Genomic DNA, 56717 nt, shown 5'->3' on the forward strand with positions numbered 1-56717 from the left:
TGCGCCGTCGAAATCGTAATGCCGCGCGCCTTCTCCTCAGGCGCCTTGTCAATCTCGTCATACGCCGTCGCCTGCGCCTTGCCCTGCTCAGCCAGAACCTTCGTGATCGCAGCCGTCAGCGTCGTCTTGCCATGGTCCACGTGACCAATCGTCCCGATGTTCACGTGCGGCTTCGTCCGTTCAAACTTCTCCTTCGCCATCTTTCCAGTCTCCGTCAGATTGGCTCGTGTTCCGTTTCACGCCCTCATCGCCGCCACCGGCGCGAGAGCCCGTTGCATCCGCGCACTCATGCGTTCTTCGAGATGATCTCCTCCGCCACGTTCTTCGGCACCGGCGCGTAGTGATCGAAGATCATCGTGAAGTTGGCGCGCCCCTGCGACATGGAGCGCAGGGCGTCCACATAGCCGAACATGTTGGCCAGCGGCACCATGGCGGTGATCACGGTGGCGTTGCCGCGAATGTCGGTGCCGACAATCTGGCCGCGGCGGGAGTTGAGATCGCCGATGATCGATCCCTGATACTCCTCCGGGGTGGTCACCTCCACCTTCATGATCGGCTCAAGCAGCTGGGCGCCGGCCTTCTGCAGCGCCTCGCGCATGGCCTGACGGCCCGCGATCTCGAAGGCCACGGCCGAGGAGTCCACCTCGTGATAGGCGCCGTCCTTCAGCGTTGCCTTCACGTCCACGACGGGGAAGCCGGCAATGACACCGGAGGACATGACCGACTGGATGCCCTTGTCCACCGCCGGGATGAACTCCTTGGGCACGTTGCCGCCGACAACGGTGCTTTCGAACTCGTAGCCCTTGCCCGGCTCGTTGGGCTCGATCTCGAGAATGACGCGGGCGAACTGACCGGCACCACCGGTCTGCTTCTTGTGGGTGTAGTCCACCTCGGCCTTCTTGGTGATGGTCTCGCGATAGGCCACCTGCGGCGCACCCACCTGAACCTCGAGATTGTAGGGCGGGCGGCGCAGAATATCCACCTTGATGTCCAGGTGCAGCTCGCCCATGCCGGCGATGATGGTCTGGCCCGATTCCTCATCCGTATAGACGCGGAAGGAGGGATCCTCCTTGGCCAGCTTCTGAAGCGCGATGGTGAGCTTCTCCTGATCCGCCTTGGAGGCCGGCTCGATGGCCTTCTCGATCACCGGCTCGGGGAACTCCATCTTCTCCAGCACCACCGGCTTGTTGACGTCGCAGAGGGTGTCGCCGGTGTTGGTGTCCTTCAGGCCGACAAGGGCCATGATGTCGCCGGCGAAGGCCTCGTCGATCTCCTCGCGGTCATTGGCGTGCATGAGCACCATGCGGCCGATACGCTCGGTCTTGCCGGTGGTGGTGTTGAGCACGGTGGTGCCCTTCTTCACCTTGCCGGAATAGACGCGCACGAAGGTGAGGGTGCCGTAGGGGTCCTCCATGATCTTGAAGGCAAGCATGGCCAGCGGCTCGTCATCGGAGGCCTTGCGCACCACCTCCTCGCCCGTCTTGTAGTCGATGCCCTTGATCGGCGGAATGTCCACCGGCGAGGGCAGATAGTCGACCACGGCGTCAAGCAGCGGCTGCACGCCCTTGTTCTTGAAGGCGGAACCGCAGAGCACCGGGAAGAACTCGTTGGAGAGCGTGCCCTTGCGCAGAAGCTCGCGGATCTTGTCCTCGGAGAGCTCCTCGCCGGAGAGGTAGGCGTCCATGGCCTCCTCATCGAGCTCGACGATGGTCTCGAGCATCTCCGTGCGCATCTCCTCGGCCTTGTCCTTCAGCTCGGCCGGGATTTCCGCCTCATGGAACTTCGCGCCCAGAGTCTCCTCATCCCAGATGATGGCGACCATGCGCACGAGATCGATCACACCCTCGAAATCGTTCTCGGCGCCGATGGGCATCTGGATGGGCACGGGACGGGCGCCGAGGCGCTCCTTGATGGACTCGACGGAGGCGAAGAAATCGGCGCCGATCTTGTCCATCTTGTTGACGAAAACGATACGCGGCACGCCATACTTGTCGCCCTGGCGCCAGACGGTCTCCGTCTGCGGCTCCACGCCGGCGTTGGCATCGAGCACGGTGACCGCGCCGTCGAGCACTCGAAGTGAGCGCTCCACCTCGATGGTGAAGTCCACGTGGCCGGGCGTGTCGATGATGTTGAGGCGATGATCGCGCCAGAAGGTGGTGGTGGCGGCGGAGGTGATGGTGATGCCGCGCTCCTGCTCCTGCTCCATGAAGTCCATGGTGGCGGCGCCGTCATGCACCTCGCCGATCTTGTAGCTCTTGCCCGTGTAATAGAGAATCCGCTCGGTCACAGTGGTCTTGCCGGCATCGATGTGGGCCATGATGCCGAAGTTGCGGTATTTCTCGATCGGTACCTTGCGGGGCATTGTCCTGCTCCGGAAATCCTCGAAATTCTGTCTGTCCGCGACAGCCCGGCCTTGATCCTCTGCCGCCCTGAAGCCTTACCAGCGGTAATGCGAGAAGGCGCGGTTGGCCTCGGCCATGCGGTGTGTGTCCTCACGCTTCTTCACGGCGGCGCCGCGGTTGTTGGCGGCATCCATCAGCTCGCCGGAGAGGCGCTCGACCATGGTGTATTCGTTGCGGTTGCGCGCCGCCTGGATCAGCCAGCGGATGGCCAGCGTCTGACGCCGCTCGGGACGCACCTCCACCGGCACCTGATAGGTGGCGCCACCTACGCGGCGGGAGCGCACCTCCACCTGCGGCTTGACGTTCTCCAGGGCCTGATGGAAGACCTGCAGCGGGTCCTGCCTGGTCTTCTCGGCAATGCGATCGAGCGCCTCATAGACGATGCGCTCGGCAACCGACTTCTTGCCGTCATACATCAGGCAGTTGATGAATTTCGACAGCACCACGTCCCCGTATTTGGGGTCGGGATTGATCTCGCGTTTCTCGGCGCGGTGACGACGGGACATCTTGCACCTTCCCTTAAACCTTCAGGCGCCGCTGCCGGCCGGTGATGCAGCCTGCAAGACGACGCCCTTTCGCATTCCTGACGATCACTTCGGCCGCTTGGTGCCGTATTTCGAACGCCGCTGCCGACGGCCCTCCACACCGGAGGCGTCCAGCACGCCGCGAATGATGTGATAACGCACACCGGGCAGGTCCTTCACACGGCCGCCACGGATGAGCACCACGGAGTGTTCCTGCAGATTGTGCCCCTCACCGGGGATGTAGCTCGTCACCTCAAAGCCGTTGGTGAGGCGCACGCGCGCCACCTTGCGCAGCGCCGAGTTCGGCTTCTTCGGCGTGGTGGTGTAAACGCGGGTGCAGACGCCACGCTTCTGCGGGCAGGCCTGCAGGGCCGGCACCTTGTTGCGCTTCACCGGGCGCTTGCGCGGCTTGCGGATGAGCTGGTTGATCGTCGGCATGTCGGCTCAAACCCGTTTGCAAAACCCAATCAAAACCCTGCGGGGCCGCAAAACGCGCCTGCCGGAACACCTCGCAGCAGACGCACAAAGATACGACATCCGGGCAGCAGCCCCGTACATGCCCGGACATCACAAAACCAGAGGACCGGCATCGGCTCGCCCTGGTTGCGGGTGCGGCCAACGCGGTCTTGCCTTACGCGCTCTTTCGCTTTGTTGTCGCTGTCTCGCGGGCAGCGTTCAGGCTGTGGAGCCGCTTTCAGCACCGCCATTTGCTCGCTGCAGTGTTCAGGAGCCAGACGGGATCATTCCTTCCCGCGCGGTGCAAAAAAGCCCCGGTCGGCAGCGCCTGCAGCCTGCCCTTCCCGAAGACGGCGTTACCATTAGACGCGGACTCTTTCCGCGTCAAGCCCTCCGATGCGCTCTCAGTGCGGATTTTTGCGTTCCTTTGACATGAACAGGGGCTGCTTGAGGCCTTTCGGCTGTTCAAGCGCCGCTTTCGATTCCTTTTGTCGCAGGTAACGGAGGGCACATGCCTCTGCCTCAGGTTCTCATGCAGCCCTTCTGATTTTCGGGCGAATACGGATTCGCTTGGACTTGCGCGCCTTTCCCCGTTTTTTCCGAATCATTGCCGCAAAACTGCCGCGAAGCGGCCGCGCCTTTGTCCGAAGCACTGGTCAGGATGCCATCCGCAGGGGGGCTGGCATGGGAAAGAGTGATCGTTTTCGGCTAAGGGAGGGATTTGGTGCAATGACCTTGTCTGTTTCGCGGCGGCAGGATGCGTTTGCGGAAAAGCGTTCGATCTCGGCCATTTCCGGGTTCTGGCCGGAGCTGAACTGTCATGATGTCAAGGCGGCCATTTCCTTTTACGGGCGCACGGCGGGCTGGCGCTTCCGCGAGGTGCGGCTTGCCGACGGCGGCAGCTACTGGCTGGCGCTGCAGGCGGGCAAGCCCCTGTGCGGCATTCATCCGCTGGATCCGGTGCTGCATGCGGGAATCGTGCCGCACTGGATGAATCATGCGGTGGTGGCCGATCTGGACGGCTCTTTGCGCGCGGCGCTGTTCCGCGGCGGCAAGGTGCTGCGGCCGGTTCATCACGTGCCGGGCCTGGGGCGGCTGGCGGTGATTGTGGACGGCTGCGGCGCCCTGCTCGGTTTCATGGAACGCGAAGAGAAGGGCGCGATGCAGGATGAGACCATGGATGGGACTGTGGATTCCGCCCTGGCCAAGGCCGATGCCGCACGAGCGGGCAAGCCCACGGCCCACCCGCTGTTGCGGGCGCATTGAATTGGGGCAGCCTGCGCTACTCATCAGGGCGATGCAGGTGCACAGGGCGGCCTTTTGTCTCAAGGCCGCCCTTCTTTTGCCTCATACCAACCCGCTCATGGACCACCCACCGCCCCGCGCCCCCACTTGGGCCAACCGATATTATGGACCAAACAGAGCGCTTGGGCGGGAGCGCGGGGCAGTTTTTGTGAATTACTGGTTGGACTCTCAGACCATGCTCTGCTGCGGCAGCCAGCGGGCGAGGCGATCAAGGGCGCGGCGGATGTCCTCATGGCTGGCGCAATAGGAAAAGCGCAGGAAGCGTTGACCATTCACGGGATCGAAATCCAGCCCCGGCGTGGCGGCAACGCCGGTCTCGCGCAGCAGGCGACGGGCGAAAGCGACGCTGTCCTCGGTGAGATGGGAGACGTCACAATATATATAGAAGGCGCCATCGGCGGGGCTTAACCGATCCAGGCCGAGGGCGGGCAGGTTCTCAAGCAGGAACCGGCGGTTTTCGGCATAAACGGCCTTGCGCGCCTCCAGTTCGTCGGTAGCATCGAAGGCGGCTATGGCCGCATGCTGGGAGACGGTGGGCGCGTTGATGAAGAGGTTCTGGGCGAGAACCTCGGCCGGGCGCAAAAGCTCAGGCGGCAGCACCATCCAGCCGATGCGCCAGCCGGTCATGCCGTAATACTTGCTGAAGCTGTTGATGACGATGGCGCGATCCGACACCTCCAGGGCCGTGGTCGCGGGCTTTTCATAATCGAGGCGGTGATAGATCTCATCGGAAATGAACCAGCCGCCCGTCTCCTCAACGACCCGGGCCAGCGTGTGCAAGCGCTCTTTGGAGAGCATCGCCCCTGTCGGATTGGCGGGCGAGGCAACGAGCAATCCCTTCATGCCGGCGGCCAGTTCCTGCCGCACCCGCTCCAGCGGCGGGGCCCAGCCCTGTTGCGGACCGGCCTCGATGAGCACGGGCTCGATGTTCAGGCCATGGAAGATGTTGCGATAGGCGGGATAGCCGGGATTGGCGAGCCCGACGCGATCGCCGGCGTCGAAGGCGGCAAGGAAGGCGATGACGAAGGCGCCGGAAGAGCCGGTGGTGACAAAAATGCGGTCGGGATCGATCTTCAGTCCATGCTGCTCGGCGTAATAGCGGGCGATGCGCTCCCGCAAGGGGCGGATGCCGCGCGCCTCGGTATAGCCGAGATCATCCGAGCTTAGGGCCTTTGCCGCCGCCTCGCGCACGCGCTTCGGCGCGGGGCCGAAGGGCTGGCCCACCTCCATGTGAATGACATCCTCGCCGGCGGCGGCCATGTCATGGGCCTCGCGCAGGACGTCCATGACGATGAACGGGGAGACCCGGGCGGCTCTTTCGGATGGAGCGGACATGAGACGTTGTATGATCCCTGACTGGCGCCGCTGTGGCATCCTTTCCGTACCGGAAAGGCTTGCACGGCCGGCGCATTGGTTTAGGCTACCTTTCACGCCTGCGGTTAGCAGACTTGTGCGCGGCAGGCCAGCCCGCCGGCTTACCCCTTGCGCGGCATCAGCCAAGGAACAGGCCGCATTCCTGCCATGAAGGCAGCGCATGTCTGAATGCGATCGCAGGGCCTGGCCCGGCCGGGGCGGGCTGCGGCAGGTTCGGCTCCACGGGGCTTTATGAGGCATCATGAGGCTTTTATCTGATATCTGAGCGAGGCCTTTTTCAGGATCATGACCGTCACCATACTGACACGACGTCTTCATTCGGCCGCGGCTGTTGTTCTCGCCCTTGTCATGATCATGCAGGCGGCGCTTGCGCCGGCGCAGGCAAGGGGGCGCGGGCTGCCGCTGATCCGCGATGCGGAGATCGAGGAGCTTTTGCGCATTTACACCACGCCCATCTTCCGGGCGGCGGGGCTGGATCCGCGGGCGGTCAGCATTCACATCATCAAGGACAACCGCATCAACGCCTTCGTGGCCGACGGGCAGCGGATCTTCATCAATACCGGGCTTCTGATGAAGGCGAAGACGCCGAGCGAGGTCATCGGCGTGCTCGCGCACGAAACCGGCCACATCGCCGGCGGTCATCTGGCGCGCACCGGCATGGAGATGCGGCGGCTGAGCACGCTGGCCATCATCAGCCAGCTGCTTGCCATCGGCGCGCAGGCGGGCGGGGCGCTTGCGGGAAATCGCGATATCGCCCGTTCCGGCAAGGCGATCATGCTGGGCTCGCAGTCCATGCTGCAGCGGCAGTTCCTTGCCTATGCCCGCACGCAGGAATCGGCGGCCGATCAGGCGGCGGCGCGCTATCTGCAACGGGCGAAGATTTCCGGCAAGGGCATGCTGAACATGTTTCAGCGGCTGGCCAGCCAGTACATGGCCACGCTCAGCCACGCCGATCCTTATGTCATGACCCATCCCATGCCGATGCAGCGCATCCGCAATCTGGAGCGGCTGCTCAAGAAAAGCCCCTATTTCAACACGCCGGATCCGCCCTGGCTTGTGGAGCGTCACAAGCTGATGCAGGCAAAGCTTGCGGGCTTCATCGGGGGCGCGCGCGGGGTCTATCGCCGCTATCCGCCGTCCGACACCTCGCTGCCGGCGCGCTATGCGCGGGCGATTGCCGCCTTTCGCATCGGCGATCTCAACGGGGCGCTGCCGCTGATCGATTCGCTCATCCGCGCCAAGCCCAAGTATCCCTATTTCTGGGAGCTGAAAGGACAGGCGCTGCTGGAAAACGGGCGGGTGGCGCAGGCGATTCCGGCACTGAAAAAGGCAGTTTCCCTGGCGCCACGCAACGGGCTGATCCGTCTGCTGCTGGCGCAGGCCCAGCTGGCGACCGAACGCAAGGATCAGGCGAAAGCGGCGCTGGCCAACCTGAAGAAGGCCATGCCGCAAGAGGGGCGGCGGCCCATGCTGCATCAGCTCATGGCGCGCGCCTATGGCATCCTCGGCAATTATGCGCGCGCGGAGCTGGAGACGGCGGAAGCAGCCATTCTCATGGGCGACCGGCAGCTGGCGGTGCAGAAGGCGAAAAACGCCATGCGCCGCTTCAAGAAGGGCTCGCCGGAATGGTTGCGTGCTAACGACATTTTGAAGACGGCCGAGAGACGCCGGTGATAGAACACCTAGACATGGCGTTGCCTGAGCAAGGGCTGTTGCAACAACAACGAACGGGAGTGTTCGCATCATGATGTCCAAACGCGCCCTGCGCACGATCGTTTCCGCCTTTTCCGGCCTTGCCCTGCTTTCCGGCGTGGCCCTGGCGGCGGAATTCACCCCGGCGCAGAAGAAAGAGATCGAGCAGATCATCCGCGGCTATCTGCTCGATCATCCCGAAATTCTCACCGAGATGGTGGACAAGCTGGAGAAGCGCCAGAAGGCGGCGAAACGGGCGCAGGAAAAGGCGGTGATCAGCGCGCATGCGGATGCCCTGTTCCGCTCCGGTGGCGATCTCGTCATCGGCAATCCCGAGGGCAAGGTCGCTATGGTGGAGTTCTTCGACTACAACTGCGGCTTCTGCAAGCGCTCGCTGCCTGACGTGATCAAGCTGAAAGAGACCAATCCGGATCTGAAGATCATCATCAAGGAATTTCCCATCCTCGGCCCCGGCTCCATGGAGGCGGCGCGCTATGCGCTGGCGGCGCGCAAGCAGGGCATGGACAAGTACTGGAAGCTGCACGCGGCCCTGCTGAAGCATCGCGGGCAGGTCAATGGCGATGTGGTGCTGAAGGTGGCCAAGGAGGTGGGGCTTGACGTGGAAAAGCTCAAGCAGGACGCCAAAAGCGCCGAGATCGACAAGACGCTGGATCTCAATCTGTCGCTGGCCAATGCGCTGGGCATTCGCGGCACGCCCGCCTTCGTGATCGGTGACAAGCTGGTGCCCGGCGCCCTGGGCTATAAGAAGCTCAACGCCGTCATCAGCGAGGTGCGTAAAAAAGGCTGCAAGGTCTGCTGATTTCGCGCAGACGAGAATCGCTTTGCCGGAACGGGAGTCCATCCCGTTCCGGAGGGTCTTGGCGGGGATCTCACTACACGACACACCGTTTCCATCTTTCTCGTCACCCCGTAGATCAGCCGGGGTCTCGGGCCACAAATGCATGAGTCAATGGCCTGAGATACCGGCTGATCTACGGTATGACGATGGGGGTGTCGTGTAGTATGGGCGGGGATCTGAAAAACCCGCCAAATTGTTTGATAAAGATAAAAATGTCCTTCCGGCGTCACTCCTGCCTTCATGTTTCCGGAGGCAAAGGCGGCATAAGGTTTTATCCCTTCAGCCAGCCTTCGATGGTGGCGCGCTCCGGAATGCTGCCGACGTGCACGATCTGGCCATTGATGGCAATTCCGGGGGTGGACATGACACCGGCGGCCAGAATCTCGGCGGTATCGGTGACCTCCTTGACGTCAACATCCACGCCCAGATCCTGTGCCACCTGACGGATGAGATCCTTGGCGTTCTGGCAGGTCTTGCAGCCGGAGCCATAAACGATGATTTCCTTCATGGTTTCCTTCTCCCTCGTCATTCGTTTCTGGAATTGCCCCTTCAGGCGAAGAGGCCGTTGAACAGGTAGCCCACCATGATGAAGGCCACGAAGAGGATGCCGGCGAAGGTGGCGATGAGCTGCGGTTTCAGCACCTTGCGCAGAATGATCATTTCGGGCAGCGAAATGGCGGCCACGGACATCATCAGGGTGAGCACCGTGCCCACCGGAACGCCCTTGGCCAGCAGGCTTTCCACCACCGGAATGACGCCGGAGGCGCTGGAATAGAGCGGAATGCCGATGAGCGCCGCCAGCGGCACCGCCAGCCAGTTGTCAGCCGATGCATGTTCGGCCAGCCACGCTTTCGGCACATAGCCGTGCAGGAAAGCGCCGACGGCGATGCCGATCAGCACGTATTTCCAGATGCGGCCGACGATTTCGCGCACTTCGCGCCTGGCAAAGTCGAAACGTCCTTTCCAGGAGGTGTCGGCCTCCGGCATGGCCACCTTGCCCATGCGGATCTGCCAGACATATTCCTCCACCCACTTTTCCAGTTTCAGCGCCTCGATGAGCAAACCGCCGATGATGCCCACCGTCATGCCGGCAACGACATAAAGCGCCGCCACCTGCCAGCCGAGAATGGCCGCAAGCAGCACCACCGCCACCTCGTTGATCATGGGCGAGGCAATGAGAAAGGCCATGGTGACGCCCAAGGGAATACCGGCCTCGAGAAAACCGATGAACAGCGGCACCGAGGAACAGGAGCAGAAGGGCGTGACCGCACCCAGCATGACCGCCAGGGGATAGGAGACAAAGCGCGATTTGCCCGCCACCAGCTCGCGCACCTTTTCCGGTGCGATCATGGCGCGCAAAAACCCCATGGCGAAGACGATGATCACCAGCAGGGTGAAGATCTTGGCCGTGTCCTCGATAAAGAAGTGCACCGCCTCGCCAAAGCGGCTTTGCGGCTTCAGGCCAAAAACGCCCCAGACAAGCCAGTCCGCCAGTTTGGTGAAGATTTCCAGCATGATCGCAACATGCCTTTTTTATTCACGGCCCCTTAAGCCCTTTCGGAAGTCGCTGTGGCGGGCCGTGCGATGAAACACGCTCTTTATCGGAAGAGAGGCGGCCAGATTAGCCGGCCGTCGTCTTACCCCTCATGCAGCGTCGCTGCAGGTGCCGGCGGCGCTATCCGTTTCGGCTTCCGGCCCGTTTTGGGCATTCAGCCGGGCAAGATCGGCGCGGAATTGTTCGGTTTCGCGCATGCCGTCATGAAGCGCCTCAATGATGGTGCGCTGCCAGGCGGGCATATCGCTTGCGAGCGCATAATGCACCCACAGGCCCTTGCGCCTGCCCCGCACCAGGCCCGCCTTGCGCAAGGCGGCGAGATGAGAGGAGATGCGCGGCTGAGCGAGATTGAGCGCCTGCACGATCTCGCAGACACACAGGCTGGGCCGCTCCACAAGTAGCGCCAGAATGCGGCGCCGGGTGGCATCGGCCAGCATGGCAAAGAAGGTGTCCATTGCCCTGCCCTTTTCCTGAGCGTGATCTGGATATCTGTTTCTGCGTATATTGCTTTTCAGATATATCTTGTCAAGCGTATATAGACAGAAAGGGATATTACGCACATGCCGCAAACACGGCACCCTGTTGCAGGCTGGTCGTTTCCGCCCTCGCTCTCCTCACCGCCTCACAGTGGGGGATCCCGGTTCAAGCCCGGGACAGGCAAGGCAGGAAATAATGATTTCTTCTTGTTTTTCAATGAGTTAGTTAATTGCCATACCAACTCATAAAGCACACGACACGACACGCCACTGCCATCTATCTCGTTCCCTGGCGAAAGCCGGGGTCTCGGGCCATAAACGCATGAGTCAATGGCCTGAGATACCGGCTTTCGCCGGTATGACGGTATAAGTGTCATGGAGTATGCCGGACACGCCCGGACATAAGGTAACTAATTGATATTCAATACAAAAATAACAACCTCCCAAGTTTGGGCAAGGGGAAAGAATGCCTTGATAAAAGTATCTGCACAGCAAGTGATTAGTCACGCTCTTCGTAGCGAAAAACATTCGCAACACACAAGGCAATTTAATTGGACACGACTGGGAGAAAGCCTCAGGTCTCGAGCCACAGACGCATGAGTAAGTGGCCTGAGATACCGGCTGATCTACGGTATGACGACATAAGTGCCGTGTGCTCAAGGAAAGTCTTTTTCCTCAATCGCTTCGGGCGTGTCGCGGGCCGTGGTTCACACTACACGACACACCGTTGCCATCTTTCTCGTCACCCCGTAGATCAGCCGGAGTCTTGTGCCGCAAACTCAGGCGTTTGTGTCCTGAGATACCGGCTTTCGCCGGTATGACGGTATATATGTCGTGTCGCGGGCGGTGGTTATTCCTCGGCGTTGGCGGCCAGCCATTCTTCCAGCCAGTGGATGTCATAGAGGCCGTCCTGGATCTCCGGCTCGCGCAGCAGGCGCTCGAAGAGGGGGATGGTGGTCTTCACGCCGGAGATGACATATTCGCCGAGGCAGCGGCGCAGGCGCATGAGGCATTCGGTGCGGTTGCGGCCGAAGACGATGAGCTTGCCGATAAGGGAATCGTAATAGGGCGGAATGACATAGCCGCCATAGAGGGCCGAATCCACGCGCACGCCAAGCCCGCCGGGGGTGTGCACGGTATCGACCCTGCCCGGCGAGGGGACGAAGGTTTCCGGATCCTCGGCGTTGATGCGCACCTCGATGGCATGGCCGGAAAAGCGGATATCCTCCTGCCTGTAGGAAAGCGGCGCGCCGGAGGCAACGCGGATCTGTTCCTGCACGAGATCAAGGCCGGTGATCTGTTCGGTGACCGGATGCTCCACCTGCAGGCGCGTGTTCATCTCGATGAAATAAAAGCGGCCGTCCTCATAAAGGAATTCCACGGTGCCGGCGCCGGCATAGCCGAGCTTGCGCATGGCGGCGGCGACGATCTCGCCGATTTCGGCGCGCTGCTCGGCATTCAGCGCCGGTGAGGGCGCCTCTTCCCACACTTTCTGATGCCGGCGCTGCAGGGAGCAGTCCCGCTCGCCCAGATGCACGGCATGGCCCTGTCCGTCACCGAAGACCTGCACCTCGATATGCCGGGGGCGATCCAGATATTTCTCGATGTAGACCTCATCGTTGCCGAAAGCGGCGCGGGCCTCGGAGCGGGCGGTGAGATAGGCGTTTTCCAGCTCCTGTTCGCTGCGGGCCACCTTCATGCCGCGGCCACCGCCACCGGCGGTGGCCTTGATCAGGACGGGATAGCCCATGTCTTTGGCAAGGCGGCGGGCCTCCTCGACGGTCTCCACCGCCCCGTCGGAACCGGGCACCACCGGAATGCCCAGCTCCGCGGCGGTCTTCTTGGCCATGATCTTGTCGCCCATCAGGCGGATATGCTCCGGCGAGGGGCCGATGAAAGTGATGCCATGTTCGGCGAGGATCTCGGCAAAGCGGGCGTTTTCCGAAAGAAAGCCATAGCCGGGATGGACGGCATCGGCGCCGGTGATCTCGCAGGCGGCGAGAATGGCGGGAATGTTGAGGTAGCTCTCCGACGCCGGCGGCGGGCCGATGCAGACCGATTCGTCGGCCAAGCGCACATGCATGGCGTTTTCATCGGCGGTGGAATGAATGGCCACGGTGGCCACGCCCAGCTCGCGACAGGCGCGCAGGATCCTCAGCGCGATCTCGCCGCGGTTGGCAATGAGCACCTTCTCGATCATGCCGCCCTCGTCCCGCTTGTTCGCGATGGCTTTCGGTCTTCCTGCCTCATTCGATCACCATGAGCGGCTGATCGAATTCCACCGGCTCGCCGTCCTCGACGAGGATGGCCTTGACCACGCCGGCGCGCGGCGAGGGGATCTGGTTCATCGTTTTCATGGCCTCGACGATGAGCAGGGTCTGCCCCTCCTTGACGGTATCGCCCACCTCCACGAAAGGCGGCGCGCCGGGGGCCGGGGCGCGATAGGCGGTGCCAACCATGGGCGAGCGCACCACGCCGGGGTGGCTGGTGTAATCCTCACCGCCGCCAGCGCCTTCTTCCGCGGCGGCCGCCGGCGCGGGCGTGGCCGCGGGAGTCGGTGCTGGGGCGGGCGCGGAAGGCACCGTGACCGCGACACCCGAACCGGCCCGCGAAACGCGGATGCGCAGGCCCTCGCTTTCCACCTCGATCTCGGTCAAGTCCGTTTCATGCAGCAGATCCGCGAGCTCGCGGATCATGGCGCTGTCGATTCGGCTCTTGCTGGTCTCTGACATGGACATCCCCTAGTCATTGCGGGCGCTGGCCCCGGCCCCTTCGCCCGCATCCTGCTCTCGCCAGGCGTGCATGGCCCTCAGTGCGAGGAGATAGCCCTGAACGCCCAGCCCGCATATCACGCCATCGGCAACGGGCGACACATAGGAATGGTGGCGAAACGGCTCGCGGGCGAACACATTGGAGATATGCACCTCGATGATGCGCCCGGCAAAGGCCTTGAGCGCATCGTGAATGGCAACGGAGGTGTGGGTATAGGCGGCGGCGTTGATGATGATGCCGGCGGCCTTATGGCGGATGGCCTCGTGAATGGCCTCAACCAGTGCGCCCTCACTGTTGTGCTGAACGAAGACGATCTTCAGCCCCAGATCGTGCGCCTGCCGGCGGCAGGCGGCCTCGATGTCGGCCAGCGTGGTGCGGCCGTAGGTTTCCGGCTCGCGCAAGCCCAGAAGATTGAGATTGGGCCCGTTGATGATGTGGATGACGTCGCTCATGCAGGCGGCCCCGGCTTGGGATCGTCGTCACATTCGGGAGGAACGCGGCATGTGGCGCCTATCCCGGCGCCGGCGATTCGCGCAATCACCTCCTTTGCGGTTCGCCCATTCGTCTAACCCTTCCGGCCTGCGGGAGCAAGGCGAAGCCCTGTGATTTCGGCAATTTCCTCACATTCCTGCCCCTCGCGAGCGGTCAGAATGGCCCAAAGACGGCCTGATCCGCTCCCGCGAGAGTCACACGGCATCACAAGTGCGTGAGACACGCCACAGGTCATGGACGCGGACCACTCCAACATTAAAAATCCGTCATGAGCTGGCTCCCGGAGTGTGGAACGCCTTTCCACGATCCAGGAGTGGGGGGACGCACACGGGAACGATCGCTCCCTCGAAGAACGAAGGGGCGCCTGTTTCGTGTGCGCAGGCGAGGCTTCTTTTGCAGATCAAAGAGGCCCATCATGAGGAACCAGCTCATGAAGCTGTTCTTCTCCGGCCTGCTGGCCATTGGTGTGGCAGCCACCGGGGCGGCAGCGGCGGAGAAGAAGAAGGAGGAGGGGAAATTCGAAAGGGTTTCCCAGGAACTTGCCAACAAGAAGGGGTGCCTGAGCTGCCACGAGGGGATCGAGACGATCCGCGAAGAGGGATCGGAGATGCTGCAGCAGATCCGTGACCTCGGCAAATCGGTGGGCGACCCCGAAGGCTGTGTCGTCTGTCATGGCGGCACGCCCAACGCGACGACCAAGGAGAAGGCGCATTCCGGCGCGCCGAAGGACCTTGGGCCCAAGACCTTCTATCCCGATCCGGGCTCCATCTGGATCGCGGAGAATACCTGCGGACAGTGTCACGCCGACTATGCCTATCGCCTGGAGCGCGCCCTGATGAATACCGAGGCGGGCAAGCTTCAGGGCAATCTGCACACCTGGGGCATCCCGGAGGTGCAGAATCACAACGTGCCGTGGGGCAACTACGACGTTGCCGACACCGACGGCCCGGAACCGATCGTGGGCACCGATGCCTACAAGAAATACATGATGGCCATGATCAAGGCCTTCCCCAAGCAGTTCCCCAAGGAACTGAAGATGGTTCCGCAGCCTTCGGTGGAGGAGATCGAGAAGGACCCCAAGCTCGCCGGCTTCACCTACTCGCGTCAGCAGTGCCAGCGCTGCCACGTGGGCGTGCGGGGCCGCGAGAAGCGGGGTGACTACCGCGGCATGGGCTGCTCGGCGTGTCACATCCCCTACAGCAACGAGGGCTTCTACGAGGGTGGCGATCCCACCATCGACAAGAAGCAGCGCGGGCATCTTCTGGTGCACCGCATCCAGGGCACGCGCGAGGCGAAGGTTGAGGTCAACGGGCTGACCTATTCCGGCATCCCGGTGGAGACCTGCAACTCCTGCCACAACCGCGGCAAGCGCATCGGCGTGACCTATCAGGGCCTCATGGAGTTCCCCTACGGCTCGCCGTGGAACGCCATGGGCAAGAAGCAGCCCAAGCTGCACACCAAGAAGTACCTCTTCATTGCCGACGACCTGCATCACCAGATCAAGAGCCGGCCGGAGAACCCGAAGGGCGGTCTGCTCTGCCAGGATTGCCACACCACCATCGACATGCATGGTGACGGCAACATCTTCGGCACGACGCTGGCGCAGGTCGAGATCGAGTGTCAGGACTGCCACGGCACCACCCAGAAGTATCCGTGGGAGCTGCCGCTCGGCTACTCCGAGGAGTTCGGCAACAAGCTGTCCGACAAGCCGCGCGGTCTGGCCAAGGAGCAGCTGGCGGAAACCGAAACCTTCGCGACCAAGTATGATCCGAAGGACGGCTTCCTGCTCACGGCCCGCGGCAATCCGTTCGGCAACGTGGTCAAGGACGGCGACAAGGTGATCCTGCATTCGGCCACGGGGCTGGACTTCTTCGTGCCCATTCTGAAGGACATCAAGAAGAAGGGCACGTGGAAGAGCATGGACGCCGAGGTGGCCATGGACAAGGTGGCAGCACACAACGACAAGATGGAGTGCTACGCCTGCCATGCCTCCTGGGTGCCGCAGTGCTACGGCTGCCATGTGAAGGTGGACTACTCCAATGGCAAGAAGGACACCGACTGGGTGGCCAACGGCAACAAGCGCTTCCCCAACGGTCAGACGGCCGAAAGCCCGCTTGGCACGCACGGGCTGAAGAGCCCCGGCAAGGTGATGGAGACCCGCTCCTACCTGCGCTGGGAGGATCCGGTCCTCGGCATCAACGGCGAGGGTCGCATCACGCCGCTGATGCCCGGCTGCCAGGTGGTCTATACGGTCATCGGGCGTGACGGCAAGGTGCTGGTCAACAACAAGATCGCCACCTCGCCGGACGAGCAGAAGGAGCTGGGACAGGAGCGTGTGCCGCTGGCCATCGACATGGCACCGGTACAGCCCCACTCGGTGCAGCGCAAGGCGCGTCGCTGCGAGAGCTGCCACAACAACCCGAAGGCCATGGGTTACGGCATCGGCGGCGGCGTGTTCCAGACGCGCTATGTCGAGAACGTGGTCGAGGATCTGATCGATCAGCGCACGGGCAAGCCCATCCCGAAGCAGTATCAGATCCAGATCCAGGCGATCCCGCAGCTCGACTTCGACTGGTCGACCATCATCAAGGACGGCCAGCAGGTGCAGACGGTGGGCACGCACTGGCCGCTGTCCCGCGCCCTGCCGGAAGACATCCGCAAGGGCATCGAGCGCACCGGCCTGTGCATGGGCTGCCACCGCAACATGAGCAACGACAAGCTCTGGGCGGCGGTGAACACGCCCGGCCGGCTCACCGACAAGCAGCACATCGAGCTGATGAACAAGATGTTCCAGCTCTATGCCGAAAAGAAGATGAAGGACGGCAAGAAGTGAGCATGGAACGGACCTTGGGCATCGCCTGAACACGATATCTGGGGCCGACGGCACCATGCCGCCGGCCCCGTTCCGTTCACGCTTTCGCGAGCCATGATCTCCATCAAACGCGAATGATCACAACATCCCTAAAGTTACTTCTGAACACGGCCCGCAGGACGGCAGGCGCGGCCCTGAGCAGAGAAAGGGCAAATCCAGTTCCTTGCCTTGCCCTGCCCTGCTTCTTTCTGCCCTGCCCCGCTGCCTGCCCTAAGGCCCTGCAACAATGCGAGGGATCACCCATGCACACCGGCACAGCGAAAATCGGTTCAAGCCGCCTGCGGCGCCTGCTGCAGGCCTGCGTTGCCGCATCGCTCCTTCTTGCCTCTGGTGCACCGGCGGCTTTTGCCGGCGAGACGGGCAAGAGCGACAAGACGGAGATGATGCCGTCCCTTGATGAGATGAAGGCCTTTTCCAGCACGCTGGGCGGCGGTATGGCCATGCCGGCGCCGAAGACGCCGGTGACGCCCAAGGGGCCGCATGGATCCGCCAATCCGCATTACAAGCTGCCGCCGGACAAGCTGCTGCTAGTGGCGCTTCAGCATCTCTCGGAAGGGCGGCCGCAGGAGGCCATGCGCACGCTGAACATGGCCATCGCCCGCTATCCCGATGATTACAAGCTCAGGGGCGTGCGCGCCTCGCTCTATCTGCAGCATCGCCAGTATGCCAAGGCGCTGGCCGATCTGGAGGTGGCGCTGAAGCAGCATCCGGATGATCCGCTGCTTCTCGTCAACCGGGCGCAGGCCTACCGCGGCTTCAAGCGCAGCAAGGAGGCGCTGGACGATCTCAATCACGCCATCCGCATCAAGCCGGACTTCGTTGGTGCCCTGTTCAATCGCGGTGCGCTGCTGTTTGAACAGAAGCGCTACAAGGAGGCGCTCGCCGATTTCGAGAAGGTGGCCTCGCTCAACCCGCATCTGCCGGCGGCGCGTTTCAACATCGCCGTCACCTATGAAGCGCTGGGCAATCGCAAGCAGGCGATGAAGGAGCTTGAGGACTTCCTGAAGGTGGCCAAGCACAAGGGCTGGATCGCGGTGGCGCGCAAGCAGCTCAACAACTGGCGCAAGATGGAGGGCCTGCCGCCCATCGATTTCGACACGGCGGAGAAGAGCGCCAATCAGGCTGGAAAAGCCGGGGAAGCGGAGCAGGATGCCGGCAAGACGGAGAAGGCGAAATGAGTGCGCGGCGGTATGTGAAACGACATGACCCCTGTCATGGCGGCGATGGGGAACGGCGGGCAGGATGTGCGCGAAAAGGCGCACGATCCGCTCCCTTCGCCCTGCTCCTTGGCACGCTCGCCCTTGCCGCCCTGGGCATGCATGCCATGGCCCGGGCAGGTGCGCAGGCGCCTTCCGCTGCCGTTCCCGCAGCCCCTTCCGCGCAGAACAAGCCTCTCACGCCTGCTGCGCAGGATGCGGCGCCTGTTTCTTTCGACAGGCTCATGAAGGAGGCCGGAATCGTCCTGAAGCTCCCGGAAGGGTGGACGGCGATCACGCCGCCGTCCAATCCCTGGTTCGATTTCGACCGCGCCTGGAAAAGCCCTGACGGGAGAATGGAAATCCGGCTGGCTGTACGCCCGATTGCGCGCATGGTGCTGGATTATGAGGATCCGCACAGCTCCGCGCCTGATCCCAACGATATGCACGGGCTGATGTTCACGGCGATGATCGGTCAGTTCGCACGTCAAGGCGAGATGCCAAGCCGCGATCTGCCACGGGCATTGGCCCGCAAGACCTTCAATGCCGACTGGGCCGCCATGGCCGCTTTCGGCGCCGATCCGGCCCTGAACACGCAGCACAGGGAAGGAATGCTGCTTGCCCTGCACAAGCATCGCACGGCGGATGTCTTCGTACTGTTTCTCTATGACGATCCCGAAAGGAGCAAGCCGCTGCTGAAGGATCTTCTGAAGGTCGTGCGCTTTAAGCAGGCCACCCCGCTTGCCGTTCTCAAGCGCGAGGAGGAAGAGGCGGCAAAGGCGCGCAACGCCTATCTGGAAGAAGGCATGAAGGCCGGTGCCGGGCCTGAACAATGCATCCCGCCGCTAAACGCAAAACAGGTGCACAAGACGGAAAAGGACCTCGATCAGTCCCCCAAGCGGTAGGATATGGTTATTTTCACACTGTACGACACAAGATTGTCATCTTCCTTGCCACCACCGCCGGAAGGATATTGTATATCCTTCCGGAACAGTTCGGCGGGGTTTTAAACCCCGCCAAAATGTTCCGGAACGGGATAAAATCCCGTTCCGGCTTTTTATTCCCATACGACTCTAATCAAAACTTGCTGGCAAATGCCATCGTTCTCCAAATCCGCCCCATTCTTGTCCCTGGATTGCCGGGATCCCGGTTCAAGCCCGGGACAGGCAAGGCCGGCAATGTCGTTTTCTTTTGGCTTATCAATGAGTTAAACAACTCACTCCTAATTCTTTCGCCGAAGCGACGAGAAAAATGGGATCGTTGTGTCGTGTAGTGTGCTTTCAGACACAATGTCAGATGGTCCATATGGAAGCACAGGGCGTTCAGTGTGCACCGGAAGGCGCAGGGAAAATGTCCGGCTTTCCGTTTCTCAGGCCGATGACCCGTTTTCCTTCCAGCAGCTTCAGGGCGAGATCGCCGAAGACCTGACGGCGCCAACCGCGCAGAAGCGGCAGATCGCGCCGGCCGGCGGCGAGGGCCTCGATGTCCGCGGCGGAGGCGACAAGTCTTGGAGCAAGGTTTTCCCGCTCGCAGACGATCTTCAGCGCCAGTTTGAGCACATCGGCGCGGGCATTTGCCCCTTCCGGCGGCGCCTTGCGCCGTTCGGGCATGGCGGGAAGCTTCTCCTCGGGCAGGGCGCGCACCTCCCGGATCACGGCGAGGATGCGCTCAGCGGCCGGATTGTTGACAAGGCCTTCGGGAAACAGGCGCAGGCGCGCCAGATCCTCCTTCGTCTCCGGCATCTGCGTGGCCAGCTCCACCAGCGCCTCGTCCTTGAGAATGCGGCGGCGGGGCAGATCGCGCCGCTGCGCCTCCTCCTCGCGCCAGGCGGCCAGCCTCTGCATGGCGGCGAGCTGACGCGCATCGCGGGGGCGGAACTTCACCCGCTTCCAGGCATCCTCCGGCCGCTGCGCATAGGTCTCGGGATCGGTGAGAAGATCCATCTCCTCCTTCAGCCAGGGCTCGCGCCCTGAAGTTTCGAGCATTTCGCAAAGCCGCTCGAAAATCACCCGCAGATGCGTGACATCGGAAAGGGCATAGCGCAGCTGCTGTTCGGAGAGCGGACGGCGGGACCAGTCGGTAAAGCGGGCGCCCTTGTCGATGCGGGCGCCGGCGAGGCGGTTGACCAGGGCCTCATAACCCACCTGATCGCCAAAGCCGCAGACCATGGCGGCCACCTGGGTATCGAACAGCGGCCGCGGAATGATGCCGGCGAGATGATGGATGATCTCGATATCCTGCCGGCCGGCGTGAAAGACCTTCAGCACCGATTCATCGGCCATGAGCTCAAAAAACGGCGCAAGGTCCATGCCCTCGGCCAGAGGATCGATCACCGCCGCCTCGTTCGCACCCGCCATCTGGATCAGGCACAGGCGCGGCCAGAACGTGCGCTCGCGCATGAATTCGGTATCGACGGTAACGAAGCGTTCCTTAGAAAGCCGCTTGCAGAAGGCATCCAGGGCTTCCGGGGTGTCGATCACCATCACCGGCGCGGCGGTTTTGTCCTGCCCCCGGTTACGCGATTCCCTGTTCCTGTGCGATGTCCTGCCCATGGGCGTCACTATGGCGAGGGGGCAAGCTCTATGTAAAGGGCATCATGCGCTCTCATCCCCACAAAAACGCGCTTTTTCAGCGACACTGACGCCGCCACCCTTCGCGGGCGGGGCAAGGCTGACGGCTCTTTCTTGACAACACCGCGGGCTTGTGCGCAATTCCCGGCCATTCCGGAAATTCGGCGCGCGCGAATCAGGAATCGCACAGCCCGGGAAAGAAGAGGCCTCTGCCCGAATCGGCAGCGATTCCTCTCCTTATTCGCGCCCCTTGAACAGGCAGGCACGCAATCATGCCCGAGAACAAGACGCATACCGAGGACATGCACGCCTACCGCACGCACACCTGCGGCGCGCTGCGCAAGGAGCACATCGGCGAGACGGTGCGCCTGTCCGGCTGGGTGCATCGCATCCGTGATCATGGCGGTGTGCTGTTCATCGACCTGCGCGACCATTACGGCATCACGCAGGTGGTGGCCGACCCGGACAGCCCGGCGTTCTCCACGGCGGAAAAGTTGCATGCGGAATGGGTGATCCGCGTGGATGGCTATGTGCGCGCGCGGCCTGAGGGCACGGAGAACCCGAAGCTGCCCACCGGCGAAGTGGAGGTGTTCGCCACCGGCATTGACGTGCTCTCGGAAGCAAAAGAGCTGCCCCTGCCGGTATTTGGCGAGCCGCACTATCCGGAGGACATCCGCCTGAAGCACCGCTATCTGGATCTCAGGCGCGAGCGCATGCACCGCAACATCATGCTGCGCTCGGCCGTGGTCAGCTGGCTGCGCAAGCGCATGGAGGCGGAGGGTTTCACCGAATTTCAGACGCCGATTCTCACCGCCTCCTCTCCGGAAGGCGCGCGCGACTTCGTGGTGCCCTCGCGGCTGCATCCGGGCAAGTTCTACGCCCTGCCGCAGGCGCCGCAGATCTACAAGCAGCTGATCATGGCCTCGGGCTTTGACCGCTATTTTCAGATCGCGCCATGTTTTCGCGACGAGGATGCGCGCGCGGACCGCTCCCCGGGCGAGTTCTATCAGCTCGATATCGAGATGAGCTTCGTCACGCAGGAGGATGTGCTGAACACGGTGGAGCCGGTGCTGCGTGATCTGTTCAGGGAATTCGGCGGCGGCCGGCCGGTGACGGAGAAGTTCCCGCGCATTCCCTATCACGAGGCCATCCTGAAGTATGGCACCGACAAGCCGGATCTGCGCAACCCGCTGGAAATGCAGGATGTGTCCGAGCATTTCCGCGGCTCCGGCTTTCGCATCTTTGCGCAGCTTCTTGAGAAGGACGAGCGCAACCGTGTCTGGGCCATTCCGGCGCCGGGCGGTGGTTCGCGCGCCTTTTGCGATCGCATGAATTCCTGGGCGCAGGCGCAGGGCCAGCCGGGGCTTGGCTACATCATGTTCCGCGAGGAGGGCGGCAAGACCACCGGCGCGGGGCCGCTGGCCAAGAACATCGGGCCGGAGCGCACCGCGGCCATTGCCGAGCAGCTGGGGCTGAAGGCGGGGGATGCGGCCTTTTTCATCGCCGGCAATCCGCAGACCTTTGCGCCCTTCGCCGCGGAGGCGCGGCAGAAGGTGGCCGACGAGCTGGGGCTGATCGACAAGGATCAGTTCGCCTTCTGCTGGATTGTCGACTTTCCCATGTATGAATGGAACGAGGAGGAAAAGCGCATCGAGTTTTCCCACAATCCCTTCTCCATGCCGCAGGGGGGCATGGAGGCGCTGCAGGAGGCGTGGGAGGCCATCGAGACCGGCGATTACGGCCCGGCTCTGGGAATCAAGGCCTGGCAGTATGACATTGTGTGCAACGGCGTGGAGCTCTCTTCCGGCGCCATCCGTAACCATCTGCCGGAGCTGATGAAACTGGCGTTCAAGATCGCCGGCTATGAGCCGGAGGTGGTGGAGGAGAAATTCGGCGCGCTCTATCGCGCCTTCCAGTATGGCGCGCCGCCGCACGGGGGCATCGCGCCCGGGCTTGACCGCATGGTCATGCTGCTGGCCAATGAGCCGAATATCCGCGAGGTGGTGATGTTCCCGATGAACCAGCAGGCGGAAGACCTGCTCATGGGCGCGCCCGCACCACTTTCGCCGCAACAGCTGCGCGAGCTGCACATCCGCGTTGTGCTGCCGAAGAAGCAGAAACAGGAATCGTGAGCCATGGGCAAGTCCCGGGACCGGATCATTCCCGCCGCCGAATGCCAGAACATGGATGAGGTGCGGCGGGAGATCGATCGCATCGATGAGCAGATGGTGGAGCTTCTTGCCGAGCGCTTCACCTATGTGGACCGGGCCTGGCAGCTGAAGATGGACACCGAGGAAGGGGCGACCGTGCCCTGGCGCATCCAGCAGGTGATCGACAAGGTGCGCGCCAAGGCCGAGGAAAAGGGCCTGCCCCCGGCGCTGGCCGAGGCCCTGTGGCGGCAGATGATCGGCTGGTTCATCCAGTATGAAGAGGAGCGCATGCGCCCGGGCGGGGATGATTCCACAAAGGCCTGACAGGCATTTGCGCCCCATTGAATCACGGCCTTGGCGTGTTCCGGCTGTACAGGGTGGCAGGCGATGCTGGGCGGCGCGGGCGAGGCGTTCCTACCGAAAGGGCTCCTGACCGCAAAGTCTTTTTGCGTGTTTCCGAAAGAGGCGCACTTGTCCTTGGTCAAGGAAGGCGGCCTGGCCGATGTGCTTGTTGTGCGCTGCCGGTCATGGCAGATCGGTCCGCGCGCCCTGCCGCAGGGTGATTTCGCGTCTTGTCCTGAGCGGCGGGACATGCTTCTGAAATACATAAACAAGCGCAAATCGGTGTGCCGCAACCGCCCTCATCGGCTTCATCTGCGGCATGACGGAAAACGGTGAGCATCTCAAGACAAGCGAGTTCGGCGAAAATCATGACCACGACGGCAGAAGCCATGCGCAGCCATGCGGGCTCCGCCTTTTTCGAGCGGGGCTTTCGTCCGTTCTTCTTCGGTGCCGGTGTCTGGGGGGCGCTGGCCCTGCCCGTATGGCTGTGGATGTTCGCCACAGGCAGCGACGTGCTAGCCTATGTGAGCGGGCGGGAATGGCACATTCACGAAATGCTCTATGGCTATCTCGCCGCAGCACTCACCGGCTTCACTTTAACGGCCGTGCCCAACTGGACCGGGCGCATGCCCGTTGTCGGCCGGCCGCTGGCCGCGCTTTTTGCCGTGTGGATCGCCGGCCGCATTGCCTTTTTCTTTTCCGGCGCAATGCCTGTTCTTGCCGCCGTCATCGATTCCGCCTTTCTGATCCTGCTGGCCGGGCTCATCTGGCGCGAGGTGATCGCCGGCGGCAATAAGCGCAACATTCCGGTCTGCGTGCTGGTTTCGCTGATCGCCCTTGGCAATATTCTTTTTCACATCACGCGCCTCACTGAGGTGACCCTCATCGATGAAACGTTCGATGAGCGTTTAACGCTTGTGGCCATCTCCCTGCTGCTGATGCTCATCGGCGGGCGCATCGTGCCGTCCTTTACCCGCAACTGGCTGATGAAACGGGGCATTCGCGACGAGGCCCGCCTGCCGGCGCCCTTCGGGCCCTTTGACCGTTCCACCATGGCCATGACCGTGGTGATCCTGCTTTTGTGGCTGTTCCTCCCCGACTGGAAGCTCACCGCCGCTGCCTTCGCCCTCATGGCGGTGCGGCATTTCATCCGCCTGCTGCGCTGGAAGGGGTGGACGACCTTTGCCGAACCGCTGGTGACCATCCTGCACGCCGGATATCTGTGGATCCCCGTCTGGTGCGCGCTGATGGCGGTTTCCATCGCCTGGCCCGATGTTCTGGACTATTCCACCGCCATTCATGCCTTGACCGCCGGCGCCATCGTCACCATGACGCTGGCGGTGATGACGCGCGCAAGCCTCGGCCATTCCGGCCGGCCGCTGACGGCGGACAGGATTACGCAGCTCATCTATCTGCTGGCCATTCTCGGCGCCATCGCCCGCCTTTTCGCGCCGCTTTCGCCCATGGGCTATGCACCGACCGTGCATCTTTCCGGCACGCTGACGGCACTCGCCTTTCTCATCTTCGCGGTGCACTACGCCAAGGTCTTCTTCCGCCCGCGCCTGGCCTGATCCCGCACGGCACACAAGCAATCCCGAATCCGTTTGCCGATCGGGTTGCCCCCCCATGCCCGTGATTGTAGCTCAGGGCGCTGGACAATCCCTGAGAAGCGAATACCATGGCGTGCAGGTTTGCCAGACCAGGGGGAAGCGGGCGCGATGGCTTCCATCTATGATTTGAAACCGCGGTTTCAGGCGCTGTTGCGGCCGCTGGTTGGGCGGCTGGCGAATGCGGGTGTGAGCGCTAATCAGGTCACCGTGGCGGCGATGCTCTTAAGCCTCGGGCACGGGGCGTGGCTGTGGTTGGCCGCGGACAAGACGCTGCCGCTCATCCTTCTGCCGCTCGTGCTGTTCTTGCGCATGGCGTTCAATGCCATCGACGGCATTCTGGCGCGGGAACACGGCATGAAGAGCAATCTCGGCGCGCTGCTCAACGAGCTGGGGGATGTGATCTCGGATGCGGCGCTTTATCTGCCCTTTGCGGCGGTCATCGCTTTCGGGGCGGTGCCGGCGGTGCTGGCCGTTGTTCTCGCCATCGTTTCGGAGATGACCGGCGTGCTCGGTCTCACCATCGGCGCCAGCCGCCGTTATGACGGCCCCTTTGGCAAGTCGGACCGGGCCTTTGCCTATGGCCTGCTGGCGCTTCTCATCGCTCTCAGTGTGCTTTCCGATACAACCGTGCGGGCGATCCTGTGGCTGTTTGTGGCCTTGAGCCTCGTGACCATTCTCAACCGGGCGCGGTGGGCGCTGAAAGAGGCGGAACAACGGCAAGGCGGCGCATGAAAGGGATGGAGAGGCCGGTTTGATGGTCATGCCGTTTGAAACGCTCGCTCCCGGGGTACTGATCATGGCGGGGCTCATCCTTTGCCTGCTCATTGGCGCGGAGGTGTTCCTGCGCCTGAAAGGGCGGGCGCTGCCTGCAGATCAGAGACGGGAGATCCGGGCGCGGCTGAGCACCTGGTGGGTAATCGCCGGGCTGTTTCTTTCCGCGCTCATTCTGTCGCCGGGGCTGTTCATCGCCTTTTTCGCCTTCGTCAGCTTTCTGGCGCTGAAGGAATATCTCTCGCTCATCCCCACACGCCGGGCAGACCGGCGCGTCCTGTTCTGGGCCTATCTGGCGATCCCCGTTCACTATTACTGGATCGCCAGCGGCTGGTACGGGATGTTTGTCATCTTCATTCCCGTGTACATGTTCCTGTTCCTGCCCTTTCGTATGATCCTGGCCGGGGAGACCCGCGGGTTTCTGAAGGCGGCGGGCACGCTGCACTGGGGGCTGATGCTGACGGTCTATGCCCTCTCACACCTGCCGGCCCTGATGGTGATGCCGCTGGCGCAGGAGGGCTTCTCCGGCGCCGGGCTTGTTCTGTTCATCGTCTTTCTCGTGCAGTTCAATGACGTGGCGCAATACATCTGGGGCAAGCGCTTCGGGCGGCATCGCATCGTGCCGGCGATCAGCCCCAACAAGACGTGGGAAGGCTTTCTCGGCGGCATGGCGACCAGCCTTATGCTCGCCCTTGGGCTGGCGGCGCTGCTGACGCCGTTCAGCCCGGTGGAGGCGGCCCTGATCGGGATTGCGGCCAGTGCTGTCGGCTTCATCGGCGATGTGGTGGTCTCGGCGCTGAAGCGGGATCTGGGCGTGAAGGACAGCGGCACGCTGCTGCCCGGGCATGGCGGTGTGCTGGACCGGGTGGACAGCCTGCTGTTCGCCGCCCCGCTGTTCTATCACTATGTGCGGTATATGCACGGGGGATGAGGCGGGGCGCGCAACGATGCACGGCAAAATCAACAGATTCTTGCGCTGGCTGTTCTTCGCTGTCGTGGTGCGGGCGCTGGTGCTTCTGGTGCTGGGCATGAACGTGCGCCATCGAGAGCGTCTGCCCGGCAAGGGGCCGGCCATTGTCGTTGCCAATCACAACAGCCATCTCGATACGCTGGTGCTGATGTCTCTGTTTCCGCTGCGTCTGCTGCCGCATCTTCGTCCGGTGGCGGCGATGGACTATTTCCTGCGCAACCGCTTCCTGGCCTGGTTTGCGCAAGAGATCATCGGCATCGTGCCCATCGCGCGCGGGCGGCCGAAGAAGGGGGAGGATCCGCTGGCGCCCGTTACCGCCGCCTTGAACCGCGGCGAGATCCTCATTCTCTATCCGGAAGGCACGCGCGGCGAGCCGGAGCGGATGAGCACCTTCAAGAAAGGAATCGCGCGGCTGGCGGAGCGGGCGCCGGATGTTCCGGTTGTGCCCGTCTATCTGCACGGGCTGGGCAAGGCGCTACCCAAAGGGGATTTCGTGCTCGTGCCTTTCTTCTGCGACGTGTTCGTGGGCACGCCCTTGCGTTACAAGGAATGTAAAGAGAGAGGCGCCTTCATGCAGGCGCTCATGGCGCGCATGAACGCCCTGGCCGCGGAGGGGCATTTTCCGCCCTGGGAATGATGCCCTTCTTTGATGAGCTTCCCCATTGAGGCGGGTATGGAGGATGCGGGCCTGGATGCCATGAACGAGGCACCTTCATCTTGCGGACCGAACAAAGAGGCGGCTGCCGGGCCGGCGCCGGACGCAGCGAGCGGTTCCCGCGCCCGTTTTGGCGAGATACTGGGCGCGTTTCTCTGGGGTTTTGCCGAGGCCACCTTCTTTTTCATCGTGCCTGATGTGCTGCTCTCCTTCATCGCCGTGCGGCGGGGCCTGCGCGTGGCGCTGAAGGGGGTGGGAGCTGCTCTCATCGGCGCGGTGCTGGGCGGCCTGCTCATGTATTCCTGGGGCGCGGGCGCGAAGCTGAAGGTGATCGTGCCGTTTCTGGACGTGATTCCCGCCATCTCCCGCACCATGATCCTTGAGACCCTGGCCGCGCTTGAGAAAAATGGCGCCAGCACCCTGTTCATCGCCGCATTCACCGGCGTGCCCTACAAGATTCCGGCGGCGCTGGCGCCGCATGCGGGGCTGTCGCTTTCTGTCTTTCTTGTCACGTCGGTTCTGGCGCGGGGATTGCGCTTTGTCTTGTCCGCCTTTCTAGCCGCCGGCATCGCCGCGCTCTGGCGCCGCACATTCCGTACGCTTTCTCCCTTATGGGCCTGGGCCGGTTTTTGGGCTGTGTTCTACACGCTGTGGTTCCTGCTGATGCCGTCGTGAAAACGGCGCCAAAATCCAGTGAACGCCCCGGCTTGCAGACCTGCGCGATACCGCGCGCTTCTGGTGTTGACTTCCTGCTTGTACATCTATTAATAGAACTTTTCTATAAATGGGTGCGGGTATGCGCGATTCTGCGCTTTTGCGTGCAACACCTTCATGCCACGGGCTTTTTCGCCGCATGCCTGCCAGATGGCACGACGTCAGGAGGGGGGATGACGATCATGATCATGCGGGGCGGCTTTGCCATCACGATTTTCGCCTGCGCTTTCGCGCTCAGCGGTTGTGGCGGCGGTGGATCGATAATTGAAATTGATTATCGAAATCACGAATTGAAAGGGGAAGCAAAAGGCTGGGGTTTTACTGAGGAAGCAGGAGCGCAGGGCAAAGCAGGCTATTTCAAACTTACGCGAGATTCTAATTATAATATGAAAAGCATAGAAATTGATGGACATGTATTTGATAAAAATTGTGATAAATATAATTTGGAATCAAAATGTGAAGATTCAGAAGGAAATGTAGCCAGTGTTTATAGTCTTTATGATTATGATTATATAGTTACGGCGAATTGGGTGCCTAAAGGGAAAAGTTGGCCCAAAAAAGCTTATATAGGTGCTGATATTCCAAATATATCTCCATCAAATGTTAAAATTTCTGGCTCTTACAAAGGCAAAGCCGAGATCCTATATGGCAATAAAAAAAGTAATCCTTCCTTCGCCATGGGTGATCTTAAGCTTAATATCAATAACAATAAAGTCAGCGGTACGGTGCAAAACTTCCGCAAGGATCCTTATGGAAGCAATCTCTCCTTGAGTGGGCGGTTTGACATCAACGGGTCTGTTTCCGGTAACAGGCTCAGCGCTTCGTTCGGTGGCAATCTGAACGGGGAAGAAATCGTGAGAAGCAAAAGCCGGATGGAAGGTGGCTTCTTCGGCCCAAAAGGCGAAGAAGTGGGCGGCGGTCTCTCCAGCGAAACCAAGAAAGGCACCCTCATTCGCGGCTTGTGGCACGCAAAGAAATGAATGCGCCAGAGCCTGACCACCGTCCGTATTCCGATTTACCGATCGCCAGCATATTATCATTCTGCAACATGTGCTTCATGAAATGCAGCAGGCAGAATGCCATTTATTTGGCTACTCACAAGGCGTTCGGCTGGCGCGCTCTCTTTGTAGATCTACTTGCCATTGCTTTCTTTTTTGCCGTTTCTGCTGCCAAGGCGGATGAGAGCCGGTCCATCATCGAGCGATGCAAAAGGCTGCCGTCGCATCCGGATCGCATGGAATGTGTCTTCCGCCATGGCATGGCGGCCAAGCGCCAGCGCCGTTATCGCGCCGCCATTCGCCTGTTTCGCCACATGCTGGCGCAGGAGCCGGATTTGCCGCGCGTGCGGCTGGAGCTGGCGGAAAGCTATTTTCTCATCGGCAATGATGCGCAGGCCGAGCATCACTTTCGCTATGCCCTTGGCAATGGCCTGCCGCGGCAGGTGGAGCAGAGGGTGCTTGCCTATCTCGACGCCATGCGTGAGCGCAAATTCTGGTCGGCCTCGCTGGACTTTTCCGTCATTCCGCAGAGCAACGTGAACCGGGCCACGAAGAAACGCGTGATCGTTCTGGGCGGCATTCCCTGGACGCTGGATGCGGAATCACGCAAACAATCCGGCCTGCGTGTGAATGCAAGCGGGGATTTCACCGCCCGCCCCTATCTGGCCGAAAATCTGCGCGGCCATGTGCGCCTCACGCCTTCCGTTTCCGCCACCACGGACGGGAAATTCCGCATTTCGCGGCTGAATGTGGAGGATCTTTCCTTTGCCAGCTGGACGCTGACCCTGAACGGCGAGCTGGGGCTCGTGTTTCTCGCCGATCTGCAGGAAGTCTCCGCCGGCGTGGCTCTTGGCCACACCTGGAGCGAGGGCGAGAGCTATCTGTGGACCTACGGCGGATGGCTGCGCATGCAGCGGGAGCTGGGTCCGCGCACGCTGGGATATGTCTCGCTTGCGCTGGACCGGCTGGATTACGCCAGCACCTCCAGTTACGAGGACGGCTGGGAATGGCGCGTCAGTCCCGTGCTCCGCCAGCAGCTGAACGCCTGGCTTGCGGCAACCGTCTCCGCCTCCTTCACCTGGCATGCCATCAAGCCGAAGGACGAGGCCTATATCAGCGGCGGCATTGGCCTTGGCCTCGATGCCATTCTGCCATACGACTTTTCTCTCTACACAGGCGTTAATCTTGATCGCACGCGCTATCAAAGAGCGGATGACGTCTTTGGCAAGCGGCGCAAGGACTGGAAAGTAACCGCAACGGTGCGCCTTACCTACGGCAAGTTCACCGCCTTCGACCTTGCGCCCTATATCCAGTATCAATACGAGCGCCGCAATTCCTCGATCTCCTTCTATGATTACGACAATCATTCCGTGAACATCGGCCTGACCAAGCAGTTCTGAAAACCTGCTGCCTTGGGGGCGATGCCCTTTCCTTCGATCAGGCCAGCGGGACGCCGGAGCGGCATTCATTCTGAACGGTCATCGACAAAGGCAGGCATTGACCTTCCGGCGCGGGCGTGAAACACTGCCGGAGCCTTGCAAGCGACTCGCATTTTCAGTTTGAATACACACATCTGCAAACCCGAATGAGAAACCATCAGGCAGGGAGGAGACGGTCATGACCATCGAGAAAGGGCAGCGCATTCCGCAGGCGACGGTGTTCGTCATGGGCGAGGCGGGGCCGGAGCCTGTGAACACCGAAGACTTCTTCAAGGGGCGCAAGGTGGTGCTCTTTGCCATTCCCGGCGCGTTCACGCCCACCTGTCAGGCACAGCACATTCCTTCCTATGTCAGCAACGCCGAGGCCCTGAAGGAAAAGGGCGCGGATGCCGTTGTGTGCATGGCGGTGAACGATCCCTTCGTGCTGGCAGCACAGGCCCAGGCCACAGGCGCGGATGGCAAGATCGACTTTCTTTCCGACGGCAATGCCGAATTCACCCGGGCCATGGGGCTGGAGCTGGACGGATCGGGCATTGGCCTAGGCACGCGCTCGCTGCGTTTCGCCATGATCGTGGATGACGGCGTGGTGCAGGAGATCTTCATCGAGCCCGATCCCGGCAAGATGACGGTGTCGTCCGCGGAAAACGTCCTTGAGCACATGTGATGCCCGGTCTCTCGAGCTCGGAGCGCTCCTAAGGCATGTCCGTCAAGTTTCCGGCGATGATTGTGCCGGCGGTTTGCCAGGTAAGCTGATGTGCAAAAACGGCGCCTTGCGTTACAGCTCAAGGAGAGCGTGCACCCGTTCCCGCACGAAGGGGAGGACTTCGGCCTCGAAGAAGGGATTGCGCTTCAGCCAGGCGTTGTTGCGCCAGCTTGGGTGCGGCATGGGAATGACGGGCGGAGCAAGGGTCAGCCCTTCCCGCCAGTGACGGACGGTTTCGGTCAGCGTGCGGCGGCACAAAGGGCCCAGGTGCCAGCGCTGGGCATATTGGCCGATGGCCAGGATGAGCGCGATATTGGGAAGGGCTGCCATGATGCGCGTGCGCCAGGCGGGGGCGCATTCCGGCCGTGGTGGCAGGTCGGCCCCGCGCTCGTTCTGACCGGGAAAGCACAGGCCCATGGGCACGATGGCGATGCGGCGGGCGTCATAGAAAATCTCCGGGCCGATGCCCAGCCAGGCGCGCAGGCGATCGCCCGAAGGATCGGTGAACGGCCGGCCGGAGGCATGCACGCGCGTGCCCGGCGCCTGCCCGGCAATGAGCAGACGGGCGGTTGGCGAGACCTGCAGGACGGGCCGCGGCGCATGCGGCAGGGCGGCGCCTTGCGGGCGGCGGCGGCAGATGTCGCAGGCGCGGATCTCTTCAAGCAGCGCGTCCAGATCTTCCGGCTGCTGCCGTTTCACGTCCTGCGGGGCGGGAGATTTCACGTCCCGGTCATTCATGGTCAGCATATGCCGTTTCAAGCCTTTTTCGGCGGCCAGGCGCTCATGGCCGGTCGCGCCTTCATGCGTGTCAGCCAGTCAGACAGGGCCTTGCGCCCTTCCGTGGGATTGATCCGCAACACGCGCATGAAGCGCAAAGCGACATAAAGCGTGATATCGGCAATGGAAAAATCATCCCCGGCCAGCCAGGGCACATCGGCAAGCCGTGCCTCCATGATATCCAGCGCCTGCATCACACGGTCGCGATTCACCGCGCCCCATTCGGGAATTTGCGGCCTTTCCAGCTTCTGCATGGCCGGATGCGTGTGCCGGAAAAGATGAAAGAAGGGCATGAGCACCTGAAACTCCGCGTGGCGGTTCCACATCTCCACCAGTGCCTGCCGCCTGGCATCATCGCCGCCGAACAGGGGCGGATCGGGCTTTAATGCCTCGAAATAGCGGCAGATGGCCATGGTCTCGGCAATGCAGGTGCCATCATCCAGCTCCAGCACCGGCACGAGGGCGAAGGGATTGCGGGCAAGGAATTCGGGGCGCTTGTGCTCCTCTGCATTGAGATCGAGCGGCACGGAGGACACATCGATGCCCTTTTCGGCGAGAAACAGGCGCACCCGCCCCGGGCTTGGCGCACGCGGATCCTCATACAGTCGCATCGGCGGAACACTCCTTCATGATCTTGCCCATCCTTCGGTCTGTCACCTTTTCCCTGCCGATTAAAGGAGATTTTACCAGGTCGAAGAAGCGGCTCTTAAGAGTTTTGCACTAACTTGGCCTTCCGAAAAGGCGCCCGAAAAGAAGCGCCAGAAAGACCGGGGCAGGACGACAGAGCTGGAAGGGAGCCGATCAGCGTGGGTTACATCGATCTCAAGGGATCCTCGGCACGGCTGTTGAAGACTACGGCCGCCACTGCATCGGACGCGCATGGCGGTGCGCATCTGGCCATGCGCGTTGAAAAGGACGCATCCGGTGCGGACGTGGCATCGGCAAAACGGCAAGGCGAGGAAACGCTGCTGCTCATCTTCGTGCGCAATCAGCTGCGGGTGGCGCTGGCGCTGCCCTTGATCGCGCTTCTGTTTTCGCTCGCCAATCTCTCCTGGAGCAATGTCTGGGCGGTGTTCACCTGGCTGGTTCTGGTGCTGATCGCGCAGGGCATTCAGGTGATCGTCTGTCATGCCTATGAAATTCACAGCCGCGGTAAACGCACGCGCTTTTCCCGCATCTTGCGCACGCAAACAGACTGGAACGGCCTGATCCTGGCCAGCGAGCTGCTTTATGCGCTCACCTGGGTGCTGCCGCTGTTCTCGCTGTGGGATGCAGGCAATACCCTGCAGCACATGTTCATGATCGCGGTGCTGATGGTGGTGGCGGCGGTGCGCATCCTCATCGCCTTCAGCTTTCTGCCCATCGTGCTGGCGGGCTCGGGCGTGATCACGCTGGCCATCGTGCTGCGCTGTCTGCTGGCGGGCGAGATGTTCTATATCTGGCTTGCCGCCATCGTGCTGATCACCGAGATCTTCTTCATCCAGCTCTCACGCCGTCTGCAGGAAACGGCGCAGGAAATGCTCATGCTGAAAGCGGAGCGCGAAGGGCTGATCGACAAGCTGGCGGCGGCGCGCGACCGGGCGGAAGAGGCGCGCCGGCGGGCGGAGCGGGCCAATCGCGCCAAGTCCATGTTCCTTGCCAACATGAGCCATGAGCTGCGCACGCCGCTCAATGCCATCATGGGCTTTTCCGAAATCATCGAGAAAGAGCTGTTCGGCCCGGTCAACGTACCGCAATACCGCGACTATGCCCATGACATCCGCGAATCCGGCCAGTATCTCTTGAGCCTGATCAACGACATTCTCGATCTTTCCCGCATCGAGGCCGGGCGCTTCGAGCTGCGCGAGGAGGCGGTGAACCTGGCGCGTCAGGTGGAGGAATGCATCCGCCTTGTCGCTTTTCGGGCCACGGAGCGGGGCCTGAAGATCACCACCGATATTCCGCAAGACCTGCCGGCGCTGAAGGCCGATCCGCGGGCGCTTCGCCAGATTCTGCTCAACCTGCTTTCCAATGCCGTGAAGTTCACGGATCGCGGCGGACGCATCAGCGTGCGGGCACGGCGGGCGCAAGGGGGCGGCCTGTGCATCAGCGTGATTGACAATGGCATCGGCATCGATCCGGCCGAGCTTGCGGATGTGCAACAGGCTTTCGCACGCGGAAAGAATGCCCTTGACGGCGCCGTGGAAGGTGCGGGACTCGGGCTGGCCATCGTCCATGGGCTGGCGCGGCTGCATGGGGCGAGCGTGCATTTCGACAGCCGCCGTGATGAGGGCACTACGGTGCATGTCATCTTTCCGCCCGAGCGCGTGGCCGAGGATGAAACCGATCTGGGGCTGGAGGCCTTCCTCGATCCGGAAGAGACAATCGATGACAACTGCAAGCGGCTGCTGGATGCGCTGGATGCACGCCCGGCCTGAACCAGCATCCGTTGAGACGTGTGGCGTTACCCGGCAGGAAAGACTTAAGCGTAAGATCTCTGAAGGAATGAAATAAAACGCCGGAACGGGATTTTATCCCGTTCCGGAACGTTTCGGCGGGGTATGTTACCCCGCCATTCACGCTTTAGGCCGGAATTATACGACCTCTTCCGGCGGGGTGTGACCACAAACGCAAAGGCGTTAGCGGACTCATTCCGCGGCGGGGCGGCGGGCCAGGCGGTTTCTCACCTCATCGAGCGCCTGCTGCAAAACCTCGATGCCGGCGCCGGGGCGCGTGGCGTTTTCGCTGATGTGACGGCGATAGAGGCGTGCGCCGGGCAGGCCATGAAAAATGCCGAGCGTGTGCTTGACCATGGCATGCAGCGGCACACCGCGCGCAAGCATGCGCTTAACATAGGGCATGAAACGCTCCACCGCCTCAACCGGCGATGCCACCGGCGCCGGTTCATCGAACAGCTCCGGATCGACACCGGCGAGCACCCAGGGCGTCTGATAGGCGGCGCGCCCCATCATCACGCCGTCCACATGGCGGAGCTGCTCCTGACAGTCCGCCATGGTGGCGAGCTCGCCGTTGATGATAATCTCCAGATCCGGGCGCCGCTGTTTGAGCCGGTGCACGCGCGCGCGGTTCAGCGGCGGCTTTGTGCGGTTGGCCTTGGGATCAAGCCCCTCAAGCCAGGCCTTGCGGGCATGAATGATGAAAGTGCGCACGCCGGCTTGGGCAACGATATCCACGAAGCGGTCAAGATCGGCATCGGCATCCATGTCATCCACGCCGATGCGGCATTTGACCGTCACCGGAACATCAACCGCCTGCATCATGGCCTCGGCGATGCGGGCGACGGTTTCAGGCTCCTTCATGAGCACGGCTCCGAAGCGCCCCTTCTGAACGCGATCGGACGGGCAGCCGACGTTGATGTTGATGGCATCATAACCAAAATCCGCGCAAATGCGGGCGGCCCTGGCCATCTTGCGCGGATCGGCGCCGCCCAGCTGCACCACCACGGGATGCTCCACCGGATCATATCCCAGCAGGCGCTCGCGGTCGCCATGAATGACGGCCTCGGCGGTGACCATCTCGGTATAGAGAATGGCGCGCCGGCTCAGGATACGGTGAAAAACGCGGCAATGCCGGTCTGTCCAGTCCATCATCGGCGCAACGGCGAAGGTTTTCGGAAAATGGCCGGCGCCGCTTTTCAGCCTGTCTGTCATCTTCGCCCAAGCATCCCGTATGTGCGCGTGCTGCATTATTATCGTTCCTCGCTTGAAGCATGCCGATGCCGGGCTGACAAGGCGGCGCTGCCTTGCCTTTCCGGCAGACGGGCCTTGTGAAAAGCAGCGGGGCGATTACGTATCGCGTTCCTTGAGGCGGCGGATGATGCGGTCGCGGGCGTGGGGTTCCTTCAGCCCCCGAGGGGTGAGCACATGGCGCTTGAGGAAAAAGCCGGTGAGCCGCAAGGCATCCGCCTGATCGCGCGCGGCGGGCACGGGGCGGTTCCCCTGCCCTTCCCCCTGACCATCCGGCCGGAGAAAGGCGGGAAGCGGTAGAAGCTTATCGGCATAGGGGCGGCCGGCTTCTTCAGAAACGGCGCGGCCGCTTTTGGGCGAAACCCAAACCAGCGGGCCTGAGCCACCGGCGGCGCAGCGCGACAGATCAAGGCCGAAGCCCAAAGTGGCCAGCAGGGCAAGCTCCAGCCGGGCAAGCAGGGCCGGCCAGATCGTCGGCTCGCCCAAGTGATCAAGCACGGTGCGGGCGGCCCTGAACATGGCAGGCTCGGGCTCGCGCTCCGGCAGCAGGTGCAGATCGGCCACGAGAAGCGCCAGGCCATCCAGCGCAAAGGGATCGGCAAGATGCCGGCCGGCAATGCCATCGATCAGCTCGATGCGCATCATGCCCAGCTGATCCTCCAGCCGGGCGCGCCAATCGGCCTGCACGATATTGCCGGGCTGCAAGAGAGGCCGCGCCTTTCGGCTTGCGCCGCCGGGTACCCTGCCCCGCCAGCGGCCGCGGTTTTGGGCGAGGACCTCGACAATAACGCCGCGCTCGCCATGGGGCCAGGTGCCGAGGATTATGGCCGTCTCCTTCCAGTCCATGGGCGCGATGTGGGGCGTTGCGCGGAAGGCTGTCAAGGGTGCTTAGGCCCGGCGGGTTTTGGGCCGGCGGGCTGAGGTTTTAGGCTGAAAAAGCCGTTAACCCTCCATCAACCATGAACGGGCAGAAGCCTTTGCGCTCTGGCCGCATAGAAGGTATAATTTTCAAAAAAGTGTGTGGCCATCCACTGGGAAGAGGGACAAGATTCTGCCCCATAAACAAGGGGATGGACTGGTTCTCATCATTAAAGTGCACACTATATAACGCTTTTTTGTCATGCCGGCGAAAGCCGGCATCTCGGGCCAAAAATGCATGAGTCTGCGGCCCGAGACCCCGGCTTTCGCCGGGGTGACGAGGAAGATAGAGAGCTTCTGTCGTGTAGTTTGAGTTTTCCTTTCTGGCATCACAAGATGCTCCGGCCGCTGCAGATAGCGATTCATGCCCCTCAGATATTGATTCAGGCACTTGAGAAATTGATTCAACGCCCTCTTTAGAAAGTGATTCACCTGTTTGAAAAACGGATTCGGCAACGCTTTATAACCCCCTGATTTCTCTTGCTTATCTCTTATTCCCCTCTTCGGCGTCCGTGCCGTTTTCCTCACGCGCCAGGGCCTCTTGCAGAGCGTTCAGATTGGTCTCGTCAAAAACGGTGATGCCATGGCGGGTGAGGAGCGCGGCGGTGACACCCCGGCCCTGTTTCAGGGTACCGGTAAAGGTGCCGTCATAGATGCCGCAGCAGCCGCAGGAGGGGCTGCGTGCCTTCAGAAGGGCGAAGCGGCAGCCTGCGGCCTGTGCCGCCTTCAGGGCGGTGTGCGCCCCTTTCAGGAAAGCGGCGGTGACATCCGCGCCCTTTTCATTGATGACACGGGCGCGGCGATCAAGGACATCCTCGCCTTCGCCGCCAATGATTTCCGCAGGGGGCCGGGGCGTGGGCAAGCCGCCGTCATGCTCCGGGCAAACGGGAATGAGGCGGCCTTCCTTCTGCCAGCGGCGCAGGCGCGGATCATTGAGCGGACGGCTGTCGCCGTCATAGCGCACCGGCTCGCCGAGCAGACAGCGGGAGATGAGAATGCGCGGCTTTTGCTCGTCCTCTGCCATGGCGTTTCGTTCTTCCCTTTAACAACCGTCCGTATGGAAGCGGCCGAATTTCGCTTAGAGTCCAAACGAAAATTCGCCAGAAGGCGAATTTTCACACCACCCACCGCCCCGCGCCCCCACTTGGGCCACCCAATATTATGCCTAACCGAGGTGCTTGGGTGGGGACACGGGGCGGTTTGTTGGATTTTCGGTTGGGCTCTTGCGGGCATTACGGCGCATTGACGGACCGGGCGGTAACGACTAGGCCCTTTTTTCGCAATGCACGTTTTCAGGCAAGGGAGCGGCCCAATCTTCATGCGCGGCATTCTTATGGCGGACAGCGCAATGGCGAGGCGGACTTTCTCATCGAGAGCAGGCGTGATCGCCGGTGTTTTGCTCGCCCTTGCCCTGTTGGTGCTTCTCCCTGCCTCGTTGATCACGCCTGCGGCGGCACAAACGAACGTGCAACCGGATGTGCAAACGCGCGCTCCTGATGCCGGCGTTTCCGCGCCCGTTCAGAACAGGCCCGCGGTGCGGCCGCGCAAGGGCCCGCCAGAGAAGCCGCTCAAGGTTCTGACCAAGATCATCCCGCCCTTTGTCATGCACGGGGCGGACGGGCGCCTGCAAGGCTTTTCCATCGATCTGTGGCGGGCTGTCAGCCAGCGTCTGGGGCGGGAGAGCGAGATTGTGCTTCTGCCTTCGCTCACGGTCCTGCTTGACGATATCCGCAAGGGCGCGGGCGATATCGCTATCGCCGCCATCACCATCACGGCGGAGCGCGAGAAGGTGATGGACTTTTCCTATCCCTATTTCCGCTCCGGGTTGCAGATCATGGTGCGGGCGGATGAGGGCTCCATTCTTGCCCAGGCGCTGTCGGTCCTGAAAGGCATGGTCACCTCGCGCAGCTTTCGCATCGCCATGCTGGCGCTGGCGGTTCTGGTGCTGATCACGGCGCATGTGATCTGGCTGGTGGAGCGGCATCGCAATCCCGAATTCCGCCATGAATATCCCCAGGGGCTGTGGGATGCCGTCTACTGGACGGTGGTGACCATCTCCACCGTCGGTTATGGCGACAAGACGCCGAAAACCCACATGGGCCGGGCCATCGCTCTGGTGCTCATCGTGTTCGGCTATATCGCCTTTGCCTGGTTCACCGCCACCATCACCTCCGCCGTGACCATCACCAAGCTGGAAGGCGCAATCAACGGCCCGGCCGATCTGCCGGGAAAGCGCGTGGCCACGGTGCGCGGCTCCACCTCGGCCGGCTATCTCTCGCGCCTGCCCGGGGTGAAGGTGTTTCTCTATGACCGCATCGAGGATGCCTATGCCATGCTGGAGGCCGGACGGGTGGATGCCGTTGTCTATGATTTTCCCGTGCTCAGCCACTATGCCATGACCAAGGGCCGGGACAAGGTGAAGCTGGTGGGGCCGGTGTTTCAGCATGAGCCCTATGGCATCGCCCTGCCGGAGGGTTCTCCTTTGCGCGAGAAAATCAACCGCGCCCTGCTCTCCATTCAGGAAAGCGGCGAATATGCCCGGCTGTATCAGAAATGGTTCGGCCCGGCGGTGAAATAGCGCCGCAGACGCATGCGGTGCATTCACCCCCACCACTCCGTTTAATGTCACTGTTCAGGGGTGGTTTACGCATGCGGTGATGGCAGTCAGGATCAGGAACAGTTCTTCAGTTTTGGCCCATCGCCGCGAGAGTTTGACCGCCTCTTTCGGCAAGGGGCCGCTGGTTCATCTGTTTCATTTCGGGACGGACGTTAACGCGCTGGCAAGGACGGATTCACTCCCGCGTTTACCATCATAGCGCGCAATGCCATGATGACGGCGACCGAGGCCGGCAGAGATGGAACCGCGCTTCGGTCCGCACCGGAGCGTTGCGCCGCCAGAATTTGGCGGCCTTGCGGCCCTCCCCCAAACACACCCAGGCCGCACGCTCCGGCCCGCCTGCCCGCACGAGCCTGCATCGAAGCCCCCATGCAATCGTGCGGCAGGCGGGAGCGGGGGACGCATCCCCAATACCTTTCCCCTAGGGCATGTTTGCAGGCACCATGCCACAGCCGCAGGCACATATGCCACGGCCGGCTTTGCCCTTCACTTATGGTGAATGACAAGCCCTAAGGCTTCCAGGGCATAGATGCCGAGAATGAGCAGAAGCACGAACACGAGGGTTGCGGAAAAGCCGCTTTTCCAGTGTGCGGGCGCCACGCGCAGGTTGAGATAGACCATGAGAATGGTGCGCGCCTTGGCCCAGGTGATGACCATGAGCAGGGCCGTCCAGGCCAGGCCGAGCGAGGCGGCGGAGGTGACCCGGCCGGCGATCATGGTGCCGACAGTGAGGGCCATGAGCAGAACCCAGGCCATGATCAGCTGCCGGGCCGTGGGCAGGTTGTGATCATCCTTGGCATGCGGGCGCGTGTTCATGTGCAGCTCTCCCTTCGGCAGGCCTTCTTTAGCGCAACAGATAGACCACGGGAAACAGGATCACCCAGATGAGGTCCACCATGTGCCAGAAAGCGGCACCGGTCTCGAGATTGTCGAGGCTGTGCCAGATGGCGACAATGACGAGGATGATGATGCCGAGCACCACGTGCAGGGCGTGAAAGCCGGTCAGGAGATAATAGAGGGTGAAGAAGGTGTTGGTGTCGATGGTGTGACCGGCGGAAAGCTCGCCGGAATATTCCACAACCTTAACCCCCAGAAAGACAAGGCCGAGCAGAACGGCAATGGCCACATGCAGCCGCATGAGACCGGTGCGCCCCTCGCTTTCGGCGCGCACAGCCAAGGCGGCAAACAGGCCGGATGTCACGAGCACCATGGTGTTGATGGCGCCGGCGAGGCGATTGAGCGTATCCTGGGATTCGCGAAACAGATCCGGGTTCATGACGAAGGCCACGGCAAATCCGGCAAAACCGGCGCCAAAGACGGCGATTTCCGAAATGATGAGCAGCCACATCATGGGATTGCCCGGCAGCTCGGACAGCGGCCCCCAGCCCTCGTCCAGGCTGCCGGATGTGGCCTGATCCCCTTTCTGCTCACGATCCGTCTTCGTTTCGCTCATAGCCTCTTCCCCCAAAGGCAGGCAGCGGCTCACCCCATACTGGCGCGGCCCTTATTTCAGGCCGGCGGGTGCATTTTCGGGCATTGGTGCGCGCTTCTCCGTAGCCGTCATCACATTTTTGCCCCTTCCTTCTCTCGCATGCGCCGTCTTCACGCCACCAGGTGCCGGTAAAGCACGGGCAGCGCGGCGGGGAGCCGCTCCGGATTGGAGACGATGGCATAGGCATTGCGGCCGAAGATATAGGGAAAATAGGCCTGCGCCTTGTGGTCGATGGTCACGCCAAAGACCTTCAGCCCCTCTCGGCGCGCATCGGCAATGGCGCGGGCGGTATCCTCCACGCCGTAGCGCCCCTCGTAATGGTCGAGATCATTGGGCTTGCCGTCGGTGATCACCAGCAGCAGGCGGCGGGTGTGCGGCCTTTCTGCCAGCTCCTTCGCCACATGGCGGATGGCGGCGCCGAGGCGGGTGTAGAATCCGGGCTTGAGAGCGGCGATACGGCGATGCACGCGTCTGGAGCGCGGTTCGTCAAAGGCCTTGATCACCGAGATGAAGACACGGTGTCGCTTGATGGAGGAAAAGGCATAAACGGCATGATCATCGCCGCAGGCGGCCAGCCCCTCAACCAGCGCGGTCAAGGCTTCCTTCTCGATGTCGATCACCTGCCGGCCCTTCACCCAGCTTTCGGTGGAGCGGGATGTGTCAAACAGCACGGCCACGGACAGGTCGCGGGCGGTCTCGCGCGCCTGCAGCCAGATGCGGTCGGAGCCTTCGCCATGGGCGGCCAGATCGGTGAGCGAGCGCACCAGCGCATCAGTGTCGAAATCCAGGCCGTCCATCTGGCGGCGCAAAATTTCGCGCTTGGGCCTTAAGGCCTCGAACTGGCGGCGCACGGCGCGGATGCGGCGGCGGGTGGCCTCATCCGGCTGCCAGCTCGCCTCGCTTTCCTCCACCTCCTCGCCGGGGCGGACGAGCACGCGGCAATGGGCGGGCAGATAGGCATTCTTGCGATAGTCCCATTCGGGATAGACATGCTCGGCGGAAAGGCGCTCGCGCTCCACGTCCTCGGGCGAAAGGTCGAGATCGAAACGCAGCTTGGTGGAGGGCTTCTTCCTGCTCTCCACCAGGGAAATCTCATCGAGATCGTCCCGGGCCTTGCGGGCGCTTTCCGGATCGTCCTCGTCATCGACCATGCGATTGAGGTTGAAGAATTCGGCCAGCGCCAGAATATGCTCGAAACGATTGAGGATGAGCGGATCCTTCTTTTCCGCCTCATCGGCACGCCGGCGCCGGCCGCGATAGCGGCGCTCGGGCGCGTCCTCGTCCTCGGTGCCGCCGCTATCGGCCGTTTCATCGCGCTCAAAGGGCGCCTCGCGCGCCGGGCGCGGCACGGCATCGCCCCACAGCGGCACCGGCAGAAAGGTGCGATAGCGCCGGGGCGCGACAAGATGCGCAAGATCGGCCGTTTCATCAATCAGGGCGGCCAGCACGGGATTGCGCGCCGCCCGCGCCTTAATCTCCTCCTCATCCGTTTCTCCGGCCCCCTGTTCAAGCAGGGTGCAAATAGCCTCCTCCACCGCCTTTTCCGCAGGCGGCAGGGTGCGGCGGGGGCGCACGCGCAAGGCGGCGGCGCACAGGCGGCGATAGCGGCGCTTCAGCCCCGGCGCGATGGCCAGGGTGCGGCGCACGCTGGCCAGGGCGAAACGCAGGGCCAGAACGTCGGCCTGCAGGGGATCATCAGCGCCTTCTGGCCAGGTGCCCTGCACGGCCACGGCCCAGGCCGCCAGCCAGTAATAGAGATCGGCATTGGCTTCCTGCTCCGGAAAGACATCGAGAACATCGGGCAGAAGCAGGGTGTCGCCATCCATGCGGGCGCGGGGCACCTGCCAGGTTTCATGGCCGAGGCGATGGAAGATGCCAAGGCGGGCGTGGGTGGTGCGGCGGGTGGTGGCGGCAAGGTCCACGCCGGGATCGCCGCCGAGGGTGCGGAAGAAGACGCCGAGGCGCCCCTGCATGTCGGCGAAGGAGACGGCGGCCTGCGGCCAGCGCGGCAAATCGGTGGGGCGGGTGATCAGCCTGTCCCACAGCGTGCCGATGGTCTCTTCCGGCTCGAAAATGCTGAAGCCCATGATCCCCCCTTTCTCATATGCCGCCTGTTGCCCATGGCCGTATCACCTTGCGGCACTGGCGGCGGGCAGAGTGGCCGCTGCCGTCTTAGTCGATGATGGCGGCGATGGCCTCGCGCAGGCCCTCCTTGACATCCTCGTCATCGGTGAGCGGCTCGATCAGCGCCGCCTCGATGGCCTCCTGCATGGGCATGCCGGCGGCGATGAGGTTTCCGCAATAGATGACGAGGCGGGTGGAGGCACCTTCCTCGAGATCGTAGTCCTTCAGGCCGCGCAGGCGGCGGGCCAGGCGCACAAGCAGGGCGGCGCGCGATTCTTCCAGGCCGGTTTCGCGGGCGACGACCTCGGTTTCCACCTCCGGCGGCGGATAGTCGAAGGAAATAGCGATGAAGCGCTGGCGGGTGGAGGGCTTGAGGTTCTTGAGAATGTTCTGATAGCCGGGATTGTAGGAGACGACGAGCATGAAGTCGTCCGGCGCATGCAGGGTCTCGCCCGTGCGCTCCAGCGGCAGGATGCGGCGATCGTCGGTGAGGGGATGAAGGACGACGGTGACGTCCTTGCGCGCCTCCACCACCTCGTCGAGATAGCAGATGCCGCCGGTGCGCACCGCGCGGGTCAGCGGCCCGTCGGTCCAGACGGTCTCGCCGCCTTTCAGCAGATAGCGGCCGGTGAGATCGGCGGCGGTGAGATCGTCATGACAGGCCACCGTAAAGAGCGGCAGGCCGAGGCGGGCGGCCATGTGGGCGACGAAGCGGGTCTTGCCGCAGCCGGTGGGGCCTTTCAGCAGCAGCGGCAGCTTCAGCCGGTGCGCCTTCTCGAACAGTTCACACTCATTGGCCACGGGACGGTAGAAGGGAATGTCCCGGGCCGTATCATCGTTCTCAGCGGGGTTGTCTGCCGCGAGAGCTACCGTGGCCGATTCGCTCATGCCGTCGCCTCCCTTGCTCGTGGTTTCGGTTGACGGTGGGAACGCTCCCCCCTTGCTGGCAAGGCTATATGCGCCGCCAATGAATCTGTTTGACGGAAGTCAGATAAATTCAGGCAAAAGAAAGCATCCGCCAAGACAAACGGAAGCGGAGCGGGAGTGCTCCCGCTCCGCTCTTTTTTGTCGATGCGTGTTATTCTGCCCTTGACGCTCACTCCGCCGGGGTGGCCGCAGGGGCGATGATCTCCTTCTCGCGCGGCACGAAGACCGAGTAGAGATAGAGGAACACCGCCAGCAGAACCACCACACCGGCACCCTCGCGGAAGAGGTAGAAGAGCGTCAGCTCATCCTGCACGTCCATGAAGTTCTCGCCACGGACGCGCTGCAGGTGCGTCTGCACGGCACCGGCGAAGGTGAGCGCGAAGGTGATGAAGGCCATGGCGCCGGTCATCACCCAGAAGGAGACCATGTTGAGCACCTGGTTGTAGGGCTCGCGGCCCAGCAGCTTGGGCATGGCGTAGGTGATGAAGGCCAGGTTGAGGCAGACATAGGCGCCATAGAAGGCCAGGTGCCCGTGCGACATGGTCACCTGCGTGCCGTGCGTGTAGTAGTTCACCGGGGCGAGCGTGTGCAGGAAGCCCCAGATGCCGGCTCCGAAGAAGGCAAGCACCGCACAGCCCAGCGTCCAGAGCAGGGCCGCCTTGTTGGGATGCTCGCGCTGGCCCTTCCAGACCATGGTGAAGACGAAGAGGACCATGGCGAAGAAGGGCACCACCTCAAGCGAGGAGAAGATGGAGCCGATCCACTGCCAGTAGGCGGGCGTGCCGATCCAGTAATAGTGATGGCCCGTGCCGAGAATGCCGGTGAACAGCGAGAGCGCGGCGAGACCATAGATCCACTTCTCCACCATCTCGCGGTCAACACCGGCGAGCTTGAGCATCAGGAAGGCAAGCACCGCGGCCATCACCAGCTCCCAGACGCCTTCCACCCACAGGTGGACGATCCACCACCAGAACATCTTGTCCAGCGCAAGGTTGGCGGGGTTGTAGAAGGCGAAGAGGAAGAAGATGGCAATGCCCCACAGGCCAAGCAGCAGCACATTGGCCACCGCCGTCTTGCGCCCCTTCAGCACCGTCATGGTGACATTGTAGAGGAAGATGAGGGCGGCAACGACGATGCCGAGCTGCACCCACACGGGCTGCTCGATGAACTCACGCCCCTGCTTGCCAAGGAACGGATTGCCGTGGAACAGGTCGAAGATATAGGTGACCACCACGCCTGCCGTGCCGAGAACCAGAATGGCCAGCTGGACATAGGCCAGGGTGGGGTTCTCGATCTCGCGTTCGGCCTCCTCAGGGATGATGTAATAGGCGATGCCGAAGAAGCCGGTGAGCAGCCACACGATCAGGGAGTTCGTGTGCAGCATGCGCAGGATGTTGAAGGGCAGGACCTCGGCCAGGAAGTTGGGATTGAGATAGACATAGCCGATGACCACGCCCATGAGCACCTGCACCACGAACAATACCATGGCGAAGGCGAAATACGCCAGGGAGATCTTCTGGGATTGATACTTCATGGTTCCTTACCCTCCCCTCAGCCGGCGAGATTGGGCGGCCAGTTCTGGGTGTTGATCTTGCTCGTCCACTCGAAGAAATCGACGAGGTCGTTGAGCTGCTGATCGGTGAGATCGAAGTGCGGCATCTGACGCCGCCCTTCCACGCCGGTGGGCATGGACTTGATCCAGGTGATGATGGCCTCGCGGGCCGCCTTGGGATCATTGTCGTTGTTGGCCAGGTAACGCTTCCAGACGTTGCCCAGCTCCGGCGCGTAATAGGCGCCCTCGCCGAGAAGTGTGTGACAGTCGATGCAGGCGTTCTCCTCCCACACCTTCTTTCCGCGCACCACGGAATCGGTCAGTGGTGGCGTGGAGACGTTGACGATATAGCTGTAGCTGTGCGCAACCAGCAGCACGAAAACCACAAAGAAGAATATCGTGCCGCCGAAGAAGATGTTGCGTGCCGTCGACTTGGTTTGCATGACCGCTTCCCCTCGTTCATTCGTGGGCTCGCGGCGCAAGCTTACGAAGCCTTCATCTTTTTCCGCCTTGACCATTGTCAAGATTCTTGCGCCTGCAGCGCGCGGAGAGGCGCTGCCGCCCTTCTCTTGACAGGATGTCGCAGCTCGATCAGAAAGCAGGAGAAGCTGATTTCGGGTATAGCCCTTGAATATTGATCCAGATCAAGAAATTTATTCTTATTTCTTACCAAAATGATAGGGAATTCTAGTTGACCAATACTTGGCTTTACCCTTGATGAAAGTCAAATGCCCCTTTTCTCGCCTTGTCTAAACTCTGCGGCCGTGGGCAACCCGTGCAATCTCAACCAAAACCCTAGACTAGAGGGACGTCATGAAAAGAGCAGCATTCTACGCCTTGTTGCCGGTTGCGGCCCTGCTGCTGCCCCTGAACGGCGGGAGCGGCACGTTCACGAGCAAGGCGCACGCGGAGGACCTGCCTCCGGCGCCGACCCTGACCAAGGAGGAGTTCGAGAGGGCAAAGACGCTTTACTTCCAGCGCTGTGCCGGCTGTCACGGCGTTCTGCGCAAGGGCGCCACGGGCAAGAACCTGGAGCCCAAGAACACGCGCAAGCTGGGCACGAAGAAGCTCGCGCGCATTATTACGGAAGGCACGGACGGGGGCATGAACCCGTTCAGCGACATCTTCAGCAAGGAAGACATCCTGCTGCTGGCGAAATACATCCAGCTGCCGCCGCCGAAGCCGCCGGAGATGTCCCTGGCCATGATGAAGAAGGCCACCAAGGTCTACGTGAAGCCGGAGGACTATCCAGACAAGCCGCTGCACGGACGCAACTGGAAGAACTTCTTCCTCGTCATCGAGCGTGACGTGGGCAAGGTGGCGGTGGTGGACGGCGACAAGCACGAGATCGTTGCGCATCTCAACACCGGCTATGCCGTGCACGTGCTGAAGTCCGCCGAGAAGCACCATGTGAAGGAAAGCGAGCATCCGGGGCGCTTCTGGTACACCATGGGGCGTGACGGCAAGCTGACCAAGATCGACCTGTGGCAGACCCCGGACAAGATGGTGGTGGCCGAGACCAAGATCGCCTATGACGCCCGCGACGTGGCCGTCTCCGGCGACGGCAAGTACGTGGTGGGCGGTGGGTACTGGCCGCCGCACTTCGTGATCGTGGACGCGGTGACCATGGAGCCGCTGCGCGTTATCTCCACCCGCGGCTATGACATCAACGGCGAGTATGTCGAGGAGTCCCGCGTCGCCGCCGTGTACACCACACCGCTGCAGACCTCGTTCCTGATCTCGGCGAAGGAGCTGGGTCAGATGTGGCAGGTGGACTACACGGACCTGAAGAACCTCAAGATCGTGCAGATGCAGACCTCCAAGTTCCTGCACGACGGGTTCTTCGATCCCACCGGCCGCTACTTCCAGATCGCGGCGAACGCGTCGAATCAGATGGTCGTGGTCGATACCAAGGACTGGAAGCTTGAGGCCATCATCGACGTGGGCCGCAAGCCGCACCCCGGCCCGGGTGCCAACTGGGTGGATCCCAAGTGCGGGCCTGTGGGCGGCACGGTGTATCTGGGCGAAGGCAAGATCACGACCTGGGGCAACGATCCGAAGGGCCATCCGGATCAGGCCTGGAAGGTCTGCTACAACGTGACGCTGGACGGCCCGGGCGTGTTCATCCGCACGCACCCGAATTCGCCCTACGTGCTGGCGGATCAGACGAAGTCGCCGGATGAGGAGGTGCGTCAGTCCATCTACGCGCTGGAGAAGAAGACGCGCAAGCTCATCGGCCCCATCGTCGTGACCGAGAAGCCCGGCTATGCGGCGGTGCACATCGAGTTCAACGCCGACGGCTCGGAGTTCTGGGTCTCGGTGTGGAACCGCACCGATCCGAAGAAGCCCAATGGCGAGATCGTGGTCTACGACGCCAAGACGCTTAAGGAGAAGAAGCGCATCAAGGGCTTCTACACGCCGACGGGCAAGTTCAACGTCTCCAACCGCGCCAATCACGTGACCTGATCGCGCCGGTTGCAGGACGTAAACTCAAACGACGCGCAAGGAGGGTGGCGGCATGGCGATGTCGCCGCCCTTCTGCTATTCTGCGTTCAGACGGAAGGTTTCCGAACAACACCGGCCGAAAAAGACATCTGCGAAGGAAAGGGAGGGATGCGATGAAACATGCCTTGATCGCTCATGCGGCTTTGGCCTTTTCCCTCATGGCGGGAGGGGCCGCGCTGGCGGCGGAGAAAACGCCTGAGCCGCCGCAGATGACGCCGGAGAAGCAGAAAATCTGCGAGGAAGCGGAACAGCGCTATCAGAAGATCTATGGTCACCCCTCCGCCAGCCTGAAGGACAAGGGCATCGTGGTGGTCAAGATGTACAAGTACACCTTCTGCCCGCCGCAGGTGCGCGTCAAACCGGGCACGACCGTGCGCTGGGTGAACGTGGACAAGCGCACCTCGCATTCCGTCTGGTTCAAGGAGGCGGGCAAGGAAGAATCGGAGCGCATCTTCCCCGATCCCGAGGAGAAGGTGGAGATGAAGTTCGACCTGCCGCCGGGGGAATATCCCTATCTGTGCGGCCCGCACTGGAAGACGGAGGGCATGGTCGGCAAGGTGATCGTCGATCCCAAGGCGCCGTAAGCGCGCCGCCCTTCTTCATGATGCGCCGCGTCTTTGCGGCCTCAGCCGCCGGAGCGGGGCGATCCCGTTCCGGCCATTTCTTCATGGCAATACGGCGCGCTTAAACCTGCTGGCGAATGCCTGCGTGCCTCCTATCGCATTATCAACTCAATTGCCCTTGATATTCTTTATCATACATGAAGAACCACTTTTCCCCCTCCCCCTGGTAGGGGGAGGATTAAGACATTGCCTCTTTCAGGCCTGTCCTCCCTGGACTGCCGGGTTCCGGTTCAAGCCTGAAACAGGCAAGGTCGGGAGATGCCCATTGGGTGATGCAATGGCGTGAAAAGGCGGGCCTGGGGCGGGCTGTGGCCTCTTGATTTTTGTTGCTGCCCCGGCGAAATCGGAAGGCGGCCTGCCCCTATTGGCCGATGCGGCGATCAGGCGCTGACCCATGAGATTTTGAGGAGAACGCCATGGCCCTGCCCCTGAAAGAACTGGCCGACATTGCGCGGCTGCCGTTTTTGGTGCTCACGCCCATTTGTGTCGGTGCGGGCGCGGCGGTGGCCTCCTGGCGCGGTGCACCCATGGATGCGGGGCTGCTTGCCCTGGTGCTCATCGGGGCGCTGGCGGCGCATGTGGCGGTCAATGCGCTCAATGAATATGGCGACTTCAAAAGCGGGCTGGACATGGAGACGCAACGCACGCCCTTTTCCGGCGGCTCCGGCACCCTGCCCGACCGGCCGGATCTGGCGCCGCTGGCGCTGCGGCTGGGCTTGAGTGCGCTGGCGCTCACCGCGGTTCTCGGGCTTTACTTCTTCTGGCGGCGCGGGCCCGGCATTCTGCTGGCGGGGGTGCCCGGCTTCATTCTGGCCGCCACCTATACGCCGTGGATCCTGCAAAACCGCTGGCTGACGCTGATCGCCTCCGGCGCCGGGTTCGGGGCCATGGTGCTGGGCACGGAGTTCGTGCTCTCAGGTACCTACAGCGCCAGCGGGCTGTTTGCGGCGCTGGTGGTCTTCTTTCTTGTCAACAACCTGCTGCTGGCCAACCAGTTTCCGGACATGGAGGCGGACAGGCGCTTCGGTCGCAAGAACATCCCCATCACCATGGGGCCCGAACGGGCGGCGCTGATCATGGGCCTGTTCTTCCTGCTCGCCTATGCCAGCCTCGCCGCCGGCATTGCCTTCGGTGCGCTGCCGCGGGCGGCGGCGGCCGGCTTTCTCACCATGCCGCTGGCGTGGATGGTATGGCGGCGGGTGACGCGCGATCATGCCGACATGGCGCGGCTCGTTCCGGCGCTGGGGCAGAACGTCATGCTGACGCTGATCACGCCCTCGCTGCTGGGCCTCGGCATCATGGCCGCCAAATGGCTGGCGTAAGGAAACAGGCCGAACCGGATGAATATTCTCGCTTCGGATGGAAAACATTCAGTCGACAAAAGCTTTTTTTAACAATCATTCTTTTTTCCTGAAGATCAAGTTGGACTTTTTGATAGACAAATAACCGGCAATCAACATGGCTACAGGAAGCAGGAACAATAGCCAGCCAATCATATCGAAATATGTTTCAAAAACATGCTTAATCCCAAATTGCATAAGATCACTTATGAATACTGCCATATAAATAACAGCACATAGTCCCCCATAAAAAATAAGTAATATTCCTGTAATAAGCATTACGTATGCGATGAGTTTGTTCATCACAGCCCCTTTCATCATTTGGAAGTTTCATCCTTCTGTTTCAAAGATTCGTTTTGATCCTTGCGTTTTGATCTATACTTTTTTTTGAGCATGACTATCCCTATGGTGATTAAGATAACCCCAATAAATAACACACCACAAGATAATAGATAAAGCTCCCATTATAATTATAAGAAGTAGTTTTAATATATATGCATGTGCTTTCAAACAATGATAACAGGATAGCGCCTATTATCAAAATGACACCAATAATGCCCATGAATATTTTCATGCCATTTTCCCCTCATGGCATGCGCCGGTGCCGGGCCTGTAAAACAGGTTGTATGTGTCTATGGGGATGATGCGGCCATCATCGGTTACAAAATGGATGCAGGAGCGTTTCACGCGTCCCAGGCAGAAGTTGGCGGCATCAAGAAATTCGACAATGGCAACGCGGAAAATGTCGGCATAGGAAAGATTTTCAGGCATTCTGATCTGCGGCAGGCAGCACAACATGGACTGAAGCCGTCCCGGGGCGCTGTCGCAGGTGGTATCAAGCGAGAAAAATTCAAGAATGCGGGCGTGCAGCTCCGGGTATTTCTCGAAGGAGATGGCATTGGGCAATTCTGCCACGATGACATCGCGCGGAATATAGCGGGTGACCGGCGCGATCTTCTCTCCATCGCGCAGGGCGTAGCCGATGCAGATGGATTCGGGATTGCACGGCAGGGGAATGAGGTCTTCTTCGGCAAATCCACAGTCGCCTTCGATGATGGCCCGCCGGATATCGGACAGCACGACGCGCCCGCGACCTGCTGCATCGTTCAGCAGGCGACCGGCCCTTTGAACGGGCTGGAAGGTGACACCGCGCACGCATTTCCAGCGAAGGGCATGGCGGATGATGTCAGCGGGTTCATCCTCGTTCAGCCCTTTGGCGATAACCGCCACGAGCGTGGTGGAAAGGCCCGCCCGCTCCAGATTTTCCAGCGCGCGGCGGCGCACGCCCGTTAAATCGGCTCCCCGCAGCTCTTTCAACACATGGGGGCGCAGGGAGTCGAACTGCAGATAGATTTCAAACCCCGGGGCAAAACGCGCCAATGCCTCGGCAAATTCCGGCTCGTTGGCGATGCGCACGCCATTTGTATTGAGCATGATGTGGCGGATGGGCCGCGCCTTGGCCATTTCGATGATGCGCAAGATATCGGGGTGCAGTGTTGGTTTGCCGCCGGAAATCTGCAGCAGATCGGGCTCCACTTCCGATTCCACCAGTGTGTCGAGCATTTTTTCGATCTGCGCCAGCGTTTTGAAGCCGCCCCGCCCCGGGCCGGACGCGGCAAAGCACACGGGGCATTCCAGATTGCATTCATCCGTGATGTCGATGAGCGCCAGGCAGGAGTGCTGTTCGTGATCCGGGCAGAGACCGCAATCATGAGGGCAGCCCTTTTCAATGCGCGTTTGCGGTGCCTGGGGCAGGTCAGACACCTTCAGAAAGTCGCGCTGGCTGAGGTAATAGCTGGCATCGGTGGATATCACGGCGCGGCTTACGCCATGTTGCGGACAGCGCTTGCGAAAAACGATTGTATCGCCCTCGCGCAAAATCTTGGCCGGCACAAGGCGCAGGCATTTTTCGCACAGCGAGGTAGTCTGCCCGAGATACACATAGGAAGACTGCTTGCGGCGAAAGGTGTTCATCCCCCCTGCCCCCGGTTTATTCTCACCAGCATCCATGCGCCATAGCCCACAAGGGCAGCACAGACGACATGAAAGATGTTGAAAGGCCCGATGACCTTGCCATAAGGCTTGAGAAACTCCCAGATGAAACGCTGCGCGCCATACCAGATGGTCAGCAGATAAAACCCCTTGTCCATGAAAAAACGTGAGCGGCGCGCAAGCATGACAAGCGCGAATATCAGAAAGGCCGCCATGGCCGCGCTTTCATAAAGCTGAACGGGATGGCGCATCACACCATCGCCGAAATCCACACCCCAGGGAAGGGACGTGGCCACGCCATAGGTGAAATCAGGCCGGCCGGCAAAGAAGCATCCGAGACGGCCGATCATCACGGAAACGGCAAAGCCGGCGACAAAAAGAATGCCCGTTGAACCGGAAATTCCTGCTCTTGCCTTGTAAATTTCCACGCCGGCAATGGCTCCCAGCAGGGCGCCTGCGATGGAGCGGCCGATACCCCAAATGCCGGAAAGCCAGAGATTGGCCGTTCCGAAGAAATAACCGCCAAGAACGGCTCCTGAAACGAGTGCGAGGGCATAGCCCAGGCCAACAGCATCTTGCACGTCATGGCGAGAAGCTTGCAGGCGCCAGACAAGGACGAAAATGGTCACCCCGCCAGCCGCAAGTGCCGCCAGGATGTCAAACAGTACATGATAAAAAACTCCCCCGGTCATGGTGGCATTATATCGCCCTCTCTGCCTGCATGGCCGGGGCGAATTGTCGCCTGAGCGGCAAAAGTTTCATTGAATGCAGCCTTCTTGCTGCCCCCTCTGGCGCCAGGGAATGAAAAAGCGGCAAGGTTGGCTGTTTCACGCCGGTTTTACAAAGTAACAGCCGGCCGGTTTGGGCAGACATTCCTTGATTTTCATCAAGGGGTTGATCGGGCCCGTTTCCTATCTTTCCTCGGGGAGCGAAACCTTTTCCTTTCGGGTTGCGGATGGAGAGAAGCAGGCGGACACTGGCGCGAAGAAGCGGCCTGTTGCTGAGAGGGCTCATGCTGCTGGCGCTGGCGGCCTTGCCGGCGGCGGCCGTGGCCATGGCGGAAGGGACTTTGAGCCCCCAGCGGCAGAAGGCGCTTGTCCATCTGGTGCGGCAGGACTGTGGCTCCTGCCATGGCATGACCTTGAAAGGCGGGCTTGGCAAGCCGCTGTTGCCGGAGAACCTCGCGGACAGGGATGCTGAGACGCTCGCCGAGATCATTCTGGATGGCATACCGGATACGCCAATGCCGCCATGGCGCTCCCAGCTTACTCAGGAAGAGGCGCTGTGGATTGCGCGGCGGCTGAAAGAGGGGTTCCCGCATGAAACGCCGTGAGTTCGTCAGGTCGTTGGGGGTTGTGCCGGCCCTGCTCGCCGGGGCCGCAACAAGCGGGCGTGCGGCCGCCGAAAAGACGGGCGAGGCCTCAAGCCAGACCGCTGAGAGTGCGTGCGCCTGCCGCGGCACCGGGGATCTCGGCCTGGTGATTGAGCGGGCCACGGGTTCGGTGCTGATCGTGGAGCACACGAAAGGCAGCATCCTTGCCCGCATCGAGGGGCTGGGCGATCTTTCGCATGCTTCGGCGGTGTTTTCCCGCGATGAGCGCTATGCCTTCGTTTTCGGCCGCGACGGCGGGCTGACCAAGATCGACCTGCTCACCGCGGAGGTGAAGAAGCGCATCATCCAGTCGGGCAATGCCATTGGCGGTGCCATTTCCGATGACGGGAAGCTGATTGCGGTGTCCAACTACAAGCCGGGCGGCGTGCGGGTCTTTGATGCGGAAACGCTCAAGCCGGTGGCGGACATTCCGGCCACCTATCGCGGCGGGCGCTCGAAGGTGGTGGGGCTGGTGGATGCGCCGGGCCGCCGCTTTCTCTTCGCGCTGTATGACGCCGGCGAGATCTGGATGGCGGACTTTTCCGGCAAGGCGCCGGAGGTGGTGCGCATCGGCCCGGCCGGGCGCTACCCCTATGACGGCCTCATCGCCCAGGGCGGGCGCATCTACATCGCCGGGCTGTTCGGCGAGGACGGCATGGCGCTCGTCGATCTCTGGCAGGAGCCGCTGCAGGTAAAGCGCATCCTGAAGGATTACGGCAAGGGCGAGAAGAAGCTGCCCGTTTACAAGATGCCGCATCTGGAAGGCTGGACGGAGGCGGCCGGACACTTCTTCTTCCCGGCGGTGGGGCGGCATGAGGTGCTGGTGATGGACGGGCGCAGCTTCAAGCTGGTGGACAAGATCCCCGTGCACAGCCAGCCGGTTTTCGTCATGGCGCGGCCGGACGGCCGGCATGTCTGGGTCAACTTCGCGCATCCGGACAATGACACGGTGCAGATCATCGACGTTGTGAAACGCAAGGTGATCCACACCTTCAAGCCGGGGCGCGCGGTGCTGCACATGGAGTTCACCCCGCGGGGCGAGCGCGTGTGGCTTTCGGTGCGGGATGCCAACCGTATCGACATTCACGATGCCCACACCTTCACGAAGGTGGGCGAGCTGCCGGCGCGGGCGCCTTCGGGCATCTTCTTCACGGTGCGGGCCCACAAGATCGGCCTGTGATGTGAGGGCGCAAACGACACGGGCAGGGAGGCGACGGTGGAGCTTAAGGCGCAGGACATAGCCCGCTTGCAGCGCTGGCAGCGCAACTTTCCGATTCTGCCGCGCCCCTTCGCCATCGTCGCGCAGGAAGAGGGCTTGACAGAAGAGGACCTGATCGCCTGGACGCAGGCGCTTCTGGATGCCGGCATCCTCTCGCGGCTGGGCGCGGTGGTGCGGCCGAACACGGCCGGGGCCAGCACCCTGGCGGCGATGAAGGTGCCCAAAGAGCGCCTGGATGATGTCGCCGCCATTGTTTCCGGGCAGCCGGAAGTGACTCACAATTACGCGCGGGATCATGTATACAATCTGTGGTTCGTGGTGACGGCGGCGGACCGGGCGGCTGTGCAGGCCACGCTGAACCGGATCGCCGCGGCAACGGGGCTTGGCATTCTGGATCTGCCCATGGAAGCGGCCTATCACATCGACCTTGGCTTTTCGGCGCCGGATGAGAAGGGTCTTGCGCGCTCACCCTGCCGGCCGGTGCGCCCGGTGCGTGCGCCCGCACGCGCGGTGGTGAGCGATTTCGACAGGCTGCTTCTGGCCGCCATCGAGGACGGCATTCCCCTTGTCCCCCGCCCCTATCGCGCGGTGGCGCAGCAGCTGAACAGCACGGAAGAGCGGGTCATTTCCCGGCTGTGTGCCCTCCTGGAGGGCGGGGTGATCACCCGCTTCGGCTATGTGGTGCATCACCGGAAACTGGGCTTTCGCGCCAATGCCATGGTGGTGTGGGACATTCCCGATTCGCGGGTGGATGCGGCCGGTGCGCTCATCGCCGCGGATCCGTGCGTGACCTTATGCTATCGGCGGCCGCGGCGGCTGCCTGACTGGCGGTACAATCTCTTCTGCATGATCCATGGCCGGGAGCGGGCACAGGTGCTGGAGCGGGTGAAGGCCCTGGCCGAACGGCTGGCGGCGCGCCTTGCCCTGCCGGATGTACCCCATGCCGTGCTGTTCTCGCGCAAGCGGTACAAGCAGTGCGGCGCGCGGTTTTCGGCCGGACTGAAGATGGGAGCGGCGTGATGCCCCTGCGTGCGCAACTGGATGAGATCGACAGGCGCATCATCAACGAATTGCAGGGCGGCTTTCCGCTGGTGGAGCGCCCCTATGCCGCGGTGGCGCGCGAGCTGGGCATCAGCGAGGCGGACCTGATCGCGCGGCTGAAGCGCCTGCTGGAGATCGGGGCGGCCACACGCTTTGGCCCGATGTATCATGCCGAGCGCATGGGCGGGGCGGTGATGCTGGCGGCGCTGGCGGTGCCGGAGGCGCGCTTCGAGGAAGTGGCGGCGCTGGTCAACGCCTATGACGAGGTGGCGCACAACTACAAGCGCGCCCATAAGTACAACATGTGGTTCGTGGTGGCGGCGGAAACGCCGGAGCGCATCGAGGAGGTATTACAGGACATCGAGGCGCGTACGGGGCTTTCCGTGTTGCGGGCACCGAAGCTGAAGGAATATTTCATCGGCTTTCGCGTGCCGGTATAGCCATGGGGCCGGAAAGCCCTCTGGCCGTCTGCCAGAAGTGGCGGCGGGGTGCGAAGACGGACCGGCGGAGAAAATGGCGGGCTTTCATGGATTCTCACGGGAGGAAACGGCCGGCCAGACAAGGGCATGAGCGGATGAAGGGTCATGCAGCGCATCGATGAGAAGGACAGGGCCATCATCGCCGCCACGCAGGCGGGGCTGCCGCTGGTGCCCGATCCCTGGGCGGAGGTGGCGAAGGAAACCGGGCTTGAGCCGCAGGAGGTGCTTGAACGCATGCGGGCCATGGCCGAGCGCGGCGTGATTAGGCGCATCGGGCTGGTGCCCAATCATTATCGCCTGGGCTGGACGGCCAACGGCATGAGCGTGTGGGACGTGCCGGATGAGCTGGTGGATGAGCTGGGCGAAAAGGTGGGGGCGCTGCCCTTTGTCACCCATTGCTATCTGCGGCCGCGCTCCCTGCCGGAATGGCCCTACAATCTCTTCGCCATGGTGCATGGCCGCAGCCGGGCGGAAGTGGAGGGCAAGGTGGCGCGCATCCATTCGGTGCTCAAGCCCCATGTGCGCTCCTTTGACGTTCTGTATTCCACGCGCATCCTGAAAAAGGCGGGCCTGCGCATCCGGCGCGATGTGACGCCCATTCCCCACGGATCGAAAGGATGAGGGCTTATGTTCCGGCTCAGTCACTACATGCAGGCTCTGGTGGCGCTTGAACGCGGCACGTCCCCGCCGCGGCTTAAAGGCGCCAGCCCGTTAACGGCGGCGCGCAGTGAAGCACAAGGAGACACCACCAATGCCGCGCCGCGCAAGGAGAGCGCACGCCCCGCATCCGGGCGCGGAAAGTCCGGGCCGGTGGTGATCTGGAACCTGATCCGCCGCTGCAACCTTCTGTGCAAGCATTGCTATGCCATTTCCGGCAATGTGGATTTTCCCGGAGAGCTCTCCTTCGATCAGGTCTGTGCCGTCATGGACGACCTGAAAGCCTATGGCGTGCCGGCGCTCATCCTCTCCGGCGGCGAGCCGCTGCTCAGGCCCGACATTTTCGACATCGCCCGCCGGGCCAAGGCGATGGGCTTCTATACGGCGCTGTCCACCAACGGCGTGCTCATTTCCGAGCCGGTGATCGCGGATCTTGCCGACATCGGTTTTGACTATATCGGCATTTCGCTGGATGGCATCGGCGCGGTGCATGATGCCT

Annotated in this window: 54 protein-coding genes (1 of these 54 running past the window's edge); 28 read left to right on the forward strand and 26 right to left on the reverse strand. The window is 61.9% G+C overall.

From position 1 onward, the window contains the following. The 4 genes from EK16_RS11380 to rpsL form a co-directional block, all read right to left on the reverse strand. Positions 1–200: GTP-binding protein (locus EK16_RS11380; protein WP_231573591.1), on the reverse strand; the 200-nt coding region annotated here is incomplete at its 3' end. Between the two features lie 86 nt (positions 201–286). Next, entirely contained in the window at positions 287–2362 is a 2076-nt protein-coding gene (gene fusA / locus EK16_RS03495) for an elongation factor G (RefSeq protein ID WP_038034799.1), read from the reverse strand. Positions 2363–2437: 75 nt separating this feature from the next. After that, the gene (gene rpsG, locus EK16_RS03500; RefSeq protein WP_038034800.1) at positions 2438–2908 is read right to left on the reverse strand and encodes a 30S ribosomal protein S7; all 471 of its coding nucleotides are present in this window, start codon (positions 2906–2908) and stop codon (positions 2438–2440) included. A gap of 84 nt (positions 2909–2992) precedes the next feature. Next, positions 2993–3364 (reverse strand): 30S ribosomal protein S12, encoded by a 372-nt coding sequence (gene rpsL, locus EK16_RS03505; protein WP_038034801.1) that lies wholly within the window; start codon positions 3362–3364, stop codon positions 2993–2995. Between the two features lie 747 nt (positions 3365–4111). Here rpsL and EK16_RS03510 point away from each other — a divergent pair. Next, entirely contained in the window at positions 4112–4648 is a 537-nt protein-coding gene (locus EK16_RS03510; protein ID WP_038034802.1) for a VOC family protein, read from the forward strand. A 207-nt stretch (positions 4649–4855) separates the two neighbouring features. Here EK16_RS03510 and EK16_RS03515 read toward each other — a convergent pair whose 3' ends face one another. Beyond that, positions 4856–6022 (reverse strand): pyridoxal phosphate-dependent aminotransferase, encoded by a 1167-nt coding sequence (locus tag EK16_RS03515; protein ID WP_038034803.1) that lies wholly within the window; start codon positions 6020–6022, stop codon positions 4856–4858. 324 nt (positions 6023–6346) lie between these two features. On the opposite strand from EK16_RS03515, the gene EK16_RS03520 reads away from it, so the two are divergent. Together EK16_RS03520 and EK16_RS03525 are read left to right on the forward strand one after the other, a co-directional pair. Continuing rightward, positions 6347–7735: a M48 family metalloprotease gene (locus tag EK16_RS03520; protein ID WP_081910220.1), complete on the forward strand. Its 1389-nt coding sequence runs from the start codon at positions 6347–6349 to the stop codon at positions 7733–7735. 70 nt (positions 7736–7805) lie between these two features. Further along, positions 7806–8573 carry a DsbA family protein gene (locus EK16_RS03525; protein WP_081910221.1) on the forward strand — a complete coding sequence of 256 codons (768 nt, stop codon included), beginning with the start codon at positions 7806–7808 and terminating at the stop codon, positions 8571–8573. A 310-nt stretch (positions 8574–8883) separates the two neighbouring features. On the opposite strand, the gene EK16_RS03530 is transcribed toward EK16_RS03525, so the two are convergent. From EK16_RS03530 to aroQ, 6 genes are all read right to left on the reverse strand, one after another. Next, complete coding sequence (locus EK16_RS03530) at positions 8884–9120, reverse strand: thioredoxin family protein (protein WP_038034853.1); 237 nt, start codon at positions 9118–9120, stop codon at positions 8884–8886. A gap of 41 nt (positions 9121–9161) precedes the next feature. Then, entirely contained in the window at positions 9162–10127 is a 966-nt protein-coding gene (locus EK16_RS03535; protein WP_156098466.1) for a permease, read from the reverse strand. A gap of 129 nt (positions 10128–10256) precedes the next feature. Continuing rightward, positions 10257–10622 carry an ArsR/SmtB family transcription factor gene (locus tag EK16_RS03540; protein WP_081910222.1) on the reverse strand — a complete coding sequence of 122 codons (366 nt, stop codon included), beginning with the start codon at positions 10620–10622 and terminating at the stop codon, positions 10257–10259. A gap of 871 nt (positions 10623–11493) precedes the next feature. Next, positions 11494–12843 carry an acetyl-CoA carboxylase biotin carboxylase subunit gene (gene accC / locus EK16_RS03545; RefSeq protein ID WP_038034804.1) on the reverse strand — a complete coding sequence of 450 codons (1350 nt, stop codon included), beginning with the start codon at positions 12841–12843 and terminating at the stop codon, positions 11494–11496. A gap of 46 nt (positions 12844–12889) precedes the next feature. After that, complete coding sequence (gene accB / locus EK16_RS03550; RefSeq protein ID WP_038034857.1) at positions 12890–13375, reverse strand: acetyl-CoA carboxylase biotin carboxyl carrier protein; 486 nt, start codon at positions 13373–13375, stop codon at positions 12890–12892. A gap of 9 nt (positions 13376–13384) precedes the next feature. Continuing rightward, positions 13385–13867, reverse strand: coding sequence for a type II 3-dehydroquinate dehydratase (gene aroQ, locus EK16_RS03555; protein WP_051928884.1), 483 nt, complete (start codon positions 13865–13867; stop codon positions 13385–13387). Positions 13868–14322: 455 nt separating this feature from the next. On the opposite strand from aroQ, the gene EK16_RS03560 reads away from it, so the two are divergent. The 3 genes from EK16_RS03560 (at position 14323) to EK16_RS03570 (ending at position 18880) form a co-directional block, all read left to right on the forward strand. Next, on the forward strand, positions 14323–16740 hold the full coding sequence (locus EK16_RS03560) for a multiheme c-type cytochrome (RefSeq protein WP_081910223.1): 2418 nt from the start codon (positions 14323–14325) through the stop codon (positions 16738–16740). A gap of 281 nt (positions 16741–17021) precedes the next feature. Beyond that, complete coding sequence (locus EK16_RS03565; RefSeq protein WP_038034806.1) at positions 17022–17957, forward strand: tetratricopeptide repeat protein; 936 nt, start codon at positions 17022–17024, stop codon at positions 17955–17957. Beyond that, positions 17954–18880 carry a hypothetical protein gene (locus EK16_RS03570; RefSeq protein ID WP_156098467.1) on the forward strand — a complete coding sequence of 309 codons (927 nt, stop codon included), beginning with the start codon at positions 17954–17956 and terminating at the stop codon, positions 18878–18880. The genes EK16_RS03565 and EK16_RS03570 overlap by 4 nt, the downstream gene beginning before the upstream one ends. A gap of 417 nt (positions 18881–19297) precedes the next feature. Here EK16_RS03570 and rnd read toward each other — a convergent pair whose 3' ends face one another. Next, positions 19298–20527, reverse strand: coding sequence for a ribonuclease D (gene rnd, locus EK16_RS03575; RefSeq protein WP_231573592.1), 1230 nt, complete (start codon positions 20525–20527; stop codon positions 19298–19300). Positions 20528–20847: 320 nt separating this feature from the next. Between rnd and aspS the strand changes: the two genes are divergently transcribed. The 11 genes from aspS (at position 20848) to EK16_RS03630 (ending at position 30858) form a co-directional block, all read left to right on the forward strand. After that, complete coding sequence (gene aspS, locus EK16_RS03580) at positions 20848–22677, forward strand: aspartate--tRNA ligase (protein ID WP_038034860.1); 1830 nt, start codon at positions 20848–20850, stop codon at positions 22675–22677. A gap of 3 nt (positions 22678–22680) precedes the next feature. Further along, on the forward strand, positions 22681–23019 hold the full coding sequence (locus EK16_RS03585; RefSeq protein WP_038034810.1) for a chorismate mutase: 339 nt from the start codon (positions 22681–22683) through the stop codon (positions 23017–23019). Between the two features lie 63 nt (positions 23020–23082). Beyond that, a complete protein-coding gene (locus tag EK16_RS03590; protein ID WP_038034811.1) occupies positions 23083–23373 on the forward strand; it encodes a hypothetical protein in 291 nt (96 codons plus the stop codon). A gap of 32 nt (positions 23374–23405) precedes the next feature. Next, positions 23406–24608 (forward strand): NnrS family protein, encoded by a 1203-nt coding sequence (locus EK16_RS03595; RefSeq protein WP_038034812.1) that lies wholly within the window; start codon positions 23406–23408, stop codon positions 24606–24608. A 147-nt stretch (positions 24609–24755) separates the two neighbouring features. Next, a complete protein-coding gene (locus tag EK16_RS03600; protein ID WP_038034813.1) occupies positions 24756–25379 on the forward strand; it encodes a CDP-alcohol phosphatidyltransferase family protein in 624 nt (207 codons plus the stop codon). Positions 25380–25443: 64 nt separating this feature from the next. Further along, positions 25444–26349, forward strand: a complete 906-nt coding sequence (locus tag EK16_RS03605; protein WP_231573593.1) for a phosphatidate cytidylyltransferase — start codon at positions 25444–25446, stop codon at positions 26347–26349. 16 nt (positions 26350–26365) lie between these two features. Then, positions 26366–27025, forward strand: coding sequence for a lysophospholipid acyltransferase family protein (locus EK16_RS03610; RefSeq protein WP_038034816.1), 660 nt, complete (start codon positions 26366–26368; stop codon positions 27023–27025). Positions 27026–27037: 12 nt separating this feature from the next. Further along, positions 27038–27718 carry a YqaA family protein gene (locus tag EK16_RS03615; RefSeq protein ID WP_156098468.1) on the forward strand — a complete coding sequence of 227 codons (681 nt, stop codon included), beginning with the start codon at positions 27038–27040 and terminating at the stop codon, positions 27716–27718. Next, the gene (locus EK16_RS12155; RefSeq protein ID WP_156098469.1) at positions 27715–28737 is read left to right on the forward strand and encodes a transferrin-binding protein-like solute binding protein; all 1023 of its coding nucleotides are present in this window, start codon (positions 27715–27717) and stop codon (positions 28735–28737) included. Before EK16_RS03615 ends, EK16_RS12155 begins: the two co-directional genes overlap by 4 nt. Before the next feature lie 254 nt (positions 28738–28991). After that, positions 28992–30155: a porin family protein gene (locus EK16_RS03625; RefSeq protein ID WP_197059594.1), complete on the forward strand. Its 1164-nt coding sequence runs from the start codon at positions 28992–28994 to the stop codon at positions 30153–30155. A gap of 217 nt (positions 30156–30372) precedes the next feature. Then, the gene (locus EK16_RS03630; protein WP_038034821.1) at positions 30373–30858 is read left to right on the forward strand and encodes a peroxiredoxin; all 486 of its coding nucleotides are present in this window, start codon (positions 30373–30375) and stop codon (positions 30856–30858) included. Between the two features lie 111 nt (positions 30859–30969). Here the strand turns inward: EK16_RS03630 and EK16_RS03635 are convergent, their stop codons facing one another. Together EK16_RS03635 and EK16_RS03640 are read right to left on the reverse strand one after the other, a co-directional pair. Beyond that, positions 30970–31635, reverse strand: a complete 666-nt coding sequence (locus EK16_RS03635; protein ID WP_051928897.1) for a uracil-DNA glycosylase family protein — start codon at positions 31633–31635, stop codon at positions 30970–30972. 17 nt (positions 31636–31652) lie between these two features. Further along, positions 31653–32285, reverse strand: coding sequence for a glutathione S-transferase family protein (locus EK16_RS03640; RefSeq protein ID WP_038034822.1), 633 nt, complete (start codon positions 32283–32285; stop codon positions 31653–31655). Positions 32286–32480: 195 nt separating this feature from the next. Between EK16_RS03640 and EK16_RS11385 the strand changes: the two genes are divergently transcribed. Beyond that, positions 32481–34091 (forward strand): sensor histidine kinase, encoded by a 1611-nt coding sequence (locus tag EK16_RS11385; RefSeq protein WP_051928888.1) that lies wholly within the window; start codon positions 32481–32483, stop codon positions 34089–34091. A 210-nt stretch (positions 34092–34301) separates the two neighbouring features. Here the strand turns inward: EK16_RS11385 and dusA are convergent, their stop codons facing one another. The 3 genes from dusA to EK16_RS03660 all read right to left on the reverse strand — a co-directional run bounded on the left by dusA (position 34302) and on the right by EK16_RS03660 (position 37302). Next, positions 34302–35324 carry a tRNA dihydrouridine(20/20a) synthase DusA gene (dusA, locus tag EK16_RS03650; protein ID WP_081910226.1) on the reverse strand — a complete coding sequence of 341 codons (1023 nt, stop codon included), beginning with the start codon at positions 35322–35324 and terminating at the stop codon, positions 34302–34304. Between the two features lie 135 nt (positions 35325–35459). Next, complete coding sequence (recO, locus tag EK16_RS03655) at positions 35460–36242, reverse strand: DNA repair protein RecO (RefSeq protein ID WP_369793077.1); 783 nt, start codon at positions 36240–36242, stop codon at positions 35460–35462. A 520-nt stretch (positions 36243–36762) separates the two neighbouring features. After that, positions 36763–37302, reverse strand: a complete 540-nt coding sequence (locus tag EK16_RS03660; protein WP_038034824.1) for a 2-thiouracil desulfurase family protein — start codon at positions 37300–37302, stop codon at positions 36763–36765. A 294-nt stretch (positions 37303–37596) separates the two neighbouring features. Here EK16_RS03660 and EK16_RS03665 point away from each other — a divergent pair, with 294 nt between their 5' ends. Continuing rightward, positions 37597–38856, forward strand: coding sequence for a transporter substrate-binding domain-containing protein (locus EK16_RS03665; RefSeq protein WP_197059595.1), 1260 nt, complete (start codon positions 37597–37599; stop codon positions 38854–38856). A gap of 525 nt (positions 38857–39381) precedes the next feature. On the opposite strand, the gene EK16_RS03670 is transcribed toward EK16_RS03665, so the two are convergent. The 6 genes from EK16_RS03670 to EK16_RS03695 form a co-directional block, all read right to left on the reverse strand. After that, entirely contained in the window at positions 39382–39711 is a 330-nt protein-coding gene (locus EK16_RS03670) for a cytochrome C oxidase subunit IV family protein (protein ID WP_038034825.1), read from the reverse strand. A 28-nt stretch (positions 39712–39739) separates the two neighbouring features. Continuing rightward, positions 39740–40348: a cytochrome c oxidase subunit 3 family protein gene (locus EK16_RS03675; protein ID WP_038034826.1), complete on the reverse strand. Its 609-nt coding sequence runs from the start codon at positions 40346–40348 to the stop codon at positions 39740–39742. A 149-nt stretch (positions 40349–40497) separates the two neighbouring features. Continuing rightward, positions 40498–42474 (reverse strand): nitric oxide reductase activation protein NorD, encoded by a 1977-nt coding sequence (locus tag EK16_RS03680; RefSeq protein ID WP_038034827.1) that lies wholly within the window; start codon positions 42472–42474, stop codon positions 40498–40500. 85 nt (positions 42475–42559) lie between these two features. Further along, positions 42560–43399: a CbbQ/NirQ/NorQ/GpvN family protein gene (locus EK16_RS03685; protein WP_038034828.1), complete on the reverse strand. Its 840-nt coding sequence runs from the start codon at positions 43397–43399 to the stop codon at positions 42560–42562. 208 nt (positions 43400–43607) lie between these two features. Further along, positions 43608–44972: a cbb3-type cytochrome c oxidase subunit I gene (locus EK16_RS03690; protein WP_038034830.1), complete on the reverse strand. Its 1365-nt coding sequence runs from the start codon at positions 44970–44972 to the stop codon at positions 43608–43610. Between the two features lie 17 nt (positions 44973–44989). Next, complete coding sequence (locus tag EK16_RS03695; protein ID WP_038034866.1) at positions 44990–45433, reverse strand: c-type cytochrome; 444 nt, start codon at positions 45431–45433, stop codon at positions 44990–44992. A gap of 370 nt (positions 45434–45803) precedes the next feature. Here EK16_RS03695 and EK16_RS03700 point away from each other — a divergent pair, with 370 nt between their 5' ends. From EK16_RS03700 to EK16_RS03710, 3 genes are all read left to right on the forward strand, one after another. Next, positions 45804–47456, forward strand: coding sequence for a nitrite reductase (locus tag EK16_RS03700; RefSeq protein WP_038034831.1), 1653 nt, complete (start codon positions 45804–45806; stop codon positions 47454–47456). Positions 47457–47608: 152 nt separating this feature from the next. After that, positions 47609–48079 (forward strand): plastocyanin/azurin family copper-binding protein, encoded by a 471-nt coding sequence (locus EK16_RS03705; RefSeq protein ID WP_231573594.1) that lies wholly within the window; start codon positions 47609–47611, stop codon positions 48077–48079. Between the two features lie 455 nt (positions 48080–48534). Further along, positions 48535–49440, forward strand: coding sequence for a prenyltransferase (locus EK16_RS03710; RefSeq protein WP_051928890.1), 906 nt, complete (start codon positions 48535–48537; stop codon positions 49438–49440). A gap of 75 nt (positions 49441–49515) precedes the next feature. On the opposite strand, the gene EK16_RS03715 is transcribed toward EK16_RS03710, so the two are convergent. The 3 genes from EK16_RS03715 to EK16_RS03725 all read right to left on the reverse strand — a co-directional run bounded on the left by EK16_RS03715 (position 49516) and on the right by EK16_RS03725 (position 52142). Beyond that, entirely contained in the window at positions 49516–49779 is a 264-nt protein-coding gene (locus EK16_RS03715) for a hypothetical protein (RefSeq protein WP_038034832.1), read from the reverse strand. Between the two features lie 249 nt (positions 49780–50028). Then, a complete protein-coding gene (locus EK16_RS03720; RefSeq protein ID WP_038034833.1) occupies positions 50029–51432 on the reverse strand; it encodes a radical SAM protein in 1404 nt (467 codons plus the stop codon). Next, a complete protein-coding gene (locus EK16_RS03725) occupies positions 51429–52142 on the reverse strand; it encodes a prolipoprotein diacylglyceryl transferase (RefSeq protein ID WP_038034834.1) in 714 nt (237 codons plus the stop codon). Before EK16_RS03725 ends, EK16_RS03720 begins: the two co-directional genes overlap by 4 nt. A gap of 320 nt (positions 52143–52462) precedes the next feature. Here EK16_RS03725 and EK16_RS03730 point away from each other — a divergent pair, with 320 nt between their 5' ends. The 6 genes from EK16_RS03730 to nirJ all read left to right on the forward strand — a co-directional run. After that, entirely contained in the window at positions 52463–52783 is a 321-nt protein-coding gene (locus EK16_RS03730; protein WP_081910228.1) for a c-type cytochrome, read from the forward strand. Then, a complete protein-coding gene (locus EK16_RS03735; protein WP_081910229.1) occupies positions 52770–54002 on the forward strand; it encodes a cytochrome D1 domain-containing protein in 1233 nt (410 codons plus the stop codon). Before EK16_RS03730 ends, EK16_RS03735 begins: the two co-directional genes overlap by 14 nt. A 36-nt stretch (positions 54003–54038) precedes the next feature. Continuing rightward, a complete protein-coding gene (locus EK16_RS03740; RefSeq protein ID WP_051928891.1) occupies positions 54039–55061 on the forward strand; it encodes a siroheme decarboxylase subunit beta in 1023 nt (340 codons plus the stop codon). Continuing rightward, on the forward strand, positions 55061–55522 hold the full coding sequence (locus EK16_RS03745) for an Lrp/AsnC family transcriptional regulator (RefSeq protein WP_038034835.1): 462 nt from the start codon (positions 55061–55063) through the stop codon (positions 55520–55522). The genes EK16_RS03740 and EK16_RS03745 overlap by 1 nt, the downstream gene beginning before the upstream one ends. A 144-nt stretch (positions 55523–55666) precedes the next feature. Next, complete coding sequence (locus tag EK16_RS03750) at positions 55667–56182, forward strand: siroheme decarboxylase subunit beta (protein ID WP_038034837.1); 516 nt, start codon at positions 55667–55669, stop codon at positions 56180–56182. Positions 56183–56188: 6 nt separating this feature from the next. Continuing rightward, positions 56189–56717, forward strand: the 5' end (the start) of a protein-coding gene (gene nirJ / locus EK16_RS03755; protein WP_081910230.1) for a heme d1 biosynthesis radical SAM protein NirJ. It continues 782 nt past the right edge of the window; the window shows 529 of its 1311 coding nt (coding positions 1–529); the start codon lies at positions 56189–56191; its stop codon lies beyond the right edge, outside the window.

The sequence above is a fragment of the Thermopetrobacter sp. TC1 genome, from assembly GCF_000746275.1.
Taxonomy (GTDB): Bacteria; Pseudomonadota; Alphaproteobacteria; order Rhizobiales; family Aestuariivirgaceae; genus Thermopetrobacter.

Excerpts from the sequence above, each read along its gene's own strand:
- fusA (WP_038034799.1), bottom strand. The coding sequence starts at position 2,362 with ATGCCCCGCAAGGTACCGATCGAGAAATACCGCAACTTCGGCATCATG.
- rpsG (WP_038034800.1), bottom strand. The coding sequence starts at position 2,908 with ATGTCCCGTCGTCACCGCGCCGAGAAACGCGAGATCAATCCCGACCCC.
- rpsL (WP_038034801.1), bottom strand. The coding sequence starts at position 3,364 with ATGCCGACGATCAACCAGCTCATCCGCAAGCCGCGCAAGCGCCCGGTG.
- EK16_RS03510 (WP_038034802.1), top strand. The coding sequence starts at position 4,112 with ATGACCTTGTCTGTTTCGCGGCGGCAGGATGCGTTTGCGGAAAAGCGT.
- EK16_RS03515 (WP_038034803.1), bottom strand. The coding sequence starts at position 6,022 with ATGTCCGCTCCATCCGAAAGAGCCGCCCGGGTCTCCCCGTTCATCGTC.
- EK16_RS03520 (WP_081910220.1), top strand. The coding sequence starts at position 6,347 with ATGACCGTCACCATACTGACACGACGTCTTCATTCGGCCGCGGCTGTT.
- EK16_RS03525 (WP_081910221.1), top strand. The coding sequence starts at position 7,806 with ATGATGTCCAAACGCGCCCTGCGCACGATCGTTTCCGCCTTTTCCGGC.
- EK16_RS03530 (WP_038034853.1), bottom strand. The coding sequence starts at position 9,120 with ATGAAGGAAATCATCGTTTATGGCTCCGGCTGCAAGACCTGCCAGAAC.
- EK16_RS03535 (WP_156098466.1), bottom strand. The coding sequence starts at position 10,127 with ATGCTGGAAATCTTCACCAAACTGGCGGACTGGCTTGTCTGGGGCGTT.
- EK16_RS03540 (WP_081910222.1), bottom strand. The coding sequence starts at position 10,622 with ATGGACACCTTCTTTGCCATGCTGGCCGATGCCACCCGGCGCCGCATT.
- accC (WP_038034804.1), bottom strand. The coding sequence starts at position 12,843 with ATGATCGAGAAGGTGCTCATTGCCAACCGCGGCGAGATCGCGCTGAGG.
- accB (WP_038034857.1), bottom strand. The coding sequence starts at position 13,375 with ATGTCAGAGACCAGCAAGAGCCGAATCGACAGCGCCATGATCCGCGAG.
- aroQ (WP_051928884.1), bottom strand. The coding sequence starts at position 13,867 with ATGAGCGACGTCATCCACATCATCAACGGGCCCAATCTCAATCTTCTG.
- EK16_RS03560 (WP_081910223.1), top strand. The coding sequence starts at position 14,323 with ATGAGGAACCAGCTCATGAAGCTGTTCTTCTCCGGCCTGCTGGCCATT.
- EK16_RS03565 (WP_038034806.1), top strand. The coding sequence starts at position 17,022 with ATGCACACCGGCACAGCGAAAATCGGTTCAAGCCGCCTGCGGCGCCTG.
- EK16_RS03570 (WP_156098467.1), top strand. The coding sequence starts at position 17,954 with ATGAGTGCGCGGCGGTATGTGAAACGACATGACCCCTGTCATGGCGGC.
- rnd (WP_231573592.1), bottom strand. The coding sequence starts at position 20,527 with ATGGGCAGGACATCGCACAGGAACAGGGAATCGCGTAACCGGGGGCAG.
- aspS (WP_038034860.1), top strand. The coding sequence starts at position 20,848 with ATGCACGCCTACCGCACGCACACCTGCGGCGCGCTGCGCAAGGAGCAC.
- EK16_RS03585 (WP_038034810.1), top strand. The coding sequence starts at position 22,681 with ATGGGCAAGTCCCGGGACCGGATCATTCCCGCCGCCGAATGCCAGAAC.
- EK16_RS03590 (WP_038034811.1), top strand. The coding sequence starts at position 23,083 with ATGCTGGGCGGCGCGGGCGAGGCGTTCCTACCGAAAGGGCTCCTGACC.
- EK16_RS03595 (WP_038034812.1), top strand. The coding sequence starts at position 23,406 with ATGACCACGACGGCAGAAGCCATGCGCAGCCATGCGGGCTCCGCCTTT.
- EK16_RS03600 (WP_038034813.1), top strand. The coding sequence starts at position 24,756 with ATGGCTTCCATCTATGATTTGAAACCGCGGTTTCAGGCGCTGTTGCGG.
- EK16_RS03605 (WP_231573593.1), top strand. The coding sequence starts at position 25,444 with ATGGCGGGGCTCATCCTTTGCCTGCTCATTGGCGCGGAGGTGTTCCTG.
- EK16_RS03610 (WP_038034816.1), top strand. The coding sequence starts at position 26,366 with ATGCACGGCAAAATCAACAGATTCTTGCGCTGGCTGTTCTTCGCTGTC.
- EK16_RS03615 (WP_156098468.1), top strand. The coding sequence starts at position 27,038 with ATGAGCTTCCCCATTGAGGCGGGTATGGAGGATGCGGGCCTGGATGCC.
- EK16_RS03625 (WP_197059594.1), top strand. The coding sequence starts at position 28,992 with ATGGAATGTGTCTTCCGCCATGGCATGGCGGCCAAGCGCCAGCGCCGT.
- EK16_RS03630 (WP_038034821.1), top strand. The coding sequence starts at position 30,373 with ATGACCATCGAGAAAGGGCAGCGCATTCCGCAGGCGACGGTGTTCGTC.
- EK16_RS03635 (WP_051928897.1), bottom strand. The coding sequence starts at position 31,635 with ATGAATGACCGGGACGTGAAATCTCCCGCCCCGCAGGACGTGAAACGG.
- EK16_RS03640 (WP_038034822.1), bottom strand. The coding sequence starts at position 32,285 with ATGCGACTGTATGAGGATCCGCGTGCGCCAAGCCCGGGGCGGGTGCGC.
- dusA (WP_081910226.1), bottom strand. The coding sequence starts at position 35,324 with ATGACAGACAGGCTGAAAAGCGGCGCCGGCCATTTTCCGAAAACCTTC.
- EK16_RS03660 (WP_038034824.1), bottom strand. The coding sequence starts at position 37,302 with ATGGCAGAGGACGAGCAAAAGCCGCGCATTCTCATCTCCCGCTGTCTG.
- EK16_RS03665 (WP_197059595.1), top strand. The coding sequence starts at position 37,597 with ATGCGCGGCATTCTTATGGCGGACAGCGCAATGGCGAGGCGGACTTTC.
- EK16_RS03670 (WP_038034825.1), bottom strand. The coding sequence starts at position 39,711 with ATGAACACGCGCCCGCATGCCAAGGATGATCACAACCTGCCCACGGCC.
- EK16_RS03675 (WP_038034826.1), bottom strand. The coding sequence starts at position 40,348 with ATGAGCGAAACGAAGACGGATCGTGAGCAGAAAGGGGATCAGGCCACA.
- EK16_RS03680 (WP_038034827.1), bottom strand. The coding sequence starts at position 42,474 with ATGGGCTTCAGCATTTTCGAGCCGGAAGAGACCATCGGCACGCTGTGG.
- EK16_RS03685 (WP_038034828.1), bottom strand. The coding sequence starts at position 43,399 with ATGAGCGAATCGGCCACGGTAGCTCTCGCGGCAGACAACCCCGCTGAG.
- EK16_RS03690 (WP_038034830.1), bottom strand. The coding sequence starts at position 44,972 with ATGAAGTATCAATCCCAGAAGATCTCCCTGGCGTATTTCGCCTTCGCC.
- EK16_RS03695 (WP_038034866.1), bottom strand. The coding sequence starts at position 45,433 with ATGCAAACCAAGTCGACGGCACGCAACATCTTCTTCGGCGGCACGATA.
- EK16_RS03700 (WP_038034831.1), top strand. The coding sequence starts at position 45,804 with ATGAAAAGAGCAGCATTCTACGCCTTGTTGCCGGTTGCGGCCCTGCTG.
- EK16_RS03705 (WP_231573594.1), top strand. The coding sequence starts at position 47,609 with ATGAAACATGCCTTGATCGCTCATGCGGCTTTGGCCTTTTCCCTCATG.
- EK16_RS03710 (WP_051928890.1), top strand. The coding sequence starts at position 48,535 with ATGGCCCTGCCCCTGAAAGAACTGGCCGACATTGCGCGGCTGCCGTTT.
- EK16_RS03715 (WP_038034832.1), bottom strand. The coding sequence starts at position 49,779 with ATGATGAAAGGGGCTGTGATGAACAAACTCATCGCATACGTAATGCTT.
- EK16_RS03720 (WP_038034833.1), bottom strand. The coding sequence starts at position 51,432 with ATGAACACCTTTCGCCGCAAGCAGTCTTCCTATGTGTATCTCGGGCAG.
- EK16_RS03725 (WP_038034834.1), bottom strand. The coding sequence starts at position 52,142 with ATGACCGGGGGAGTTTTTTATCATGTACTGTTTGACATCCTGGCGGCA.
- EK16_RS03730 (WP_081910228.1), top strand. The coding sequence starts at position 52,463 with ATGCTGCTGGCGCTGGCGGCCTTGCCGGCGGCGGCCGTGGCCATGGCG.
- EK16_RS03735 (WP_081910229.1), top strand. The coding sequence starts at position 52,770 with ATGAAACGCCGTGAGTTCGTCAGGTCGTTGGGGGTTGTGCCGGCCCTG.
- EK16_RS03745 (WP_038034835.1), top strand. The coding sequence starts at position 55,061 with ATGCCCCTGCGTGCGCAACTGGATGAGATCGACAGGCGCATCATCAAC.
- EK16_RS03750 (WP_038034837.1), top strand. The coding sequence starts at position 55,667 with ATGCAGCGCATCGATGAGAAGGACAGGGCCATCATCGCCGCCACGCAG.